This is a genomic window from Alphaproteobacteria bacterium (assembly GCA_041396705.1).
Taxonomy (GTDB): Bacteria; Pseudomonadota; Alphaproteobacteria; order CALKHQ01; family CALKHQ01; genus CALKHQ01.
The window spans coordinates 164,465-221,468 of sequence record JAWKYB010000004.1 but is presented as its reverse complement, the minus strand read 5'-3'; the positions used below and the strand labels follow the sequence as shown (position 1 = coordinate 221,468).

The following is a 57,004-nucleotide window of genomic DNA, read 5'->3' as shown; positions in this document are numbered from 1 at the left end:
CCGTAGATCAGGATTTCGGTCTCGGCAAGCACGTCGGCGGGCGCGCGACCGACGGCGCCGGCAACGACGTCCAGCGCCGCGAACATGCCCTCCGAGATCCGCTCCGGCGTGGTCAGCGCCTTGCCGACATGAAACCGGCCGTCGGGGTCGAGAAGCACCATGTCGGTGAAGGTTCCGCCGGTGTCGACGGCAATGCGGTAGCTCATGGCTCGGCAAAATCCTTGCGGCGCGCAGTGGTGACGGCAGCTTGCCGCTTGACGGCCGATGCCCTCCGCCGTGCATGCTTCATTGCCGGCCACCGGGATGCAAGAAGGTATTCGCCATGAACTATGCGGAGCGCGGCTACGGGGACCAGGAGATCGGCTGGGGCCGACGGCCGGGCGTGGTCGTGGTGGATTTCCAGCGCGGCTTCACCGACCCGGCGTTCCGCATGGGCGGCGCGCCGATGATCGACGCCGCGGTCGAACGCACGGTCGCGGTGATCCGGGCGGCGCGCGCCGCCGGCGTGCCGGTCGCCGCCTGCGTGATGGGCTACGGCACCCGCGACGCGATGCCCTACTGGAAGATCACGCCGCTGCGCGAGGACCTGGTCGTCGGCCACCCGGCGGTCGAGCTCGACCCGCGCATCGCCGCGGCCGGACCCGACCTGGTCATCACCAAGACCGCACCCTCGATCTTCTTCAACACGTCGGTTGCGCAGTATTTCGTGCGCCAGCGGGTCGACACGGTGGTGGTCACCGGCTGCATCACCTCCGGCTGCGTGCGGGCGTCGGTGATCGACAGCTTCAGCCTCGGTTTCCGCACCATCGTCGCCGCCGATTGCGTCGGCGACCACGAGGAGGAGCCGCACCGGGCCAACCTGCGCGACGTCGAGCGGCGCTATGCCGACATCAGCGATTCCGCCGCGGTGATCGCCGCCTTCGACCGCCTGGGCGGCGCCAACGACCGCGGCACCGACCGCACCGAATAGCCGCGCGGCGACGCGTCCCTCCCCCTATCGCACCCACTGCGCCAGGAACAGGATCAGGTCCGGCACGGCCACGATGATCGCAACGATCGCCAGGTCGGCCAGCAGGAACGGGATCACGCCGCGGAAGATCTGCACCAGGCTGGCATAGGCGCCGGCGACGTTGCGGATGACGAAGACGTTGAGCCCGACCGGCGGCGTGATCATCCCGATCTCCAGCAGCTTCACCACCAGCACGCCGAACCAGACCAGGCTGATCCCCTCGGCCTTGAACACCGGCAGCAGCACCGGCAGCGTGACCAGCAGCGCGCCGAACGGCTCCATGAACATGCCGAGGGCCAGGTAGATCAGCACCACCACGACCATCAGCTCGACATAGCCGACGTCGGCGCCGCCGACCACGGACGTCAGGAAGCCAGAGAGCCCGGTCATGCCGAGGAACCGCGTGAACATCGAGGCGCCGACGCCGATGATGAACAGCGACGCCGTCGTCATCAGCGTCTCCATCAGCGAGGTCTGCACCACCTGCCGGTTCAGCCGGCCGGTGACCGACGCGATGACGATGGCGCCGAGCGCGCCGACCGCGCCGGCCTCGGTGGCGGTGAAGAACCCCGAGAACAGCCCGCCGAACACCAGCGCCACCAGCGCCAGCACCGGCCAGACCCGCTGCACCGCTTCCGCCGGCGACATGTGGACGTCGCCGACCGGCTTGCGCGGGGCCACGTCGGGCCGCAGCCAGCAGGTCAGCAGCACCACCGCCGAATAGCCGATCGCGGTCAGCACACCGACCGATATGCCGCCGACGAAGACCTTGGTGATCGAGGTCTCGGCGAACACGCCGTAGACGATCATCAGGATCGACGGCGGGATCAGCGCGCCGATGGTGCCGCCGGCCGCGATCGAGCCGCAGGCGAAGCTGGGCCGATAGCCCGCGCGCACCATTTCCGGGATCGCGATCCGGCCCATCGCCGCGGCGCAGGCCAGGCTCGACCCGCAGACCGCCGCGAAGCCCGAGCAGGCGAAGATCGAGGCGATGGCCAGCCCGCCCGGAATGCGGCGCAGCAGCACCTTCGCCGCCTCGAACAGGCCGCCGGTCAGCCCGGCATGGAAGGCGACGAAGCCCATCAGCAGGAACATCGGCACCGCGCTCAGCGTCCAGTTGGCGACGAAGCTGTACGGGGTGGACGAGACGATGCCGAAGGCGGGCGTCCAGCCGATCATGCTGGCGATGCCGCCGAACGAGACGGCGATCAGCGCCAGCGCCACCGGCACGCGCAGCACCAGCAACGCCAGCAGGGCGCCGAGCCCGTAGAAGCCGGTCTCCAGGCTCACGCCGGCTGCCGTTCGATCGCGCGCCCGCTGGCGCTCGAGCACCCTGAGCAGGGCCGCCAGCCCGGCCAGCGCAAAGCCGAGCGGCGGCAGGAAATAGGATGGCCAGACCGGCACCTCGACATTGAGCGCCAGCACGAACGACCGGCTTTCGAAATTGTCGAGCGCGACCAGCCAGGTGGTGTAGGCCAGCACGCCGTAGATCGCGGCGACCAGCAGCGCGACCGCGGTGTCGGATACGCGCTTCACGACCGCCGGCATGATGCCGTCGAACAGTTCGATCGCGATCATGCCGTGGCGACGCTCGACCCAGGCCAGGGGCAGGAACGCGACCAGCACCATGTAGTAGCTGGACACGATCTCCACCGTGGCCGGTACCGGCGCGGAAAAGGCGGTGCGCAGCACCCGTCGGCGCAGACGTGCAGCATCATCACCACCACGCCGAGCGCCGCGCCGAGCGCCAGCAGGCGTGCGATCCGGTCGCACGCCTGCCCGATCCGTTCAGCGAGACGGTCCATAGCGTCGCTCGTGGGCGCAGGGCCGGGCGCGGGGTCCCGCCCTGCCCGCCCGCGCCTCAGAGGCCGTAGGACGCGAGGTCGACCTTGTCCCAGACCTCGGCCTGCAGCCGCGCCTTCAGCGCGTCGGGATCGTGGTCGACCTCCTCGACGATCGCGGTCCACTTGTCGACCAGCCCGAGGAAACGGGCGACGCTGGCCTCGGCATCGGCGATCCCGTAACGCTCCTGCGAGATCGCGACGACGGTCGCCTGGTCGGCCTTGGCGAAGGCCTCCGATGCCTCGACCAGGGCGGCATCCGGCTCGATGAACTCGATCCCGGCCTCATGCGCGGCGGCGAGCGCCTCGGCGGGCATGTCGTAGCCCCAGCGCTGCGACATGTCGACGTTGGCGCGGTTGGCCGCGCGGGTCAGCGCGGCGCGATCCTCGACGCTCAGGCTCGCCCAGACCGGGCCGGCAATCGTGAAGTTCGATGTCGCGTGATAGGTGCCGAGCTGCAGCGTGGTGACGGAGGTGACCAGTTCGACCAGGCGGAACGACAGCAGGTCGGCGACCGAGGCCATGGTGCCGTCGATCACGCCCTGCGACATCGATTCGAACGTGTCCAGCACCGAGATGTTGGCTGGGCTGGCGCCGAAATGCTCCGCCCAGCGCGAGAACGGCGCGCCGCCGCTGCGCAGCCGCAGCCCTTCGAGGTCGGCCGCGCCGTGCACCGGCTTGGTGGTCAGCAGCGCATAGACGTCGGACGAGCCCGAGCCGAGATAGACCACCCCGAACTGGGTCAGCTCGGCCTGGCACGGCCCACAGGTGACCATGTACTCGGTCATGGCCGCGGCCATCGCATGGGCGTCGCGGCCGGCCAGCGCCAGCTCGCCCGCCAGCGACATGTTGGGCAGCTCGGCCGGGAAGTACAGCGGCAACAGGTTGCCGATCTCCGCGATCTGGCTCTGCAGCGCCTCCTTCATCTGGCCCAGGTTCACCACCTCCGGCCCCAGGATCTGGGCGGTCAGCCGGCCTTCCGACTCCTCGGGCAGATACTCGGCCAGCTTGGCATAGAGGTGGCTGTAGGCCGGGTGTGCCGGCGGCGCGGCAGGCGCGATGCGCAGCTCGCGCGTCTGCGCCTGGGCTGCCGCCAGGCCGGCGCCAAGCGCGATCGCCGCCGCCGCGGCCACGGTCAACAGATGCCTTTTCATCTCGATTTCCTCCCTTGCTTGGGTCAGTCGTCGTTGGCTTCGACCTTGTTTTCGTTGGTGCCGTCCTAGAGGCCGAGCAGCCTCCGGGCGTTGTCTTTCAGGATCAGGGGGCGGACCTCGTCGCGGATGGCGATGTCCGCGAAGTCGGCCAGCCAGCGGTCCGGCGTGATCGCCGGCCAGTCGGAGCCGAACAGCACCTTGTGCTTCAGCAGCGTGTCGGCATAGCGGACCAGGATCGGCGGGAAATACTTCGGCGACCAGCCCGACAGGTCGATATAGACGTTGGGCTTGTGGGTCGCGACAGACAGAGCCTCCTCCTGCCAGGGAAAGGAGGGGTGGGCCAGGATGATCGGCATGTCGGGGAAGTCGGCAGCGACGTCGTCGAGATGGATCGGGTTGGAGTATTTCAGCCGCATGCCCATGCCGCCGCGCATGCCGGCGCCGACCCCGGTCTGGCCGGTATGGAACAGGGCGATGGCCCCCGCCTCCGCGATCGCCTCGTACAGCACATAGGCGCCGCGGTCGTTCGGGTAGAAGCCCTGCATCGTCGGGTGGAACTTGAAACCGCGCACGCCGAACTCGCGCACCAGCCGGCGCGCCTCGCGCGCGCCGGTCCGCCCCTTCGCCGGGTCGATCGAGGCGAACGGGATCATCACGTCGGCGTTGTCGGCCGCGATGCGCGCCACCTCCTCGTTGGCATAGCGGCGAAAGCCGGTGTTGCGTTCGGCATCGACCGGGAAGATCACGCAGCCGATGCTCCGCTCGCGGTAGTAGGCGGCGGTCTGCTCCACCGTCGGCAGCTGCCCGGCGCCGGCCGGGTTGCGGAAATACTTGGCCATCCCGGCCTGGAACTCGTCGTAGCCGTCGTCGCGCGGCCCGCAGCACGGCTCCTCGGCGTGGGTGTGGATGTCGAGCGCGACCAGGGCGTCGACGTTCATGCCGCCCCTCCCCGTTCGAGCCCGGCCAGCTTCTGCAACAGCCGGCGCAGTTCGTCCTGCTCCGGCTGGGTCAGCCGGCTGAGCGGATGCTCGTGCACGGCGAAGAACGCTGCCTTGTGGCCTTCGACGAAGTCGCGCCCGGCGGCGGTCAGGCTCAGTTCGACGGCGCGGCGGTCGTCGTCGGGCACCACCCGCGCCACGAAGCCGCGATCCTCGAAGCCGCGCACCAGCTTGGTCATGTGGGCCGGCTTGATCAGCAGTTCCTGCGCCAGCACGCCCTGGCGCACGCCGGGATTGCGCAGGATCAGCCACAGCACCGAGAACTCGCCGGGCCTGAGCCCGAGGTCGCCGACCTGCGCGTAGAACTGCTCGAAGATCTTCAACTGGCCGATGCGGATCAGAAAGCCGAGCGATTCGCGCAGCGGGCCATAGTCGAGGGCATCGTCCCGCACCAGCGTCTGCACCCCGCCGTCGCGCACGGTCAGGCCTCCTGCGGGCCGGTCAGCTTCGCCGCGCGCTTCTCGAGGAACGCGCGCAGCCGCTCCCGCGCCTCGGGGCTTTCCGTGGTGAAGGCGGAGACGAAGGATTCGACGAACAGCCCGTCGTCCCGGTTCATGTCGCGGATCCGCGGCAGCGCGTTGACGATCGCGTAGTTCGACATCGCCGAGTTGGTCGCAGCCGCGCGCGCCAGTGCGGTCGCCTTGTCGAGCGCGCCACCGGGTTCGACCACATATTGCACCAGGTTCCAGCGCTCCGCGTCGTCGGCGGAGACGGTGCGGCCGGTCAGCATCATGTCGGTCATCCGCGCCACGCCGATCAGCCTGGCCGTGCGGACCGAGCCGCCGCCGCCGACGAAGATGCCGCGCTGGCCCTCGGGCAGGGCGAAGAAGGCCGACCGGTCGGCGACGCGGATATGGGTCGCGGAAGCGAGCTCGACGCCGCCGCCGACCACGGCGCCGTGCAGGGCGGAAACCCACGGGATGCTGCCCTGCTCGATCATGGTGAAAACGGTGTGCCAGCGCTGCGAGCCGCGCACCGCCTCGATCTGCGAGCGGGTGACGTGTTCGGCCAGATCGAGGCCGGCGCAAAAGTTGCTGCCGTGGCCGAACAGCACCGCCGCCCGCGCCTCTGCCTCCGCCCGCTGCACGACGGCAGCCAGCCGCTCCACCACCTCGTCGTTGATCGCGTTGCGCTTCTGCGGCCGGTTCAGGCCGACGAACGCGATGTCGTCGCGCAGCGCGTAGCTGACCGGTGCGGCGTCGGCCGCAGTCTCGGCGCTCGCATCCACCGCATGCAGGCCGACCTGACGCTGGGGCATGGACCAGCCCTTGACTAGTTTCCTTGGATAATGTTTCCATGAAAACAGAAGGGGTCGGGCCCGTCAAGCCCGCACTCGGAGCCGCGCTCGGCAAAGGACGGCACAGGGAGGCACCGCGATGGCGCAGTCCGCGCTGCGCACGGCCAGGCTTTGGACGCCCAGCGTCCGCATGCAGGAGCGGGCCGACGGCGCGGTGCTGGTGTGGCAGGACGATCCGCTCGGCCCCTATCCCGATCGGCTCACCGACCGGCTGATCCACTGGGCGACGGTGGCGCCGGCGCGGCCCTGGCTGGCGCAGCGCGACGGGTCCGGCGTTTGGCGCAAGGTCGGCTATGGCGAGGCGCTGGACATCGTGCGGCGCATCGGCCAGGCGCTGCTGGACCGCGGGCTTTCGGTCGAGCGCCCGCTGCTTATCCTGTCGGAGAACGACATCGAGCACGCCCTGATCGCGGTCGCCGCCCAGCATGTCGGCGTGCCCTCCGCGGCGGTCTCCCCCGCCTATTCGCTGATCTCGACCGATTTCGCCAAGCTGCGTGACATCGCGGCACAGGTGACTCCCGGCCTGGTTTTCGCCGCCGACGGCGCGCGCTATGGCCGGGCAATCGACGCGGCGATCGACCCGCGGGTGCCGATCGTGACCGCCGTCGCCCCGCCTGTGGGGCGGCGCCACATCGCCTTCGCCGAACTGGCATGCACGCCGGCCGGCGAAGCCGTCGACCGCGCCCATGCCGCGACCGGCCCGGACACCATCGCCAAGTTCCTGTTCACCTCGGGCACCACCGGCGCGCCCAAGGCGGTCATCCAGTCGCAGCGGCTGATCTGCTCGAACCAGGAAATGGTGGCCAGCTGCTATGCCTTCATGCGCGACGAACCGCCGGTGGTGGTCGACTGGGCGCCCTGGAACCACACCGCCAGCGGCAACAAGGTGTTCAACATGGTGCTGTACAACGGCGGCACCTACTACATCGACGAAGGCAAGCCGACGCCGGCCGGGATCGAGGCGACCATCCGCAACCTGCGCGAGGTGTCGCCGACCTGGTACTTCAACGTGCCGGCCGGTTACGAGGCGCTGGTGGCGGCGATGGAGCAGGACGCCACCCTGCGCCGCAGTTTCTTCCGCGACCTGCGGATGATGATGTACGCCGGTGCCGGCATGGCCCAGCACACCTGGGACCGGCTGTCGGCGCTGGCGGAGCGGACGCTGGGACACCGGGTGCTGCTGGCCACCGGCCTGGGCGCTACCGAGACCGGCCCGTTCGCGCTGATGTGCACCGACGAGCAGCAGACGCCCGGCAACGTCGGCATCCCTGCCCACGGCGTGACGCTGAAGCTGGTCCCGCAGGGCGACCGCCTGGAGGCGCGGGTGAAGAGCCCCGCCAACACCCCCGGCTACTGGCGCAACCCGGCATTGACCGCAGAAGCATTCGACGACGAGGGCTTCTACCGGCTGGGCGATGCGCTGCGCTTCGCGGTACCCGGCGACGCGACCAAGGGTTTCCTGTTCGACGGCCGCATCGCCGAGAACTTCAAGCTGCGCACCGGGTCCTTCGTCGCGGTAGGCCCGTTGCGTGCGGGGCTGATCGACGCGCTCGGCGGCCTGGCCCGGGATGCCGTGATCGCCGGCGAGGATCGCGCGGAGCTCGGCGCGCTGTTGATTCCGGCCATGCCTGCGCTGCGCGCCCTGATTGCCGACGGCAGCGAACGCGACGACGCCGCGGTACTGGCTCACCCGCGGGTGCGCAGCCGCCTCGCCGCGCTGCTGGCGGCCCACGCCGCCACGGCGACCGGCTCGTCGAACCGGATCGCGCGGGCGCTGTTCCTGGCCGAGCCGCCGTCGCTGGACAAGGGCGAGATCACCGACAAGGGCTCGATCAACCAGCGGGCGGTGCTGCGCCACCGCGCGTCGCTGGTCGATGCGCTCTACCGCGACGACGACCCGCGCGTCGTCCGGCCTGCCGACGCCGACGCGGCCGCATGACCGCGTGCGGCGGCGGCGGACCGGTACGATAGCCGGCATGGCCCGCTATGCCGATCAGGCCGCGCAGACGGTCCGGCGGCTGCTGGCGACCCCCGGCTGGCGCCGGATCGCCGCCCTGCGTCCGGAACTCGATGCCGAAACGGTGACCCTGGCGGTCGACGCGGCGGCCGGTCTCGCCGAGCAGACCCTGGCCCCGCTCGACCCGGTTGCCGACCGCCAGGGCTGCAGGCTCGACCGCGGCCGCGTCGTCACGCCGGACGGCTATGGCGCGGCCTGGCGCACGCTGGCGCGGGCCGGCTGGATCGGCATCGACCTGCCGGAGATCCACGGCGGCCAGGGGCTGCCGCTGGCGCTGCAGGCGGCCTGCCAGCCGCTGCTGGACCGCGCCTGCCCCGCCTTCATGATGGCGGCGGGCGCCAGCCGCTGCGCCGCGCGCCTGCTTGCGGCGGTCGCGGACGCCGACACCGCGCGCGACTGGATTCCGATGCTGGTCGCCGGCGCTTGGGCGGCGACGATCTGCATCTCCGAGCCGGACGCGGGCTCCGACGTCGGCCGCATCCGCACCGCCGCGCGCCGTACCGCCGACGGCTGGCGCGTCACCGGCACCAAGACCTGGATCTCGTTCGGCGACCACGACCTGGCCGAGCGGATCGGCCACTGCCTGCTCGCCCGCTCCGGCTCGGATCCGGGCACGCGCGGCCTCAGCCTGTTCCTGGTCCCGGACCGCCACCCCGACGGCACGCGCAACGGCGTGACCGTCGAACGGATCGAGGAAAAGATGGGCCTGCACGGATCGCCGACATGCACGCTGCGGTTCGCGGACGCCCAGGCCGTGCCGCTCGGCACGGAAGGGCGCGGCCTTGCCGCCCTGTTCGCGATGATCGCGCCGATGCGCCTGCTGACCGGCTGCCAAGGCCTGGGCATCGCATTCGGCGCCCATGCGGTCGCGCGCCGCTATGCCGGCGAACGCCGCCAGGGCGGCGCGCCGGACGCGGAGCAGCCGCCGATCGCGAGCCACGACGACGTGCGTCGCCAACTGATCGCGATCGAAAGCGATATCGCCATCCTGCAGGCGGCGACGCTGGAACTGGCAACGGCGATGGACCTGGCGGACAGCGAGCCCGATCCCGACGCGCGCACCGCCCATGCCGCGGCGGCGGCCTGGATGCTGCCGCTGATCAAGACATTCGGCGCCGAAACCGGCTTCAACGCCGCCAGCGCCGCGATCCAGCTGCTGGGCGGCGCCGGCTATACCCGCGAGTGGCCGGTCGAGCAGGCGCTGCGCGATTCCCGGGTGCTGACCATCTACGAGGGCACCACCGGCATGCAGGCGCTGGATTTCCTGAAACGCCGGCATTGGGCCGATGGCGGAGCCGGACTCGCCACGGTGCTGGCCCGCATGCGGCAGGAGATCACCGCATGTCGCGCGGTCGCGCCCGCCGCGGCCGACGCCGCGGCCATCGTCGATGCGTTCGCGGCGCTGGCCGCAGAGATGCTCGGCCGGCGCGACACGCCGCGACGCGGCGAATACGGCGCCGACGGGTTCCTGCGCGCCGGCTGGCTGTGCATGTCGGCGTGGATGGCCGCCCGGCTCTGCGCCGGCGACACGGCCGGCGACCGCAGGCTCGGCGCATTCAGGCTCGCCACGCTGGCCGACGACCTGGCCCAGGCCGCGGCACGATGCCGGACCGACTCCGCCCTGGCCGACGGCCATTTCGCCGACGCCGGCTGAGTCGGACGCGCATACACCCGTAGTCTCCACCCGCCGGACGCCGACCGTGGGTTGACCGCCGGCGGCCCACTGCCAGCACTGGCTGCAGGTCCCGCGCCGATTCGGTCGGCATCGACCGATTCTGGGCGTTACGACACTCGACATTCCGGTCCGCAACCGCAATTCTGCAGCACTGCGATGCGGCACGGCGCGCCCTGCCGTCGACCGCGAGCGGCGGGTCGCGCCGCCGGCACCCCCGAACCGGTCCGGCCGGGACCCGGGCCGGCGCGGGGACCGCGAGGCAGAGGGCTCGATGCACGCATGAAAAACCCGGTGCCCGCCACGTCCTACCCGATGCTGCGCAACATCGCACTGTTCGCCGACCTGTCCGATTCGGCACTGGGCGACATCGCCGAGCGCACCACCTGGGCGCGCTACGACCGGCGCCAGCAGATCGTGGGCGAAGGCGACAGCACCACCGACGTGTTCTTTGTCATCGAGGGCACGATCGAGGCCAAGAGCTTCTCGGCCCAGGGCAAGGAAGTGACCTATTCCGAGACCGGGCAAGGCGGGCTGTTCGGCGAGTTCTCCGCCATCGACGGCGAGCCGCGGTCCGCCACCATCATCGCCACCGAGCTCAGCCTGGTGGCTCGCATGACGGCCGCCGATTTCCTGGCCGCGCTGCTGGCCAACCCCGAGCTGCACATGCGGCTGACCGAGCTTCTGGTGATGAAGGCGCGCGCGATGAGCCGGCGCATCTTCGAGTTCAGCACCCTGGCGGTGCGCAACCGGATCCACGCCGAGCTGCTGCGGCTGGCCAAGGCCGATGCGGCTGCGGACAACACCGCGGTGATCGAGCCCGCGCCGACACATCACGAGCTGGCCACGCGGGTGAGCACCCACCGCGAGGCGGTGACCCGCGAGCTGAACCAGCTGTCGGCCAAGGGCATATTGAAGGCGGCCAAGCGCCAGATCCTGATCACCGACGTCCAGCGCCTCCAGGACCTGGTCGAAGAACCGTCGTTCGACTAGCGCGGTCCGACAGCTCCAGCCCGGCGCTGCGCGGGACCGGCGAGAATCCCGGTTTCCACCACGTGCCTTTCGACAGCGATTCCCCGCGCAATGTGCGAAAACTCACATTCAGCGCGCGACCCACATTTCAGGATGGTCATGTCGCAACGGCACACTCTCGCATGCCGCTGCGGCGGCAGGCGGACCGCCTCCCTAGCCCGCAGAAGGCAAGGAGCCGCCGACCAGACAGGGGGACGTCATGCCGGCAGTGCGTGCGCAATATTCCCTTCGCGACCGTCACGGCCAGACCGCGGCCAGCCACCGCTCCACCACCCGGCAGCGCCACTTGGCGACCCGGCCGGACAGTTCCCTGCTGAGGCTTCGAACCGTCGTCGCAGGACGGACGGCACGAGACGCCGGTTTTCGTGTGCCGCCCGCAATTTTCAGCACGTAACCCTAAGTATCCCAGCGCGGGTTTCGGCCCGTTGGGCGGTGCACTTGGTCGCCAGCTCCCACATCCAACAGTGAGAGCTGGCGACCAGCTTATTCGCAGTCCGCACACGCCATCGGCACCAGGCCGCCCGGCCGTCGGGTTTGACCGGCGCCGCCGGCGCGTGTCACGCTGACGGCCGATCCCTCCGTCGGCAAGATCAGAGCCATGGCGCTGTTGCAGGTACGCGGCCTTACCCGATCCTACTACGGCATCCGCGCGCTCGACGGTGCCGATCTCGACGTTGCGGAAGGCACGATCACCGGCCTGATCGGCCCGAACGGCGCCGGCAAGACCACCCTGTTCAACTGCGTTTCCGGCACCGTGCCGCCCGACGGCGGCACGGTCACCTTCGCCGGCCGCGACGTCACCGGCTTCGCGCCCGATGCGGTGACGCGGACCGGCCTGGTCCGCACCTTCCAGATCGCGCGCGGGTTCCCGCGGCTCAGCGTTCTGGAAAACCTGATGCTCTACGGCACCGGCCAGCCGGGCGAAAGGCTGCTGCCGGCGCTCGGCCGCAGCCCGGCGATGCGCCGGCGCGAGGCCGAGCTTCGCGACCGCGCCATCGCGGTGGCGCAGCGCCTGAACCTCGCCGCCGTGATCGACAACCCGGCCTCCGCCCTGTCCGGCGGGCAGAAGAAGCTGCTCGAGCTCGGCCGCGCACTGATGGCCGAGCCGCGGATGATCCTGCTCGACGAGCCGATCGCCGGGGTCAATCCCACGCTCAGCCGCGAGATTGCCGATCAACTGACCCGCCTGCGCACCGAGGGCATGACACTGCTGATCGTCGAGCACGACATGGACATGATCGCCCGCCTGTGCGACCCGGTGGTGGTGATGGCGGCGGGCCGGCGGCTGACCGAAGGCAGCTTCGCCGCGGTGGCCGACGACCCCCGGGTGCAGGAGGCCTATCTGGGCGCGCGGCAATGGGCCTGCTGACCGTCAGCGGCCTCGTGGCCGGCTATTCCAGCGCCGACATGATCCTGAAGGGAGTCGACCTGGAGGTCGATGCCGGCGAGATCGTCTGCATCATCGGCCCGAACGGGGCCGGCAAGTCGACGCTGCTGAAGGCGATCGCCGGCCTGCTGCGCGTCGGTTCCGGCGCGGTCAGGCTGGGCGAGCGGGCGATCACCGGGCTCGCCGCGCGCGAGGTGGCGCGGGCCGGCGTCGCCTTCGTGCCGCAGGAGGCGAACGTGTTTCCCACGCTGTCGATCCGGGAGAACCTGGAGATCGGCGGCTATGTCGAGCCGGCGCGCACCCGCGCGCGCATCGAGGCGGCGTTCGCCCGCTTTCCCCTGCTGGCCGAGCGCAGGCGCGCGGCGGCGCGAACGCTGTCCGGCGGTCAGCGTCAGATCCTGGCCATCGCCATGGCGCTGATGGTCGAGCCGCAGGTGCTGATGCTCGACGAGCCGAGCGCCGGGCTGTCGCCGGTCGCGGCCGACCAGCTGTTCGCGACGATCCGCGAGGTGCAGCGCGACGGCGTCGCCATCGCCCTGGTCGAGCAGAACGCGCTGCAGGCGCTCGCCCTGTCCGACCGCGCCTACATCCTGGTCGACGGCCGCAACGCCCGCACCGGCCCGGCCGCCGAGATCGCGGCCGACCCCGCGACCCGCAAGGCCTTCCTCGGCGGCTGACCCGCCACGCGGGGCGGCGCGCATCCGCGCTCGTCATTTGCGGCGAGGCTGCTAAGCTTCGCGCGGAGCCGGCCCGACAGGCTCGCGACAAGAGGGGAGAAACCGACGATGACCGCAATCCACACCTCGCGCCGTCGGCTGCTGCAGGGCGGTGCCGCCCTCGGCGCCGCCCTGACCGGCTCGCTGGCCGCGCCGCGCCTGCTGCGCGCACAGGACGGCCCGATCAGCGTCGGCAGCCTGACGCCGCTGACCGGCGTCGGCGGCAGCTACGGGCCGTTCATGCGCGACGCGATCGCCGGCGTGATCGACCAGGTCAACGCGGCCGGCGGCGTGCTCGGCCGCCAGATCGCGCTGACCTCGGAAGACACCCAGACCAACCCCGAGGCGGCCGTGCGCGCCGCCCGCAAGCTGATCGACGTCGACGGCGTCGCCGCGATCATGGGCACCTGGGCCTCGTCGGTTACCACCGCGGTGGCCCCGCTGTGCTGGGAAAGCGGCACCATGCTGTTCTGCGTGTCCGGTGCCGACAGCATCACCGAGCTGCCGCACCAGGGCTTCATCGCGCGGACCCAGCCGAACTCCAAGCTGCAGATCCAGGTGGCCGGCGACTTCATGGTCGCCGAGGGCGGCGACAGCTTCGCCTGGATCGGCCCGCAGACGCCGTTCGCGCAGAGCTCGATCGACATCCTTGCCGCCGCCGCGGATGCCAGCGGCAAGGCGATGGCATCGTTGATCTACGAGGCCGACAAGACGACCTATCGCTCCGAGGTCGACGACATCATGCGCGGCAATCCCGATTTCATCATGCTGGGCGGCTATGCGGCCGACAGCACCATCCTGCTGCGCGACCTCTACCAGGCCGGCTACGAGGGCAAGCTGATCGGGCCCGCCTATGCGGTGAACGCGTCGGTGCTGGAGGCACTGCCGGCCGAGGTGGTCGAGGGCCTGTTCACCTGGGAGGGTTCGCCGGCGATCGACAGCGGCGCCTATGCCAAGGTGCAGGCGATCCTGGGCGTGGACGAGGTCGACCCCTATTCCGCCCAGACCTACGACCACGCCAGCCTGGCCATATTGGCCATGGGCGCGGCCGGTGCGGCCAGCGGGACCGCGATCAAGGATGCGCTGCGCAGCGTCAGCCAGGGCGGCGGCGAGACGGTCGACAACGCGGTCGACGGCCTGGCCCGGCTCGCCGACGGCGTCAAGATCGACTATTCCGGCGCCAGCGGACCGTGCGACTTCGACGCCATCGGCGACATCACCGGGACCCAGTTCGTGTTCAAGCGCATCGCCGGCGGCGTGCCGGAGGTCTACAAGCGGGTCTAGCGCGCCGAGCCGGCGCGGCGGGCCCGTGCTCGACCTGCTGCCGCAGCTGCTGATCAACGGGATCGTCTCGGGCACCCTGCTGGCGATCCCGGCGATCGGCTTCACCGCGATCTACGCGGTGCTGCGCTTCCCCAACTTCTCGGTCGCGTCGCACGCCACCATCGGCGCCTTCGCCGGCTTCGCGGCCAACGTCTGGCTGGGCCTGCCGGTGATCCCGGCACTGGCCTGCGCCTTCGTCGTCGCCGGGCTGATCGGCCTGGTCAGCGACGAGATCGTGCTGCGGCCGCTGCGCCCGCACGGCGCGCTGACCGCGGCGATCGCCTCGATCGCGCTGACGGTGGTGCTGGAGAACGTCGTCCGGTTCGCCTTCGGCAACGAGCTGCGCGGCTACGACCTGCCGCTGGTGCGCGACTGGCGCTTCTGGGGCATCCGCATCGGCCCGCAGCAGGTGGAAAACCTGGCGTTGGCGCTGGCGATCATGGCCGCGGTGTTCGCCTTCCTCAGCTTCACCCGCATCGGCAAGGCGATGCGCGCGGTCGCCGACAACCCGGCGCTGGCCGACATCAAGGGCGTCAACGCGCTGCAGATCGGCCGGCTGACCGCCTTCGTCGGCATGGGGCTGGTCGGCGTCGGCGGCATGCTGCTCGGCCTCGGCACCTCGATCGACCCGCTGACCGGCTTCCGCTTCATCCTGTCGATCTTCGCCGCCGCGGTGGTCGGCGGGCTGGGCAGCATTCCCGGCGCGGTCGCCGGCGCCATGGTCGTCGGCGTCGGCGAGGAGCTGTCGTTGCTGGTGCTCGAGCCGACCTACAAGAGCGCGGTCGGCTTCCTCGCCATCCTCGCCGTGCTCACGCTCAGGCCGCGCGGCCTGCTCGGCGAACGGGCCTATTGAGCGGCGCCGGCGATGGAAAACTACCTGATCTCGATCGTCACCTTCGGCGCTTTCTACGCCCTGCTGGCGCTCGGCCTGAACCTGATCTGGGGCATGACCGGGATGATCAACCTCGGGCTGGCCGGGTTCTTCGCCTTCGGCGCCTATGCCTCGGCCCTGGTCACCACCGCCGGCGGCATGCCGATCCTGCTCGGGCTGATCGTCGCGGTCGCCGCCGCCGGCGCGGCCGGCGCGCTGCTGACGCTGATCACCATGCGGTTGCGCGGCGACTATCTCGCCATCGTCACGCTGGGCTTCTCCGAAGTGATCCGGCTGATCGCCGCCAACGAGATCTGGCTGACCAACGGCACCGACGGCATCTCCGGCATCCCCGGCCCGCTCAAGGGAAGCCTGGACCCGGCCGGGTTCAACCTGCTGTTCGCCGGCATCGCGCTGGCCGTGGTCGTGGCCATGGTCTTTCTCGCCCAGCGGCTGCGCCACAGCCCCTATGGCCGGGTGCTGCGCGCCATCCGCGATGACGACCTGGTCGCGGCGGTCGCCGGCAAGCGCGTGCGCCGGTTCAAGGTCCAGGCCTTCGCGCTCGGCGCCGGGTTGATGGGCCTGGCCGGCGCGCTGTACGGCCATTACACCAGCTACATCGCGCCGGACATCTTCCGGCCGCTGATCACCATCTACATCTTCCTGGCGCTGACAGCCGGCGGCACCGGCAACAACGTCGGCGCCGTGCTCGGCGGCTTCCTGGTCATGGCGGTGCTGGAGGCGACCCGCTTCATCGCCGAGATCGCGCCGGACCTGCCCGGCGCCCAGCTGGCCGCGCTGCGCGAGATCCTGGTCGGCACCATCCTGATCGTGGTGATGCGGATCCGCCCGCAGGGCCTGATCCCGGAACGGATCGCGACCCGCAGCGACCGGCCCTGACCCGGTCTCAGCCGAGCGTGTCCTTGTGGAACACGCCGCCCTTCACGATCGCGCGCAGGCAGGCGTCGTGCCGTTCCAGCACGCCGATGTCGGCGAGCGGGTCGCCGTCGACCACCAGCAGGTCGGCCAGCGCGCCCGGCGCGACCACGCCGAGTTCGCCCGAACGCTGCAGCACCTCGGCGTTGTTGGTCAGGGCCTGGGTCAGCACCTCGAACGGGCTCAGCACCTCGGCGCGCAGCGTGAATTCGCGCGACTGGTAGCGGTGCATCTCGCCCAGCAGGTCGGTGCCCAGCCCGACCTTGACCCCGGCCCGCTTCAGGATCTCCAGCGAGCCGAGGCCGGCCTCGGTCACGTCGCTGAGCTTGGCCAGGCTCACCGCCGGCAAGCCCAGCTCGGCGCCGTAGCGGGTCATCGCCTCGTAGGTCACCAGCGTCGGCACCACGAAGGCGCCGTGCGCGGCGCAATGGCGCGCGGTGGCCTCGTCGATCAGGTTGGCATGCTCGATGGTGCGCACGCCATAGCTGACGCAGCGCGCGATCGCCTCCGGCGTGTAGGCGTGCGCCATCACATAGGTGCGCCAGCTGGTCGCCTCCCACACCGCGGCGCGGATCTCGTCCTCGGAATATTGCAGGTTCCAGATCGGGTCGGTCGGCGATGCGACGCCGCCCGAGGCCATGATCTTGATCTGGGTGGCACCGCGGCGCAGCTCCTGCCGCGCGGCGCGGCGGACCTCGTCGACCCCGTCGGCGATGCTGGCCAGCGAGGCGCCGCGACAGCAGTGGCACACGCCGGCACTCGACGGCTCGAACGGCGAAAAGTCGCCATGCCCGCCCGACTGCGACAGCGCCTTGCCGGCAAAGAACAGCCGCGGGCCCTTGATCAGCCCGCTCTCGACCGATTTCGCCAAGCCATAGTCGGCGCCGGCGGCGTCGCGGATGGTGGTGAAGCCGCGCATCAGCGCGTCCTCCAGCAACCCGGCCGCCTTGATCGCCAGCATCGACGGCGCCATGTGCTCGATCCGCCGGATGTCCGGGTCGACCGCGATGGCGTGGAAATGCGCGTCGATCAGGCCCGGCATCAGCGTCTTGCCGGCCAGGTCGACGGTGCGGTCGACCGGCGTGGCGATCGGCGTGTCCGACACCTCGACGATGCGATCGCCCTCCACCGCCACATGGCAGCCGGGCCGCAGGTGCGGCGTGGTGCCGTCGAACAGGGCCGCGTTCTTGAACAGGATGGTGGTCATGGTCGCGGCGCCCCGTCGGTGATGGCCTGCACGATGCATCGCATATCAGCGGACCGCGGCCGGTTCGACAAGTGTGGATGCATCCGCGGGCGGCGGGCGCGATGCGGAGGGGCACGAGCTGGAGGGCGCGAAGCGGCGGGGCGCGACGGGATCGGCCGCGCCCCGCCTGGGTACGCCCGGCGCACAGGGCGCGCCGGGCGGCTGGGTCACTTCGTCTGCGCGAGCTTGCGCTCGGTCGCCTTCACCACCGAGTCGAGCACCTTGCGCTTCTTCATGGTGCTGACCGCACTCTCCAGCACCTGGCTGGCACCCTTGCCGTCGCCGGCGTCCGACATGGCCTCGGCAAGCGCATTCAACTGGCCGAAATAGGCGATGTGGCCGAGCGTCTGTGCCGCCGCCTCGGGCTGCTTGATCAGCGCCTCCTTCTGCTGCTTCGCCCCCGCGTCGATCCGCTCGGCAGCGGCGACGATCTCCAGCTCGTCACGGTCCTTCGCCTGCAGCAGCTTGAAGTGCCGCAGCAGCGGGTTGGACAGCGCGACCGCCGCATGGCGCGCGGCCGGGTTGGCGGCGCAGCGCGCCTCGACCTCGCGGAGCGTGTCGTTGGCCCGTTCAAGCGATGGCGCCCCGGCGAAGGCGAGGGTACGGCCGACGTCCTCGGCGAAGTAGTCCGGCGCCACCGCCGTCTCCTCGCCGTCGGCCGGCGTGCCGACGAAGATGCGCAGCACGTTGGAAACCACCAGTTCGCCGGCCGCCAGCACCATCGCCTGGACCGTGTAGAAGCCTGGCTCGTCGATCAGCCAGCCGTCGGTCGATGCGCTGATCATGTGCGCGCCGTACAGCGATTCGCCGGGCTTCAGCGCGGTGTTGTGCGGCTCGTGGCAATAGGTGGCGAAGGGACGCCACTTCCGCGTCTCGCCGCCGTCGCGCCTGACGATCACGGCGATATGGCGGCCGTCCTTCAGCAGGTCGTCGTCCACTTCGACCCGCTCGCTCGAGGTGTTGGTGAGTTTCAGCTCCAGGTTCACAGGCTCCAGGAACCGGTAGGCGTTGACCTCGCGGTTCGGCCGCAGCCTGAGCTGGAAGGCGCGCGGACCGGTCAGCGCGTCGGAGTCCTCGAAGCCGTGGTGCGAGAACCAGTCCTCGTTGCCCATCTGGACGAACCGCCGCGGGGCATGGCGCATGAAGACCAGTTCGTCGTCGGTGAAGCGGAAGCGGAAGTCGGCGAAGAAGGCGCCCTGCCCGCCCGAGACCCGGAACGGGTAGTTCATGAAGCTGCGCGCTTCCGGGGCATTGGCCAGCGGTATCCACGGCGTGCCCAGGGCCTTCTGCCAGGCGTGGGCCAGGTTGAACGCGTGACCCATCTCGTGCACCGCGGTCCAGAACACCATCCGCCGGCGCCAGGCCGCCGCATTGGCGTCGCCGGCCGGCGCGTCCTGGATGAAGCTGTCGGTGAAGATGGCGGTGCCCTGCCGGTGATTGGCGCCGATGTCGTCGAACATGATGCCGCCCAGGCTGCGGCCCTGGTCGTGGCGGGCGGCATAGAGAACCCACATCGCCCACTGCGGCCGGTCGGCGAAACGCGACCAGAATGCGACCATCGCGTTGTGCATCTCGGCGTCGGACCAGGTGCCGTTGGCGCCCGCACCGGAGGTCGGGATGACCCCGCCGCCCGGCGACATCGCGACGTCGAAACCGGCGCGCTGATACACGGTCTGCAGCGAGATCGTCTCGACCGGCAGATCGGCCGGACGGTTCGGGTGTGCCCCGATGTCGTGGGTGGTCACCGGCGTGCCGGCGTTGGACACGCAATCGACCTCGAACTCGACCGGATCGAAATAGGGCGAGACGAAGCTGAGATCGTAGGTGCGCCGCGCACCGCCGCTGCCGATCAGCGCCAGCTGGTATTGCCCGTAGCCGATGCCCGCGGTGCGCGAGGCGGTGAACTCGACCCGGTCGCCCTGGATCAGGGTCGAATCGCCGTCGCGATAGGTGATCTGCGCCTCGATGCGCCGGTTGTTGAAGCCGACGCAGCGGTCGCTGGTCACTTCCGCGATCGCATGGGCGGTCGAGCGCGGCACCAGACGGCTGACCTCGATGCTGATCCGGTGCTGCGGGTAATAGCGGTCCACGTCCACCCGGACCGTCATGGTCAGCAGCGCCAGCGGCAGCAGCGGCCGGGCCGGCAGCGCCGGCTGCGGGCCGACCGGCGACGGGGAAGGCTGCGGCGCCGGGCCGGGCAGCGGGGTCAGCAGGCGTGGCCGGAAGACGTATCGGCCGCTGACGGCGGAGCACAGGTTGAGCGGCAGCGGCACCCGCGGGAACGGATCCGGCAGCGGGATCGGGCCCGGCAGCGGCGTCGGCCCCGGGGTCGGCAGCGGCCGCGGCAGCGGACCGGGCAATGGCCCGGGGATCGGAAAGCCGCCGGGCACAGACCTGGCCTGCTCGGCGTAGAGGTCGTCGTCGGGCGCCGAGACGCTGCCCCCCACGAAATCCGGGTGGTTGTCGTCGGCAATCAAATGGGTTTCGAGAGCAATCGCGGCGCGCGACGAAGCCGCCGCCTTCTTTCGTGTCGCAGTCTTCGTGGCCATGCAAATACCCTCCCTGGCCCTGGGGCGAGAACGGTATCCGCCGGACGCCTAAAGGTATCCGGGAGACCTCTCCGTCGCACCGACGACTAGCCTGTCTTCCTCGCGGTTGATGACGACGAAGGGGTGGGACTCATCCACCGCGATGGTGGCACCGCCTGGCTCGTCGCCCGCGTGCACCGTGACCTCCTGGCCCGGCAGCAGGTGCAGTCGCTCGATATGTGCCAGCCCGGTCTGCATGCGGGTGCTGGCCTGGAAGCGGGCGACGACACTGCCGTCGACGGCGACGGTCACCGTTTCGCCCGTGAACCCCTCCTGGAAATGGAGTTCGTATTCCAAGCCTGCGCGACTCCCTTCCGGGCCGCCCCGACGCCTTCTGCCGGCGGCGGGTCCATCCATGAACCGGAGCGGCCGAGCGGACGCTAATGTTACTCGGCAATGGCACACTCAATACGGTCAGGTCCAACCTGACTACAATGCTTTTACTTTGCCGTCGCGATATTTGCTGTGCGCATTCACACATTTTTCTCGCGATCGCCCGCACGGCCGGGCGCCGGGCCCCGCCCGATGGCGCCGTTGACCGCCATGGCTCCTGCGGCGTAGGGTTTTAGTGAGGCTAAAAACCAGCGATCGGTAGTGCGCCATGGCCAGCGACATGACCGCCAGCCTGCCGGAGCGCCTGCGGTCGCGGCGCAAGGCGCTGGGGTTGACGTTGCGCGATGTCGCCGACGAGGCCAGGCTTTCGGTCGGCTTCATCTCGCAGATCGAGCGCGGGCTGGCCACGCCTTCCCTGACATCGCTGGTCGAGATCGCCCGCGCGCTGGCGCTCGACCCCGGCGCGCTGCTCGGCATTCCGCCGACCAGCGGCGCCACGCTGCCGCAGGCCGGGCGCAACCGTTTCGCGCTGTCGCCGCTTGGCCCGACCTACGAGCGCATCTCCTCCGGCGACGGCCGGATGGCGCTGAACGGGCTGGTCACGCACTTTCCGCCCGGCTACGCCTCCGCCGAGACCACGCGGCACGAGGGCGAGGAGCTGTTCTACGTGCTGGAGGGCGAGCTCGAGCTGGTGCTCGACGGCACCCGGACGCGGCTCAGGCCCGGCGACGCGGCCCACTATTCCTCGGCGCTGCCGCACCACATGCGCAACCCGACCGACAAGCCGACCAGCATCCTGTGGGTCGGCACCATCAACCTGTTCGGCGCGGAGGCGAACCACGCGCCGGAGCATCGCGCGCTGACGCAAGAGAGCCTGGATCAGGCTGAACTGGAGGGGGCGAAATGACGAAGACCGGATTTGCTCAACTGCTGGCCGCGGCCGTCGCGGGCGCGCTGCTGGCGGCCGCACCGCTGGCGGCGACGGCGCAGACGGTGCTGCGCCTGGACGAATCGCCGGCCGGCGAGCTCGATCCGGCCAAGGCGACCGACTACGCCGACTCGATCCTGATGTTCAACGTCTACGACACGCTGGTGATCCCGAACCAGGGTGCGCCCGGCATGCAGCCGCACCTGGCCGAGAGCTGGACGGTCGACGGCGACGTCTACACCTTCGCCCTGCGCGACGGCGTGACGTTCCACAGCGGCAACCCGCTGACCGCTGCCGACGTTGTCTACTCCTACGAGCGGATGATGGCGCTGGGCCAGGGGCTCAGCTACCTGTTCGCCGACCGGGTCGCCTCGGTCGTGGCCGGCGACGACCATTCGGTGGTGATCACGCTGAGCGGCCCCTACGGCCCGTTCCTGCCGACCCTGGTCCGCCTGCCGATCGTCGACTCCGCGCTTGTGCAGGCCAATGCGACGCCCGACGACGCCTGGGCCGAGGCGTTCCTGTCCGGCAGCGATGCCGGCTCCGGCGCCTACACCGTCAGCGCGCACAACCCCGAGGGCGAGACGGTGATGGAGAAGTTTGGCGGCTACTTCCTCGGCGTGCCCGATGCCGCGCCCGACCAGGTGCGGCTGCGCTACGGCCTGGAGGCGGCGACGGTCCGCACCCTGATCGCCCGCGGCGAGCACGACATCTCCTCGCAGTGGCTGCCGCCCGAGGTGATGAAGGCCTTGGCCGACGAGGGCGCCCAGCTGCTGACCGAGAGCGGCACCGGCGGCTTCTACATGAAGATGAACACCACCAAGCCGCCGCTCGACGACGTGCACTGCCGGCTGGCGCTGACCCATGCCATCGACTACGACACCATGATGCGGATGACCCAGGTGACCGATACGGTCGCCCAGGGCGCGCCGGCCAACGGTGCGATTCCGGTGGGCATGCTCGGCTCCGACCCCGATGCGCCGGCGCTGGCTCGCGACATGGATGCGGCGCGTGCCGAGCTGGCGCAATGCCAGTACGATCCGGCCGACTACACGCTCGAGCTGAGCTGGATCGCCGAGGTGCCGCTGGAGGAGCGGTTCGCGCTGCTGGCTCAGGCCAATTTCAGCGAATTGGGCTTCCAGTCCGAGATCGTGCGCATGCCCTGGGTGCTGTTCACCGAGGCGGTGACCGACCCGGCGCAGACGCCGCATTTCTCGCAGCTGTTCAACGCGGCGATGACCGGCGACCCCGACACGCTGTTCTACGGCATGTACCACTCCTCGGCGACCGGCACCTGGCAGTCGGCCAGCTATCTCGACGACCCCGAAGTCGACGCGGCGCTGGAGGCGGGCCGCACCGCGTCCGACACCGCCGCGCGCGGCGAGGCCTATGCGGCGCTGAACGCGCGGCTGATGGCGCTGGCGCCGACCATCACCGGCTACGACCGGGTGTCGGTGTTCGCCGCCTCCAACCGGGTCCGCGTGCCGGCGCTGTCCGATCCGGCCAAGGCGTTCAACCTCGACGGCTTCGGCTTCACCTTCCGGCTGATGGAGATGACCGGGGAATAGGGCGCTTCGCCGTTCCTGCGGCGCGGGCCCCGGCCCGCGCCGCCCGCGCCGGCCGCCTGCACCGATGTCGCCGATCCTCAGGACGTTCCTCAGCCGGCTGCTGACCTCGCTGCTGGTGCTGTTCGGCGTTTCCGTGCTGATCTTCTGCATCGCCCGGGTCATTCCCGGCGATCCGGCGCGCATCGCCCTCGGACCCAATGCGACCGCGGAACAGGTCGCCGACCTGCGCGCCGAACTGATGCTCGACGAGCCGCTGCCGGTGCAATACGGCCACTTCCTGGCCGACCTGTTCGCCGGCGACCTCGGCATGTCGCTGTACTCGCACCGGCCGGTCACCACCGACATTGCGGAATACCTGCCCGCCACGCTGGAACTGGTGCTGCTGGCCGGGCTGATGATGATCGCCATCGGCCTGCCGCTCGGCGCGCTGGCCGCGCGCTATCGCGACGGCTGGATCGACCACCTCGTCCGCGGCGTCTCGCTGCTCGGCGTGTCGGCGCCCGCCTTCGTCTGGGCGGTCGTGTTCATGCTGTTCTTCGCCTATTTCCTGCCGCTGTTCCCGATCGCCAGCCGGCTGTCGGACGACCTGGCGCCGCCGCCGGACCTGACCGGATTCTTCGTGGTCGACTCGCTGCTGGCCGGCCGCTTCGACGTCGCCGCCGACGCCCTGCACCATCTGGTGCTGCCGGCCTTCGCCCTGGCGCTGTCCGGCATCGGCCAGGCGGCGCGGCTGACCCGTGCCAACATGACCGAGACCTATCGCCAGCCCTTCATCGAGATGGCCCAGGCCTACGGCTTTCCCGAGCGGCGGATCGCGCGGTCCTATGCGTTCCGGTCGGCGTTGATCCCCTCGCTCACCATCCTCGGCCTCGATTTTGCCGCCATGCTGGGCAACGCCTTCCTGGTCGAGCAGGTCTACGGCTGGCCGGGGCTGTCGCGCTATGGCGTGCAGGTGATCCTGCGCAAGGATCTCAACGCCATCGTCGGCACGGTGCTGATCATCTCGGCCGCCTTCCTGATCCTCAACATCGTCGTCGACATCCTGGTCTCGATCATCAATCCGCGCATCCGGCTGGCCGGCGAGGCGTCGCGGTGAGGCGGTTCTGGTGGACCTTCCGGCGCAACCCGCTGTCGCTGCTCGGCCTGCTGCTGGTGACGCTGGTGGTGCTGGCGGCGGCCGGCGCCGACCTGATCGCGCCTTTCCCCGACCACCGCGGCGCGGTCGTCGACTTCGTCAACTTCAACAAGCCGCCGGACGGCACCTACCTGTTCGGTACCGACCTGGTCGGCCGCGACCTGTTCAGCCGCATCCTCTACGCCTATCGGCTGTCGCTGCTGCTGGGGCTTGTCGTGCTGGCGATCGCCCCGCCGATCGGCGTGGTGGTCGGGCTGGCCGCCGGCTATTTCGGCGGCTGGGTCGACTTCGTGCTGATGCGCACCACCGACGTGTTCCTGTCGATCCCGCCGCTGGTGCTGGCGATGTCGATCATGGGCTTCCTGGAGCCGAACCTGTTCAACGGCATGATCGCGGTCACCGCGATGTGGTGGCCGTGGTACGCCCGGCTGACGTACAACCTGACCCGTTCGGAGAAGCAGGAGGGCTACGTGCTGGCGGCCGAGGTGGTCGGCGCCCCGCCGGCGCACGTGATGTTCCGCGAGATCCTGCCCAACTGCGCCCCCTCGATCTTCACCAAGATGACGCTCGACCTCGGCTTCGTCATCCTGATCGCGTCGTCGCTGTCCTTCCTCGGGCTCGGCGTGCAGGCGCCGACGCCGGACCTGGGCTCGATGGTCGCCGAGGGCGGCAAGTACCTGCCGGACAGCTGGTGGCTGACCCTGTTCCCCGCGCTGGCGATCCTGGTCGCGGTGTTCGGCTTCAATCTGCTCGGCGACGGCGTGCGCGAGGCGCTGGAGGGCGGGCGATGAGCGCGCTGTTGCAGGTGCGCGGCCTCAGGCTGGCCTTCGACACGCCCGAAGGCCCGGTCGAGGTGCTGCACGGCATCGACCTCCATGTCCGCGAAGGCGAGAAGGTGGCGCTGGTCGGCGAGAGCGGGTCGGGCAAGTCGGTGACCGCGCGCATCGTCATGGGCCTGATGGACCGCGAGCGCCGCGCCCGCGTCGCCGGCAGCGTCGTCTTCGACGGCCGCGACCAGCTGCGGCTCAGCTCCGCCGACCGCCGCGCCCAGCGCGGCCGGGCGCTGTCGATGATCTTCCAGGACCCGACCTCGGCGCTGAACCCGGTCTACACGGTCGGCCGCCAGTTCCACGAGGTGCTGCGCCGGGCGAACCCCGCCCTCGGCCGTGCCGCCGCGGCCCGCGAGGCCGCCCGCATGCTGGCCGACACCGCCATTCCGGAACCGCGCCGCGCGCTCGCCTCCTATCCGTTCCAGCTGTCCGGCGGCATGAACCAGCGGGTGATGATCGCGATGGCGCTGGCCAACCACCCGCGGCTGCTGATCGCCGACGAGCCGGGCACCGCGCTTGACGTCACCGTGCAGGCGCAAACGCTGGACCTGATGCGGGCGCGGGCGGAGGCCGGCGGCGCGGCGGTGCTGATCATCTCGCACAATCTGGGCGTGGTGCGCGAGTTCGCCGACCGCATCTACGTCATCTACCGCGGCCGCATCGTCGAGCGCGGCACCACCGCCCAGGTTTTCGCCGACCCGCGCCACCCCTACACGCGGACCCTGCTGGCGGCGACGCCGCGGCTGACCGGGGAGACGGCACCGCTGGGCGATGCCGGCGACTTCGCCGCGCCGCTGGCGGCACATCCGGGTGCCGAAGAGCCGGTGGCGGCGTGATGCTGATGGTAGAGGTCGGCAGCATTCCCCCTGCACGTCATGGCCGGGCTTGTCCCGAGCATGACGACGTGTGGATGCATCGCGGACGTCAACGGCGATGAACGCGCTGTTCGAGCTCGAGGCGGTGGAGAAGCGGTTCCGCGTCGGCGGGCGCTCGGTACACGCGCTGGCGGGCGTGTCGCTGTCGATCGCCCCGGGCAGCTGCCACGCGCTGGTCGGCGAGTCCGGCTCGGGCAAGACCACGCTGGGCAACATCCTGCTCGGCGTCTATCCGCCGAGCGGCGGCACGGTGCGGTTCAAGGGCGCCGCCCTGCCCGCCCGCCGCAGCCTGCCGCAGCGCCGCGCGATCCAGCTGGTGCAGCAGAACCCGCTGTCGGCGCTGAACCCGCGCCGCAGCGTCGGCGCCAGCCTGCGCCTGCCGCTCGACGTCCACGGCATCGGCACCCCCGCCGAGCGCCGGCGGCGGGTGGCGTCGCTGCTGGAGGAGGTCGGGCTCGACCCCGCCCTCGCCCGGCGGTCGCCGGCGGCGCTGTCCGGCGGCCAGCGCCAGCGGGTCGCCATCGCCCGCGCGCTGGCCTGCGAGCCGGAAGCGATCGTGCTCGACGAGCCGACGTCCGCGCTCGACGTGCTGGTGCAGGCCCGCATCCTGGCGTTGCTGGCCGACCTGCGGCGGCGGCACGGCCTGACCTACGTCTTCATCACCCACGACCTGGCGGTGGTGCGCAACGTCGCCGACCGGGTCAGCGTGCTGCGCGGCGGCCGCATCGTCGAGGAGGCCGGCACCGCGGACCTGTTCGCCGCGCCGCGCGATCCCTATACCCGCGAGCTGATCGGCTCGGTGCCGGTCGTCACCAAGGAGGAAGCCCAGATGCGCGACCGCATCGCCGGACGCACCGGCGAGGACGCCTTCGCCGCGTTCCACCGCCGCGCCGACGCGGCGGTCGGGACGCGGCTGTTCACCGTCCTGACCCTCGACCGCGCGGCCGGCCTGGCCCGCCGCGCCTATACCTCGCACCCGGTCGACTACCCGGTCTCCGGCGCCAAGCCGATCCAGGCCAACGACTGGTTCGCCCAGGTGGTCGACCGCGGCGAGACCTTCGTCGCCAACGACCATGCCGGCGTCGCCGCCGTGTTCTTCGACCATGAGCTGATCCGGTCGCTGGGCTGCGAGTCTGCGGTCAACCTGCCGATCGCGGACGGCGGTACCGTCGTCGGCACGGTCAACATCCTGCACCAGGCCGGCTGGTTCACGCCCGAACGGGTGGCGGCGCTTGAGGCGCTGATGGACGAGATGCAGCCCGCGCTGGCCGCGGCCTGCCGCAACGTGATGGGGACGGCATGACCAGCATCCGCGTCGCCACCGACGTCGGCGGCACCTTCACCGACCTGGTCTATTTCGAGACCGACCCGGCCACCGGCCGGCAGACCGTGCGCACCGCCAAGACCGATACCACGCCGCCGGACTTCGAGGTCGGCGTGCTGCAAGTGCTGGAGAAGGGCGGCGTCGACCCGGCCGCGATCGATTTCCTCGCCCACGGCACCACCGTGGTGATCAACGCGCTGACCGAGCGCAAGGGCGCCAAGGTCGGCCTGATCACCACCGAGGGCTTCCGCGACGTGCTGGAGATCGCCCGCGGCAACCGGCCCGACTTCTTCAACCTGAACTACCAGAAGCCGAAGCCGTTCGTGCCGCGCCACCTGCGGCGCGAGGTGCCGGGCCGCGCCACCTTCCTCGGCGCCGAGCAGGTGCCGGTCGACCTCGGCGGCCTGCCGGAGATCGTCGCCGACTTCAAGGCCGAGGGGGTGGAGGCGGTGGCGATCTGCCTGCTGCACAGCTATGCGCGGCCGGAGCAGGAGCAGGCGGTGCTGGCCGCGGTGCGCCGGCTGTGGAACGGGGTCTCCGCCGTCGCCTCGCACCAGATCACCCGCGAGTGGCGCGAATACGAACGCACGTCCACCGCCGTCCTCTCCGCCTATGTCCAGCCGGTGGCCGAGCGCTATCTCACCCGGCTGCAGCAGGGCCTGTCCGACCGCGGCTTCAAGGGCCGCTTCTACGTCATGCAGTCGAACTGCGGCGTCGACACCGCGGAGCATACCCGCGAGATCCCGATCACCATGGTCGAGAGCGGGCCGGCCTCCGGCGTGTGGGGCGCGGCCGCGCTGGGCCGGATGATCGGCGAGCCCAACGTGATCGCGCTCGACATCGGCGGCACCACGGCGAAGTGCAGCCTGATCCTGGACGGCGCGGTCAACATCATGACCGACTATTGGATCGAGCGGGATCGCACCTCGGCCGGCTATCCGATCATGGTGCCGGTGGTCGACCTGGTCGAGATCGGCAACGGCGGCGGCTCCATCGCCTGGGTCGACGACTTCGGCAAGCTGCATGTCGGGCCGCAGTCGGCCGGCGCCAGCCCGGGCCCGGCCGCCTATGGCCGCGGCGGCGACCAGGTCACCACCACCGACGCCAACCTGGCGCTGGGCCGCATCAACCGCGACTATTTCTGCGGCGGCGAGGTCGAGGCCGACATGGACGCGGCCGACGCCGCGCTCGACCGACTGGCGGCGCGGCTGAATGTGGATCGCATCGACGCCGCCCGCGGCGTGATCAGGATCGCCAACGCCAACATGGTCAACGCGCTGAAGCTGGTCTCGGTCAACCGCGGCCACGACCCGCGCGAATTCACCCTGGTCGCCTTTGGCGGCGGCGGCGCGATGCACGCCTGCGCGCTGGCGCGCGAGCTCGGCGTGCGCAAGGTGGTGATCCCGGACGGCGCCGCCGTGTTCTCGGCCTGGGGCATGATGGTGTCGGACCTGCGCCGCGACTATTTCGTCACCCGGCTGACCGATTTCGTGCCGGCCCAGGCCGGGACGATCGCGGCCCTGGTCGACGAGGTCGAGGCCGACGCCCGCAGCCAATTCCGCGCCGAGGGCATCGCGGCCGACGCGGTGCGTTTCCAGCGCTACGGCAAGTTCCGCTACCAGAATCAGGAGCATTCGGTCGAGGTGCCGCTGCCGGCCGGCGGCATCGACGCCGGCGCGATCCCGGCCATCGCCGACAGCTTCCACCAGGCCTATGAGCGCGAATACACCTACCGCCTCGACGCCCCGGTCGAGTTCGTCGGCCTGCACCTGGTCGCCTCGTCCGAGGTCGGCAAGCTGGCGCCCGCCGAGAAGCCGATGACCGGGCGCAGGCTGGACGACGCGCGCAAGCCGTCGCGCCCGGTCGACTTCGCGCTGGAGGGCGTGCACGACACCGCGATCTACGACCACGCCCTGCTGGAACCCGGCATGCGCATCCCCGGCCCGGCCGTGATCGAGGAATCCGGCACCACCGTCGTCGTCCACCCCGGCGACACCGCCGAGATGGACCGCTGGGGCAACATCGTGATCGCGATCCGGGAGGTGTGACCCGGGGCCGGCCGCGCCCTTGCGCTCAGCGCCGCCACGCTCAGCCAGAGTCCCCCACGGCGTCATGGTCGGGCTTGTCCCGACCATCCACGCCTTAATCTTGCATATCCTTCGCATCAAGCATCCAATGGTCGGACAAGCCCGACCATGACGGAAAGCGCCAGGACCGGCCCGGCGCCGACGGCCACGGGGCCGAGCGGCGGCGGAGCGTACCGCCGCGTCAGTGCGGCACCTCGCCCAGGGTGGTGCAGCGGCGGATGACGCGGATGTCCTTCGCCGGGTCGTAGGGCTGCGCGCGGTGCAGCAGGCAGCGGTTGTCCCAGACCACGAAGTCGCCTGCCCGCCAGCGATGACCGGTGACGATGTCCGGCGTCACGATGCGATCGTTGATCGCCTGCACCAGCGCCCGGCCCTCGGCGTAGTCCATGCCCTGGATGGTCTCGGCATGGTCGCCGAGGTAGAGACACTTGCGGCCGGTCTCCGGGTGGGTGCGGACGATCGGGTGGTCGACCGGCGGCTTCTGCCTACGCTGTTCGTCGGTCATCGGGTCGTGGCCGTGCCGCCGGGTGCGCGAGAAATCGAGGTTGTGCACCGCGCGCAGGCCGGAAAGCCGGTCGCGCTCGGCCGGGTCGAGCCGGTCATAGGCGGCATACATGTCGGCCCACTCGGTGCCGCCGCCCTCGGCGGGCGCCGCCTCGACGTAGAGGAAGGTGGCATGCCCGGTGACCCGCGACCACGAGTTGTCGGTGTGCCAGTACAGCGTGCCCTTGTCGGGATGCCGGCCGTTCGGCCGCCCGTCCGGCCCGCGGTTGGACAGCACGTAGAGCTCCGGCAGTCCGCCGTCGTGGTACTGGTTCATGACGTGGACCTGCACCTCGCCGAAGCGGCGGGCGAAGGCGACCTGCGCGGCAGGGTTCAGCGCCTGGTCGCGGAACAGCAGCAGCTGGTGGTCGAGGAAGGCGCGCCCGATCGCGTCGCCCAGGCCATCGTCGATGCCGCCGCCGAGGTCGACGCCGCGGATCTCGACGCCGAACGGGCCGAGGGGGCGGGTGTCGAGGGTGGGCGCTGCGATAGCGGCTGTCATCCGAGTGCCTCGTGCCGGCGGCGCGCAGTTGTCGGTGGGCGCGCGCAGGCCTATTCTAGCGCGGCGTTGCGCGGGCGCCATCCTCTGCCGAATGCGCGTCGCCCCCGGGGCGCGCGTGGGGAGGCGCAGAGTGGCGCCGATCCCGGGCAGGAGCGGACTCATGCAGGCCTACGATCCGATCACGCTGGACATCATCCAGAACGCGCTGCAGGCCACCGCCGACGAAATGTTCGCGGCGATGCGCAAGACCGCGATGAGCTCGATCATCTACGAGGTGCTCGATATGGGCACCGGCATCATGGACGGCCAGGGCCGGCTGGCCTCGTCCGGCGCCGGCATTCCTGCCTTCGTCGGCGTGCTCGACAAGGCGGTGAAGGTGCTGCTGGCCAAGTTCCCGGCCGACCAGATCGAGCCCGGCGACGTGTTCGCCACCAACGACCCCTATTGGGGCGGCGTCACCCACCTCAACGACATCGTGCTGGCGATGCCGGTGTTCGCCGGCGGCCGGCTGATCGCCTGGACCGCGACCATCGCGCACTATTCCGACGTCGGCGGCATGGCGCCCGGCTCGCTGACCGGCGAGGCGACCGAGATCTACCAGGAAGGCGTGCGCATCCCGGCGATCAAGATGATCGCGCGCGGCAAGCCGATCCAGGGCGTGCTCGACATCCTGACCGTCAACTCGCGCATGCCCGACTACCTGACCGGCGACCTGTGGGCGGCCATCGCCGCGGTCCGCATCGGCGCGCGCCGGCTGGAGGGGCTGGCCGCGAAATACGGCGTCGACACCTTCGCCGCCGCCATCGACGCGTTCATGGACTATGGCGAGCAGACCTCGCTGGCTGCGCTGAGGAAGCTGCCGCACGGCACCTGGGAGCTGACCGAGGAGCAGGACGACGGCGCGCGCTTCAACGTCAGGATCACCATCGCGCCCGACCGCTTCACCGTCGACCTGCGCGACAACCCGCCTCAGTCGACCGGGCCGGTCAACACCTCGCGCGACGGCGTGATGGTCTGCGCGCAGATGCTGTTGAAGTCGATCACCGACCCCTATTCGCCGTGCAACGAGGGCAGCTTCCGCCCGATCGAGCTGCTGACCGCCGAGGGCACGGTGTTCCACGCCAAGGAACCGGCGCCGGTCGGCTTCTACTACGAGATCGAGCTGCGGGCCTATGACCTGATGTGGCGCTGCCTGGCGCCGCACATGCCCGATGTGCTGCCGGCCGGTCACTTCGCCTCGGTCTGCGGCACCTTCATCGGCGGCAGGCACCCGGACACCGGCCGCACCTACACCATCATCGAGCCGCAGCTCGGCGGCTGGGGCGCCGCCCACGGCCGCGACGGCAACACCGCGATGTTTTGCGGCTTCCACGGCGAGACCTTCAACTGTCCGGCCGAGATTTCCGAGGCGCGCAACGGGCTGACCATCGACCGCATGCAGCTGAACGAGGCGCCCGGCGGCGAGGGCCGCTGGACCGGAGGCCGCGGCATCGTGCTCGACTACCGCGTGCGCGCCGACGGCGGCTTCCTCACCGTCGGCTACACCCGCTCGAAGTTCCCGGCCTGGGGCGTCGACGGCGGCCGCGACGGCTCGCCCAACTATGTCGAGGTGATCCGCGGCGACGGCTCCGCCGAGCGCTACGCCTTCGTCTCCGGCCTGAAGACGGCCAGGGACGACGTCATCCGGGTGGTCACCGGCATCGGCGGCGGCCTGGGCGACCCGCGCCAGCGCGATCCGGAGGCCGTGCGCCGCGACATCCGCGACGGGCTGCTGAGCCGGAAACGGGCGCGCGAGGTCTACGGGCTGGACGCGTGACGACGGCCGGTGCACGCCCGGATCACCGCGGCCGCGGCTTCGGCACGGGCGGAGCCTGAGATGCGCGGCCCGGCCGCGCCCGACACCTTCACGCTCGAGATCGTCGAGGCGGCGCTGACGGCGGCGGCCGACGAGATGTTCGCCGTTCTGCGCCGCACCGCCATGAGCCCGATCATCTATGAGGTGCTCGACGTCGGCACCGGGCTGACCGATGCCGCCGGCAACCTGATCAGCTCCGGCGCCGGCATCCCCACCTTCGTCGGCGTGCTCGACAAGGCGGTCCGCCACATTGCCGGCCGCTTCGCCGGCGACATCGCCGACGGCGACATCTTCCTGACCAACGACCCCTATCACGGCGCCGTCACCCACCTGAACGACGCCGTGGTCGCCCAGCCCGTGTTCGCCGGCGGCGCGCCGGTGGCCTGGGCCGCGTCCATCGCCCACTGGTCCGACATCGGCGGCCGGGTCGCCGGCTCGATGGCGGTCGACGCCACCGATATCCACCAGGAAGGCCTGCGGCTGCCGGCGGTGAAGCTGTTCGACCGCGGCCGGCCGGTCACGCCGGTGCTGGAGCTGATCCGCGCCAACTCCCGGCTGCCCGACATCCTGGCCGGCGACCTGTGGGCCCAGGTCGCCGCCGGCCGGCGCGGCGCGGCGCGGATTGCCGAGGTGGTGCAGCGCCACGGCCGTGCCGCCTACGACGCCGCGCTGCAGCGCGCGTTCGACCGCGCCGCCGGGCGCGCCGCCGCCGGGCTGGCCGCGCTGCCGCCCCGCCGCTATCGGATCGCGGAGGAGCAGGACCACGGCCCCGTCTGGCGGGCGGCGATCGCGGTCGCGCCGGACCGCTTCACCGTCGACCTGACCGAGGCGCCGGACCAGTCGGACGGACCGTGGAACACCAGCCGCGACGGCGCGGTGATCGCGGCGCAGATGATCTTCAAGGCACTGACCGACCCGTCGCGCCAGGCCAATGCCGGCTCGTACCGCGCACTGGAAGTGCTGACCCGGCCGGGCAGCGTGTTCCATGCCCGCGAGCCGGCGCCGCACGGCTACTACTTCGAAACCCGCATCCGGCTGTTCGACCTGCTGTGGCGCTGCCTCGCCGAGGCGATGCCAGAGCGGCTGCCGGCCGGGCACTTCGCCTCGATCTGCGGCACGGTGCTGGCCGGGCGCCACGCCGACAGCGGCCGCGCCTACACCATGGTCGAGCCGCAGCAGGGCGGCTGGGGCGCCACCGCGGCGCGCGACGGGCTCGACGCGATGTTCTCGGCCAGCCATGGCGAGACATACAACTGCCCGGTCGAGATCGCCGAGGCGCGCTACGGCCATCTGGTCGGCCGCAAGACGCTGCGCGCCGATGCAGCCGCGGGCGGCACGGGACGGCGCGGCGGCTGCGGCGTCGAGACGCTGTTGCGCCTGCGCGCGCCGGCCACCCTGTCGGTCGGCTATGGCCGCACACGGGTGCCGGTGTGGCCGCTTGCCGGCGGGGCGCCCGGCGGCGTCAACGGTGTCGGCATCACGCCCGGCGGACAGGCGCAGGAGCGGCTGCTCGCCTTTGCCAGCGGCGTCGCGCTGCAGCCCGGCGACGAGGTCCGCCTGTTCACCGCCCAGGGCGGCGGCCACGGCTGAGCATGGCCGCGCGCGGCGCCCGATGATCGGCGAGACCCTCCAGGCCGCAACCGACGCCTGGCAACGCGGCGATGCGGCCGAGGCCGAGCGGCTGGCCGGCGTCGCGCTGGCGCAGGACCCGCACGACGTCGCCGCCCTGCGGCTTGCCGGCGCGGCGGCTTCGCGGCGCGGCGACCACGCCGCCGCGATCGCCCATTTCCGGCTGATCGCCGATCTGCAGCCCGGTGCGGCCGCCGCCCGCTTCAACCTGGCCGAGGCGCTGCGCAAGGCGGGCGACAGCGACGCGGCGGTCGGGCAGCTCGACGCGCTGCTGCATTCGGAGCCCGGCCATGTCCCCGCCCTGGTCACGCTGGCGATGCTGCTCGCCGCCGGACCGCGGCGCGGCGAGGCGATGGCCCTGCTCGACCGTGCGCTGGCGCAGGCGCCGAACGACCCCCGCGCCCGCCTCGCCCGTGGCCGGTTGCGGCTGGCGGCGGGCCGGGCGGACGCGCTCGACGACCTGCGCGCCGCCTGCCGGCTCGACCCCGTCGCCGCGCCGGCCCAGCTCGCCCTCGGCCAGGCGCTGGCCGCGGCCGGCGACCCGGCCGGTGCGGATGCCGCGCTGCTGCGGGCGCTGACGCTGCAGCCCGCGCTGCCGCAGGCGCATGTCGACCGCGCCAAGCTGGCCATGCTGCGCCACGATCCCGCCGCGGCCGAGGCGCACTGCCGCCGCGCGCTGTCATATGATCATGATCATATCGAGGCCCATGCCGTCGCGGCCCAGTCGCTGCAGGAGCTGCGCCGGCCCGACGAGGCGCGCCGCCATGCGGCCCGCGCCCTGGCCCTCGACCCGTGCCATGCCGTCGCCCGGCTGACCGAGGCCCAGCTGCTGGCCGCCGAAGGTGCGACCGCCGAGGCCCGCATGCGCCTGGAGGCGCTGCTGGCGGACGAAACGGACCCGGCCATCGCGGTGGAGGCGTTGACCGAGCTCGGCCATGCGCTCGACCGGCTCGGCGAATATCGTGCCGCCTTCGCGCGGTTCGCGGAGTCGAACCGGTTGCAGGCCGGCCTGATGCCGCAGGACCCGGCACGGCGCACCTGGCTCGGCCGGCGCATCGCGGCAATGGCGGCCCTGCCGGCCGAGGCCGTCCAGGCACCGGCGCCGCATGCGGACGATCGCGTGCCGCCGGTGTTCGTCGTCGGCTTCCCGCGCTCCGGCACCACGCTGGTCGAACAGGTGCTCGCCGCCCAGGGCGGCTTCGTCACCAGCGACGAGGCGCCGCTTATCGGCCGACTGGCGCGCAGCCTGGGCGAAGGCTATCCGGCCAGCCTCGCCGACCTCGGCGCGGACGCTGCCGCACGGCTGCGCGCGGACTACTGGCAGCAGGCGGAAAGCCGGTTCCCCACCCTGGCGCGGGGCCTGCGCCTCGTCGACAAGCAGCCGTGGAACCTGATCGAGCTGCCGCTCGTCGCCCGCCTGTTCCCGGCCGCACCGGTGCTGCTGATGGTCCGCGATCCGCGCGACGCCTGCCTCAGCGCCTTCATGCAGTATTTCGCGCCGGACCCCGCCACGGTGCACCTGCTGACGCTGGCGGACGCGGCCGCGACCTATGCCGCCATGGCCGACCTCTGGCAGCGGCTGGCGCCCGACCTGCCGACGCCGACGCTGGTCCTGCGCTACGAGGATCTGGTCGCCGACTTCGAGGCGACCGCGCGCCGGCTGCTGCGCTTCGTCGGCGCCGACTGGAATGCGGGGGTCGGGGATTTCGCCGCCAGGGCGGCGGCGCGGCCGATTAGCACGCCCAGCCGCGATGCGGTCAGCGCGCCGGTCAGCGCGCGGGCGGTCGGCCGCTGGAGGAACTATGCGCGGGAGATTGCGCCGGTGCTGCCGATGCTGGCGCCCTATGTGCGCCGCTACGGTTACGACGACGCCTAGAGCGGCGCGGTGACGATGTCGGTGGTGGTGTCGACCGCATCGACGGTCAGGTCGACGGCGCCGCCGACCACGCTGCCGGCCGCATCGACCACGCCGCAGCCGGCCAGCATCACCGCCACGCCGATCACCGCGATTCCGGCGATCACACCGCGCATCGCGGTATGAACGCCCGTCACCAGCTCAACCTTCCCACACATCGCCGCATTCCTCGCCTTGGGCCCGGTCATGCATAGCAGCCGCCCGCGCCCGGTTCAGTGCGCACGCGCACAGCGGCGCGGCGCCGATGAGCATGGGTCGCAGCATAGCCCGGCGCGGTTCAATGCAGAAGCATGGATCCCGGAACCGACGGTCGGCCGCGCCTGCGGTCAGACCCCGACTTCCTTGCACTTCCCGTCGAGGAACGACTTCGCCCGCGGGACGTCGGCCTCGTCGAGGTGCTCGATGATGATCGGGATGTTGGGGTGATGCTCCGACAGCCGCTCAAGGTAGAGGTTATAGTTCAGCGACCCCAGACCCGGCGCCGGCAGCTCGATGGCGCCGACGCCGCGGAAGCTGTGCGCCTCCGAGGCGTCGATGTCGGCATGCTTCTCCTCGGTGCTGCCGCCCGAGCGCATCACGTCCTTGGCGTGGGCGATGCAGATCTTGTCGCTGAGCGCATCGAAGATCCGGTTCAGCTCGCCGTCCATGTCGTCGATGTTGTGATCCTCGAAATAGTTGGTCGGGTCCATCAGCAGGCCGAGGCCGGGATGGTTGACGTCGGCGAACAGGCGCAGCGTCTCCTGCACCGAGCCGATCACGTTGTTGACGTAAGTCTCGAGCAGGAACCGCGCGCCGTGGTCGTGCGCCTCCTTGGCCAGCTCGCCGATCACCTTGCAGCAGTCCTCGTAGCCCGCCTCGGTCTTGTTCTTCGGATGGGCGACCCAGTCGCTCTCGGTATCGTAGGTGCCGGTCTCGCTGATGACGTAGGGCGTGCCCAGGTCCCGGGCGTGGCGCAGCTGCACCTTCAGCCGCTCGAGGATCGCCTTGCGCTTGTCCGGGTCGGGGCTGACGATGTTGGAATAGCCGGAGATGCAGCAGATCGGCAGGTTGTGGTCGCGGAAGGTGTCGCGGATCTTGCGGCACTTCGCCTTGGTGATCTGGTCCGTTGCCAGGTCCATGTCCTTGAACGACAGGTCCAGCTGCACGGTGGTGAAGCCGTGGCTGGCGATACGCTTGGCCGTTTCCTCCAGCGTGTAGGGGAAATAGCCTGTGAAGATGCCGACTTGCAGCATGGTGGTCCCTCCTCCCGTCCGGGCGCGGCCCGGTTAGATCCCGAATTCGCTGAGCTTGACGGCGCGCCCTTCGGCGGCCGAGCGATAGGCCGCCTCGATCAGCGCCATGGTCTTGACGTTGTCGGCGCCGGTCAGCGCCGGCCGGCTGCCGGTGGCCAGCGCATGCTGCAACTGCTCCATCACGCCGGCGAAGGCATGGGGGAACCAGCGCGTCTCCCACGTCGGCTGTACCCATTTCCCGCCGGTCGACGGCGCGCAGTAGCGCAGCGTGCTGGGGCTGCCGTCCGGATAGTCCGGCCAGCCGATGGTGCCCTGGGCCAGGCCCTCGGTGCCCTCGACCCGCCACTTGATGTAGATGTCGGACTCGAAGCCCTCCCCGGTCGGGCTCGCCCACACGTCCTCCAGGCTGACCGCCATCACCTCGCCGGGGAAGCGCAGGGTGGAGGCGCAGATGCCGTCCCTGTGCGGGAACGCGGTGCGCGGATCGGTGCGGACCGCGGTGTACACGTCCAGCGGGTCGCCGAACAGGAAGCGCAGCACGTCGAGATGGTGGATGCTCATGTTGAGCAGCGTCAGCCGGTCGTATTCGGCCAGGAACGGCTGCCAGTGCGGGATCGCGCGCATTTCGATGGTGGCGATCACCGGCCTGCCCAGCGCATTGCGTTCCAGCAATTGCTTCAGCACCCGCATCGACTGGTCGTAGCGCATGTTCTGGTTGACCGACAGCACCTTGCCGGCGGCCTCGGCATCGGCGACCAGCGCCTTGGCGTCGGCGAAGTTCATCGCCAGCGGCTTCTGCGCCAGGATCGCCTTGATGTGCGGTTGGCGCAGCGCGTGGCGGATCAGCGCCGGCTGCAGGTCCGGCGGAAAGGCGATGTCCAGGATCTGGACCGACGGATCCTCGATCAGCCGCTCGGGCGTGTCGTGCACCGTGGCGATGCCCCAGCGCCTGGCCACCTCCGCCGCGTGCGCCGGCGTGCGCGAGGCGATGGCCGCGACCGGGAAGCCGGCGTCCTTGTAAGCCGCCAACTGCACGTCCGCCATGATGAACCCGGCGCCGACCGCGCCGATCGCGAAGTCGCGGCACCTGATCGGTGCGTCGGGCACGAACCCGAGCGCGTCGGTCTGCGGCATCGTCCTCCCCCTCGTCGCGGCGCGTGCCATCCGCGGCCGCCATTTTTCCGAACGCTATGATTGAGGGGTTATGATGTCAATTGTCTTGGTCGGCCGCAGCCGCCCTCGGCCGTTACGGTTGCCGCCAGCGCGCGATGCGCGGATTGGCACGGAATCCGGGCTTCTCCGGCTGTACTTGACAGGCTGTGCCGGCGCATGATGTCTTTTTTGATGTCCGATGCGAGTAACCCTGAAAGAGATTGCGCGGCATGCCGGCGTCAGCGTGGCGACGGTCGACCGCGTCGTGAACAAGCGGTCCGGCGTGCATGCGCGCACCGCCGGCCAGGTCATGCGCGTCATGCAGAAGCTTGGCGCGATCACCGACCCGGTCGCGGCGCGGCCGCGGGAGCGGCCGGTGACGTTCGACATCGTGCTGCCGCAGGGGACCAACACCTTCATCAACATGCTCGAGGCCGAGCTTGCCGCGGCGGCGGCCAGCTGGCCGGAGGGACGGGTCGATGCCCGGGTGCGGCGGATACCGGGCTTCGACCCGATCGCGCTGAGCGCGGCGCTGACCGCGGCGGCCAGTGCCGCCGACGGCGTCGCCTTCGTGGCGATCGACCACCCGGCGGTGCGCGAGGCGATGACCGGGCTGGAACGCAGCGGCGTGCCGGCCGTCACCCTGCTGTCGGACCTGCCGGGGACCGGCCGGCGCAGCTATGTCGGCATCGACAACCGCGCCGCAGGACGCACCGCCGGCTATCTGATGGGGCGATTCCTGCGGGCGTCGCGCGGCAAGGTGGCGCTGCTGGCCGGCAGCCTGAGCTATCGCGGCCACGAGGAGCGCGAGATGGGGTTCCGCCACATCTTCCGCGAGGATTTCCGCCAGTACGAGATCATCGGGGTCAGCGAGGTGCAGGACGACGTGGCCAAGAGCCAGGCGCGGGTCGACGAGCTGCTGCGCAGCCACGCCGACCTGGTCGGCATCTACTCGATCGGCGGCGGCAACCGCGGGGTCGCGCAGGCGCTGATCGCCCACGGCCGGACGCAGGATGTCGTCTTCGTCGGCCATGAGCTGACCGAGCATTCGCGCCGTTTCCTGGTCGACGGCGTGATGGACGCCGCCATCAACCAGGACGCCGCCGCCGAGGCGCGCCAGGCGATCCGCCTGCTGCGCGACGCCGCCGTCGGCGAGCACGACGCGGCGCCGGCCTCCCCGATCCGCATCGAGGTCTTTCTGCGCGAGAACCTGCCATGAGCCCGCAGCCGGGCGGCGCGGATGTCGCCGCCATACCGGGCCGTCGCGAGATGTGACACACTCATTCGCTCGGGGCGGAGGCCGGACGGCCGAACAATGCCGCCCACGCGACAACAAGACGAGGATCTGAACCTCGGGTCGAAAACGCAAACGGAACGTGAGGGGAGTGAAATGCGCAAGAACTTCGGAATGCTGCTGGCCGCGACCGTGCTGGCCGGGGCGGCCGCCGTGCCGGCCCTGGCCCAGGACGGGCCGAGGACCTTCTACTGGATCTCGCACGGCTCGCCGGCCGACCCGGTGTGGACCTACTTCCTGCAAGGCGCGGAGATGTGGGCGGCCGACACCGGCCAGACCGTCAACACGTCGTTCCACAACGGCGACGTCGCCTCGCAGCAGGAAGCCGTTCGCGCCGCCATCGCGGCGGGCGCCGACGGCATCGTCAGCTCCAGCCCCGACCCGGGCAGCCTGGTCGAGGTGGTCGCCGAAGCCAAGGCGCTCGGCATTCCGATCATCAACATGAATACGCCGGACCCGTCGGCCGACTTCGACGCCTATGTCGGCATGGACCTGGTCGACGCCGGCCGCCGCTGGGCGCAGTACCTGGTCGACAACGGCCTGGTCGAGGCCGGCGACTTCGTCTGGATGCCGGTCGAGGTGCCCGGCGCCACCTACGGCGTGCAGGAGGAGCAGGGCATCGCCACGGTGTTCGAGCCGCTCGGCATCACCTGGGAGGTGACCGACGCCACCCTCGACCAGGCCGAGGTCATCACCCGTATGACCGACTACCTGACCGCCAATCGCGCCGAAGTCGACGCCATCATCGGCCTCGGCGACATGGTCACCGGCAGCATCAAGCGCGTGTTCGACCAGTCCGGCATCCAGCCCGGCGAGATCCCGGTGGTCGGCTGGGGCAACTCGCTCGACACCACCCAGGAGGTGCTGCAGGGCTATGTCAACGCGGCGATGTGGCAGGACCCGCACGCGACCAGCTACATCGCGCTGTCGCTGGCGGCGATGGAGGTCAACGGCGTTCCGGCCGGCTTCGACGTGCTGACCGGCGCGCTGTACGACGCCTCCACCGCCCAGGTCTACGACGACATCATGTCCGGCAAGTAGGCCGACGACCCTGACGGCCGCGGCGGCACCGCCGCCGCGGCCCCTTCGAGCGAACGCGCCCGTCTCACGGGTGCGGCGGGGGACCTCACGTGAACCATACATCCCTGTTGCGGCTGGTCGCCAAGCCCGAGTTCGGGCCCTTCGTGCTGCTGGTCGGCATGATCGTCGTGTTCACGTCGATCAACCCCGACTACATGTCGATCCTGAACATCAGCAACCTGTTCGCCTTCACCGTCGAGCTGGGCCTGATCGCGCTGGCGATGACCCTGCTGATGACTTCGGGCGAGTTCGACCTGTCGGTCGGCTCGGTGTTCGGTTTCTGCCCGGTGCTGATGTGGACCCTGTACAACGAGCAGGTGCTGCCGATCGAGGCCGCCTTCCTGGCCGCGATGCTGACCGCCGCGGCGATCGGGCTGGTCAGCGGGCTGTTCGTCACCCGGCTGCGCATCCCGTCGTTCCTGGTCACCCTCGGCATGCTGCTGGTGGTGCGCGGCATCGCCCTCTACGTCACCGACGGTTTCCCGCAGCGCACCTGGAACGCCGAGGGTCTGTGGATAGCCCAGGTGCTGGTCGGCGACTTTTTCATTGGCGACCTGCGCATCTTCATGTCGCTGCCCTGGTTCGTGCTGGCCGCGGTGGTGCTGGGCTACGTGCTGACCCAGACCAAGGCCGGCAACTGGATCCAGGCCTCGGGCGGCAACGCCAACGCGGCGCGCGCCCGCGGCGTGAAAGTGGCGCGCACCAAGGTGGCGCTGTTCATCCTGTCGGCCTGCATGGCCGGTTTCGCCGGCATCATCAGCTCGATCCGCACCTCGGCCGCCAACCCGAACAGCGGCACCGGCTACGAGCTGGAGGTCATCGCCATGGTGGTGATCGGCGGCACCGCGCTGACCGGCGGCCGCGGCACCATCATCGGCACCGTGATCGGCATCTTCATCCTGCGGCTGATGCGCAACGGCATCGTGCTGATCGGCGTGCCGGGGCTGGCCTACAACATCTTCATCGGGGCCATCATCCTGGGCATGATGGCGCTGCATTCCTGGCTCGACCGGCGCCACCAGGAGGGGAGATAGGTCATGGGCGAGCTGATCCGCATGCAGAACATCTCCAAGTTCTACGGCAAGGTGCAGGCGCTGGAGAATGTGACGCTGACCGTCAACGAGCGCGAGATCGTCGGCCTGCTCGGCGACAACGGCGCCGGCAAGTCGACCCTGATCAAGGTACTGTCGGGCGCAGTGCCCGCCACCGGCGGCGAGATCTACATGCGCGGCCGGAAGGTCAGCATCGCCAGCACCACCGACGCCATCAACCTGGGCATCGAGACCATCTACCAGGATTCGGCGCTGGTCACCGAACTGTCGATCGCGCGCAACCTGTTCCTCGGCCGCGAGCCGGTGGTCGGCCCGAAGTTCTTCAACCGGCTGGACCACAAGCTGATGAGCCGGGTGGCCCGCGAGCTGCTGCTGCAGGTCGGCATCACCAAGAACCTGCCGACCAACACGCCGATCGCCTCGCTCAGCGGCGGCGAGCGCCAGGCGGTGGCGATCGCGCGGGCGATGTATTTCGACAGCGAACTGATCATCCTCGACGAGCCGACCAACAACCTGGGCGTCGCCGAGACCCAAGGGGTGCTGCGCTTCGCCCGCAACGCGCGGGATTCCGGCCACAGCTGCATCTTCATCGCCCACAACATCCACCACGTCTTCCAGGTGGTCGACCGCATCGTCGTGCTGCGCCGCGGCACCGTGGTCGCCGACGACATCGACCCGAAGACCACCAGCGTCGAGGCGGTCGAGCGGGTGATCACCGGCATGGACCACTGATCGCATGAACCTCCGGCCCCGCCGCGGCGACAGATGTCGCGACGGGGACCATCAGGAGCATGTTCATGCTGAAATCTTGTGTTATCGCGCTTGCCGCCGGCATCGCGGCACTGTCGATCCTTGCGCCCGCCAGCCAGGCCGAGCGCCCGCGGCCGGGCCAGGACCTCCTGGAATGGTGCCTGCTGTCCGGCGGCGAGGCGGACGACCAGCCGGCAGGCAGCCCGATCCAGACCTGTTGCGCCGAGGACGGCTGCATCATCTGCGACGCGAACTGGCGCGACTGCCACTTCGAGGGCACCGGCGGCAGCCGGGCCGGCGGCGTCGTGCTCGACGGCTATCAGATTCCGGGCCAGCTGGCGCCCGGCAGCCGCGGCGACGACACACGCATCCCGGCGGTGCTGCTGCCGTCGCAGGGCTTCGCCAACTGAAGTCCCCCACCGGCCCGCGCCGCGACAACGCGGCCGGGCCGGTGTCTCATGGCGCTTCCGGACAGCCGGCCCCGGCCCAGGCGATGACCGCGTCGTCGAGCGCGGCCGAGAAGCCGCCGTCCGCTTCGCCGGCAAACAGGCCGAGCGCCGACAGCTTCGCCTGCATCCGCCTGATCGACGCGGGATCGGCATCGAACCACGCCCAGATGTCGCGCACGGCATGGTCCGGTTGGCCGGCCCAGCAGGCCGCGTTGGCCCGTTCGGCATAGGCCCAGGCCTGGCCGTCGAGGACGATTCCGTCGAGCACGCCGAGCAGCGCCGTGCAGCCGCCTAGCTTGGCCGACAGGTCGGCGTTCTGCCGGCAGTCGGCCTCCGGCTCCGCGGCGGCGCCCGGGGCTTGGGCCAGGCAGGCGGCTACCAGCGCCACAGTCGCGGCCCAGCGGCCGCGCGTGGCGCGCCTTCCGGCATTTGATCGCGCGATGGCCGACGGCATATGGTGTCGCCTCCAAATCTCACACGGGGACCCGCACCTGATGGATAAGGATACCCTGGAACGACTAAGATCGGCCTACCGCGAGTGGAACGACAGCAAGGCCGGCAGCATCGACATCTGGCTCAACCTGGTTGCCGACGAGGTGGATTTCCGTTCGATCGCCGACGGCATGCCGGGCATGGAGTTCTCCGCCGCGCGCCGCAGCCGGGCGGAGGTGCGCGACTATCTCGAGCGGCTGACCCGCGACTGGACGATGGTGCACCAGACGATGGACCGCTTCGTCGCCGACGGCGACACCATCGTCGCGTTGGGCCGCTGCGCCTGGCAGAACAAGCAGACCGGCCGCACCGTCCAGTCCCCGAAGGCCGACGTCTGGACCTTCAACCGCGGCAAGGCGATCGCCTTCTTCGAGTTCTACGACACCGCCAAGGCTTTCGGCGCCGCGGCCCCGAACTGACCGGGCGGCGCGTCAGCCGGCGCCCGGGACGGTCAGCCCGGCGCGCGCGGCTTCGACCGCCGCGCGGATCGTGCAGCCTTCGACATGGTCGTTGACCAGCCCCATCGCCTGCATGAAGGCATAGACCGTGGTCGGGCCGACGAAGGACCAGCCGCGTCGCTTCAGGTCCTTGCTGAGCGCGGTCGATTCCGGCGTCTTGCCGAGCTGGCGCAGCGCGTCCCAGGTCAGCCGTGCCGGCCGCCCGGCCGGCGCCGGCTCGTGCCGCCAGAAATAGGCGGCGAGCGAACCAAACTCCGCGCTGAGTTCGCAGGCCCGGCGCGCGTTGTTGATGGTCGACTCGATCTTGCCGCGATGGCGCACGATGCCGGCATCGGCCAGCAGACGCGCCACGTCGGCGTCGCCGTAGCCGGCGACGCGCCGGAAGTCGAAACCGTCGAATGCCCGGCGGAAGTTCTCGCGCTTGCGCAGGATCGTCAGCCAGCTCAGGCCGGACTGGAAACCCTCCAGGCAGATCTTCTCGAACAGCCTGCGGTCGTCGGTGACCGGCCGGCCCCACTCCCGGTCGTGATAGGCGCAATAGTCGTCGGCGTCGCCGCACCACCAGCAGCGCACGACGCCGTCGGCCCCCGCCTGCAGGCCGTCGCCTCTGTCTGCCGCCATCGCATGTTCCCTTTTTGATCCTGCTTTGACCGACAGCACTAGCCGATCGGCGCGCGGCTGTCAAAAGCCGCCGGCCGCCTGCCCGCATCCGCGTTGCGGCCGCAGCGGCGGCGTTCTATCAAGGCGCCGGCGCACTTGTGCAGCGAAAACGGGGAGGACATGCGATGAACCGGATCGACCTTGCGGGACGGATTGCGGTGGTGACGGGCGGCGCCCAGGGCATCGGCCGAGCCATCGTCGACCGGTTCGCCGCCAGCGGCGCCAAGGTCGCGATCTGGGACGTCAATGGCGACAAGGCGGCGGCGGCGGCGGCGGAGGTCGGCGCAGCGGCCAGCGCGCACGCGGTCGACGTCACCGACTTCGCCGCGGTCGACGCGGCGGCGAAGGCGGTGCAGGCGGCGCACGGCCGCATCGACATCCTGGTGACCAGCGCCGGCATCGCCGGCCCGGTGCAGAAGACGTGGGAATACGACTTCGACGCCTGGAACCAGGTGATGGCGATCAACGTGAACGGCACCTTCCACTGCGCGCGCGCCATCGTGCCGATGATGCGCGCGCAGAACTACGGCCGCATCGTCCTGATCGCCTCGATCGCCGGCAAGGAAGGCAACCCCAATGCGTCGGCCTATTCCGTGTCGAAGGCGGGCGTGCTGGCGCTGACCAAGTCGCTGGGCAAGGAGCTGGCCGACCACGACATCGCGGTCAATGCGATCACCCCGGCCGCCGCGCGCACGCCGATCTTCGACCAGATCACGCAGGAGCACATCGACTACATGCTGTCGAAGATTCCGCGCAACCGGTTCCTCGAAACCCGCGAGGTCGCGGCGATGGTGGCCTGGATGTGCTCGGCGGAGAACAGCTTCACCACCGGCGCGGTGTTCGATCTGTCCGGCGGCCGCGCGACCTACTGAGCGCGCCCGGCACCGGCGGCGAGCGCCCGGGCGAGCGCGCAGAAGCCCTCGACCGGTATCGTCTCCGCCCGCGCGGTCGGATCGAGGCCGGCCGCGCGCACCAGGGCCTCGGCGTCCGCCGCCAGCCCGCGCAGGCTGCCGCGCAGCATCTTGCGGCGCTGGCCGAAGGCCGCCGCGGTCACCCGCTCCAGCAGCGCCGGGTCGGCGGCGGCAAGCGGCGCCGCGCGCGGTACGAAGCGCAGCACGGTCGACCAGACCTTCGGCGGCGGCACGAACGCCGACGGCGGCAGGTCGAACGCACGCTCGACCGCCCAGTGCCACTGGGCGGCGACCGCCAGGCGGCCATAGGCCGCGCTGGCCGGCGCGGCGCAGAGGCGGTCGGCGACCTCGCGCTGGAACATCAGCACCATCGCTGCGATCGCATCGGGCTGGGCCAGCCAGCGCAGCACCAGCGGCGTCGAGACGTTGTAGGGCAGGTTGGCGACGATGCGGCGCGGCGCGGGGCCGAGCCCGGCGACTTCGACGGTCAGCGCGTCGGCGGCAACCAGGCGCAGCCTGCCGCCGGCCGCCTCCGCCAGCGGGGCCAGCGCCTCGACGCAGCGCGCATCGCGCTCGATCGCGACCAGATTGTCGGCGCCGTGCAGCAGCAGCGCGCGGGTCAGGCCGCCGGGGCCGGGGCCGACCTCGACCACGGTGCCGCCGGCAAGATCGCCCGCGGCGGCGGCGATCTTCGCGGTGAGGTTGCCGTCGAGCAGGAAATGCTGGCCGAGCCCCTTGCGGGCGGACAGGCCATGCGCCGCGATGGTTTCGCGCAGCGGGCCGAGGGCGGCGATCCGACGGCGGAGGCCGTCGTCGGCCTCGGCCACCGGGCTAGACCCGGACGTCGATGAACGCCGCCTGCCGCAGGTCGCGCAGCAGCCGCTGGGCCAGCACGCCGGTCTTTTCCGCCAGCAGGTTGGCTTCGATGTCCTCGCGCGGCGGCAGCGCGCCCTCGGGCGCGGACCGCTCGCAGACCATGTAGACGCTGACCGATCCGCCCTGCTCGATCGGGTCGCTCGGCCGCTGCAGCACCAGGTTCTCCAGGATGCGCCGTTCGTTGAGGTCGATCTCGCCCAGCCGGGCGGTCACCGGCGGCGCCAGCGCGCCGAGCCCGAGCTCGGCACTGATCTGGCCCATGTCGTCGCAATTGCCGGCCAGCTCCGACACCGTCTTGGCGAGGTCGCGCTGGGCGGCCTGCTCGTCCGCAGGCATCGCTTCGCTGAGCGGCAACGCGATCACCTGGTAGGTCAGCTGCACGTCCTCGGGCGACGGCCCGGAGACCGAGCGGCGCTCGACCACCGCGACGATGTAGTAGCCGCCGGCGGTGCGGATCGGGGTCGACAGCTCGCCGACCGCCAGCTGCGGCAGCACGGCATCGACCGCCGGGTCGAGCAGGCCCGGATAGACCCAGCCGACGTCGCCGCCCACCGCCGCGGTGGCGCTCTGCGAGAACTGGCGTGCCAGCGCCGAGAACGAGGCGCCGCGCCGCATCTCGTCGAGCAGACGCTCCGCCGTCTGCCGCACCTCTTCCTCCTGGTCGGGCGTGTCGACGGCCAAGAAGATCTCGGCGACGTGGTATTCGTTGGAGCCCTGGTTGGCGACGATCCGGCTCAGCACCTCCTCGATCTCGTCGTTGGTGATCTCGATCGTCGGGCGCAGGCGCTGCGCCTGCAGCTTCTGCCAGGTCAGGTCGACGCGGATCCGCTCGATCAGCGCCGGGAACGGGATGCCGATCGAGCCCGCCGCAGCTTCCAGCTGGCCGGCGGGAATGTTGTTCTGCTCCTCGAGCTGGCCGAGCGCGCGGCCGAGCTCGTCGTCGGTGATCTCCACGCCCAGCCGCGCCGCCTCCTGCATCTGCAGGCGCTCGTCGATCAGCTGGCGCAGGATCTGCGGTGCCAGCCGGTCGCGCGCCTCTTGCGAATCCGGCAGGCCGGAACTGCGGATCACCAGCTGGATGCGCATGGCGACGTCGAACTCGGTGACGATGTCGTCGTTGACCACGGCAACAATGCGCAGCGTCTGCCCGCCGCCGTCCTGGGCGCGGGCGGCGGGCGCGGTCTGCACCGCGACCGCAACCGTGCCGATGGCGAACGCCGCCGCGGCGGCGACCAGGCCGCGCCGCAGGGCCATGCCCCACATCCCTGCAAATCCCGTCATCGTCCCCCGTCCATCACTTCCGGCGCCGCGCGGCAATCGCCCGTGACGGCCTCATAGCGCCGATCGGCTCAGAGCGAAAGTTCGCCCAGGGTCTTCAGCCCGATGCGCACGGTCAACCGGTCGTCCTGCTGGATCTCGCGATCTTCGAAGAAACTGCGCTCGAAGTCGCCCGCGACCACGAAACACTCGTCCTCATAGGCCAGGTTGAAGCCCGCAACCCGGGTCGCCCCTTCGTTGAGATCATAGCGCACCCGCGTCGAAATGCGCCACCAGTCGTCGATCTGCGACGACAGCACGGCGGACACCTCCTCGCGGTCGTCGAACTCGCCGGTCGCATCGCCGCTCAGCGCATAGACGTATTGCGCGCTCAGCCGCAGCGCCGGCGGGCCCACCGACAGCGACACGTCGTGGGCCTTCAGCTCCTGGTCCTCCAGGTTGAAGCGGAAGCGGTCGACAAGGCTGAAGTTATAGTCCGGCTGGATCTCGACGCGGCCGACCAGGTCCGACAGCTCGTCCTCGACGCCGGTGCCGCTGACGAAGGCCTCGTCGTCGTTGCCGAAGCGCAGGCTCTGGCCCAGGAACAGGCTGGAATAGCCGCCGCCGTCGCCATAGACGGCCATGTTGACACCGTAGTTGATGCGCTGGCCGCCCTCGACCCGGTCGTAGCCGGGGAAACGGTTGCCGTCGAACAGGTTGGTGGTGTCCAGCTCGAATCCGCGGCTGTCCTCGTCCGGAATCTGCTCCGGGTTGTTGCCGAAGGGCGAGACCACGATGCCGGCGATCGGCTCGATCATGACCTGGTACGGCGGCACGTAGCGGGCCAGCGGCCAGCGCCAGGTTATCGCCGCCTGCGGGAACAGGCGGCCCACCGTCTCGCCGTCGATCACCTCGCCGGTCAGCGGGTTGACGTAGTCCTGCACGTAGTACGCGTCGCCGCGCAGGCTCAGCGAGAGGTCGACCACCTCGCCCACCGACGAGACATAGGGCACGTGCCAGCCGGCGCCGAGCGAGAAGCGATGGCTGTCGGAACCGGTGCCGCCGCGGTGCAGCGAGCGCGACGACGCTTCGACGGTCCAATAGGCGCCGAAGTCGTTGGGTTCGCCGACATAGCTGGCCAGCAGCTCGGGAAAGATGATCGGGGTGTCGTTGGCGTCGTCGGCGGGGCGCTGGTCCTTGAACGCGAAGAAATCGGCCCGCCCGTAGCTGCGGCCGTAGAACCCCTCGGCATAGACGTTCGAGGTCAGGATGGTCGGGCTGTCGAAGCCGTAGAGGCGGCGATAGGTGTCGTCGGTGCTGAGGCGCAGATCGTGGCCGGCGCGCCAGTTCTCGTCGATCGAGTAGATGCCGAAGGCGTCGAGGTGGCCGCGGAAGGCTTGCTCCTTCACGATGCCGTTGCCCTCGTCGCGGTCGGCCACCGTCGCGCTGCCCCTGGCCTCGAGCTCGCCGAACTCGAAGATCCGGCGGTATTCGCCGACGAAGGCGACACCGCGATCGCCGGTCACAAAGGGCTCGACCGTGGCGTCGGACTGATCGTCGATCACGATGTAGAACGGCGCCCGCACATAGCCGCCGAGCTGGGAGCTGCTGCCGAAGGTCGGCGCCAGCAGGCCGGTCTGCCGCTTCACGTTCGGGCCGGGGTGCTGCAGGTAGGGCGTATAGAGCAGCGGGACGCCGAAGAACTCCAGCGTCGCGTCGCGATAGCGCACGGTCTCGTCGGTCTGGTCGTAGACGACGCGGCTGGCCTTGATCTGCCAGAGCGGCGTGGGGTCCTCGGCGCAGACCTCGCAGGGCGAATACACCGCCTGCGCCAGCTCGGTGCGGGTGCCGTCGCGGCTGCGCCGGGCGATGTTCGCGGCGAGCCGGGCATTGTCCGACAACAGGATGCCCAGGTTGGCGATCACCGCGTTGCGCAGGTCGCCGGTCAGCTCGGCGAAATCCGTGAACAGAACCTCGCCGGTCGGCTCCAGCAGGGCGACGTTGCCCTGGGCGGTGATCAGGTCGTTGACCTGGTCGTAGACCAGCGTGTCGGCGATGACCGTGCGATTGTCCTGGGTCAGCTCGACATTGCCGCGCGCGGTGACGACGCCGAGGGTATCGTCGTATTGCAGCTCGTCGGCGGTGAACAGCACCGGCGACTGGGCGTCGACCTCGGGCAGGCTCTGCGCGCGCGCGCCGACGGTCGCGAGCAGGCTTGCCGCCGCGATGGCCGCCAGGGCCGCCAAACGCCTGTGCGTCATAGAGTCTCCCGCCGCCGCGGTTGCGAATCAGCCGTCCTCAAGATGCACCAGCAAAGACAGGCCGATCAACAGCACCACCGATGCCGGCGCCCACGCGGCGAGTTCGACCGGCACCCGGGCCGACAGCCCGAGCGCGTGGACGATGTCCGTGAAGACGTAGAGACCGAAGCTGGCGACGACCCCGACGCCGACGATGACCAGCGTTCCGCCCTTGCGCACCTGGCGCATGGCGAAGCCCGCCGCGATCAGCACCATGCCGCACAGCAATATCGGTTCCGCGATCAGCGCGTGCCATTGCAGCCGCATCGACTGGCTCGGAAAGCCCGCCCGCTCCAACAGCTCGGCATAGCGCGGCAGATCCCAGAACGACACGGTCTCCGGCAGGGCCAGGCTCTCTTCCAGCTCGCCCATGGTCAGCCCGGTGGGATAGACGATCTCCGCCTCGAAGCCGGAGGCGCCGCCGACGGTGTTGACGAAGACGTTGTGCAGCGTCCAGGCCCCCGGCGACAGGTCGGCCGATTCCGCGTCGAGCCGGCGGATGAACTGGTCGGACGTGTCGAATTCGGCGATCAGCAGTTGGCTGAGCTGGGCGCGTTCCGCATCCCAGTTGCGTGCGTTGATGATCGCCGGGCCGTCAGGCCGGCTCTCGCGCAGCCAGATGCCGTCCTGCGCCAGCGACAGCGCCGATTCGTCGTTGCGCAGGTAGCGGCGGTCGAGCTCCTCGAACTTGCCGAGCAGGGTGGCGCCGAACGGGTTGAACGCCGTGACCCGGAAGCCGCCGACCAGCAGCACGGCGATCAGCGCCGGCACCAGGAACTGCCAGGCGGAGACCCCGGCCGCCCGCGCGACCACCAGCTCGTTGTGCCGGTTCAGCCGCGCGAAGGCCGCGAGCGAGCCGAACAGCACGCTGAACGGCAGCACGATCTGCGCCGTGCCCGGCCACTTCAGCAGCGCCATCTCCACCGCCAGCAGGAAGCTGAACTCGGGCCGCGACCCGCCGCGGCGCAGCAGTTCGACCAGGTCGATCATCAGCACGAAGACCGACAGCGACAGGAAGATCACCGCCAGCCAGAACAGGAACTGGCGTCCGATGTACAGCGAGAAGGTGAGCGACATCCGCATCTAGGCGGTCTCCACCGCCATCGACGCGGCGCGGCGGCGGCGTGTGCGGGTGCGCATCACGACGTAGAGCGCGATCAGCAGCGGAATCAGCGCGTTGGCGTAGAGCATCGGCACCGCCATCGGGTCGGAACGCGCCAGCGACTGCCAGCCGATCTCGCCCGCCTTGATCACGATCACCGCTACGCCGGCTGCCACCAGCCGCCACATCCGCGATCGCCGGCTGAACTCGCCGGCGAACAGGAAGGCGAGGCCGATCATCGGGAAGGTCAGCGCATAGATCGCCGCGGAGATACGGGCATGGCCCTCGGCCCGGAACTCGTTGAGATAGAACGCCTCCGACTCGTTGCGCGGGTCGGCGAACAGGTCCGGCAGGTCGCGTTCGGTCGGCTCGCGGAACCGGTCCTCCACCGCCTCGCCGATGACGCCGAGGTCCATGGTGTACTGATCGAACACCAGGGTGGACAGCTGCCCGGTCTGCGGGTCGAGCTCCTGCCGCGTGCCGTTGACCATCAGCACCCGCGCGCCCTCCTCGGTCATCACCAGCGCGCCGCGCTCCGCCATCGCGGTCACCCGGCGCGCGGGATCGCGCCCGTCGTGCAGGAAGATGCCGTAGAGCTCGCCTTCGGTGTCGCGGGCGCGGACATAGACGGTGATGCCGTCGTCGACCGAGTTGAACATGCCCTCCTGCAGGATGGCGGCCACCTCGTTGCGCAGCGTGTACTGCATGTCCTTGAAGGCCCGGTACGATGCCGAGACCAGATAGGCGTTGATCAGCAGCAGCGCGACCGCCAGCACGCCGGCAAAGATCAGCACCGGCCGCGACAGCGCCAGGTTGCTGAAGCCGACCGCGCGCAGCACGACCAGCTCGTTGTCGGCGAGCATGCGGTTGTAGACGAACAGCGCCGCCACGAACAACGCGACCGGCAGCACCGCCGCCAGCAGCGACGGCAGCAGCAGCAGCACGAAGTACAGGAAGGCGCCGATGGTCAGCCCGCGGTTGACGATCAGGTCGACGAATCGCAGCGACTGGGTAAGCCAGACCGCGAAGGTCAGCGCCGACGTGATCAGCACCACATAGACCAGGAGCTGGCGCAGGACGTAGAGGGTGGTGCTGCGGACGATCATCGGCCGTCGCCCCCGGCCCGATGCGGGTTCGTCGGGCACATTGGGCTTGACGCGCCGGTTGACGCCGGTTTCACGTCACCGCCACCGACCGGGCCGGTCGCGCTGTCCAGGGCTGTCGATGCTGTTCCATACACAGCTGTTTCTGCTCGTCTTCCTGCCGCTCGCCTATGGTGCCTATGCGGCCGCGGCGCTGCTCGATCGCCGATTCGGCCCGCTGCCGCGCAAGAGCGTCCTGATCGCCGCGTCGATCATCTTCTACGCCTACTGGGATCCGCGGCTGGCACCGTTGCTGATCGGCTCGGTCATGGTCAACTGGCTGGTGGCCCGGTTCGCGCCGGCGGACAGCCGCCACGCGCCGCTGGCCTGCATCGCCGTCAACCTGGGGCTGCTGGCCCTTTTCAAATACGCCGATTTCTTCGCGTCCAACGTCTCGGCCCTGTTCGGCGCCGACCATGCCGGCTGGAACATCGCGTTGCCGCTCGGCATCAGCTTCTTCACGTTCCAGCAGATTTCCTATCTGGTCGACCGCATGCGCGGCGACGCGCCGCGCTACGGTTTGGCCGACTACGCGCTGTTTGTCACCTTTTTCCCGCAGCTGGTGGCCGGACCGATCGTCCGTCACGACGAGATCATCGGGCAGTTCGCGCGCGGCCCGTTCGCCGAGGGCGCGGCGGAGCGCTGCGCGGTCGGGCTGACCCTGCTGGCGATCGGGCTGGTCAAGAAGGTGTTCCTGGCCGATCCGCTGGCCGAGGTGGTCGACCCGCTGTTCGCGGCGGCCGGCAGCGGCGCCGCGCTCGGCTTCGCCGAGGCCTGGACCGCTGCGCTGGGCTTCGCGCTGCAGATCTATTTCGACTTCTCCGGCTATTCCGACATGGCGATCGGGCTGGCCCTGCTGTTCGGCTTCCGGCTGCCGATCAATTTCGACGCGCCCTACCGCGCCGTCTCCGTCGCCGATTTCTGGCGGCGCTGGCACATCACCCTGTCCCGCTTCCTGCGCGACTATGTCTACATTCCGCTGGGCGGCAACCGCGGCGGACTGGCTCGCGCCACCCGCAACACCGTCGCGACCATGCTGCTGAGCGGCCTGTGGCACGGCGCGGCCTGGACGTTCGTCGCATGGGGCGGGCTGCACGGCCTGGCGCTCGCCGCCGAGCGGGTCGGCCAGCGCGCCGGCATCCGGGTGCCGGCAGTGGCGGCCTGGGCGCTGACCTTCCTGTTCGTCACGCTGGCCTTCGTCGTGTTCCGGGCGCAGAGCTTTGCCGAGGCCGCCGCTGTGTTCGCCGGTCTGGTCGGCGGCAACGGCTTCGGCTTCGACTACGCCTATGGCGGCCGCACGGCGGTGGTGGCGATCGCGCTCGCCGTCGTGCTGCTGTTCCCGACCAGCCAGCGCTTCGCGGCGGAAAAACTGCAGCCGTCGCCGTTCGCGGCGGTGGCGACCGCCGCCGCCCTGCTCGCCGTGCTGCTGCAGGTCGGCGTCGGCGCCAACCAGGAGTTCATCTATTTCCAGTTCTAGGCAACGGCGGTGACGCGGCGCTGGTCGCGATACCTGCGCCTTGCGCTCGGGCTGCTCGCAGGCGGCGGGCTGGCGGTGTTCGCCTTCGTCGCGCTGGTCGATCCCTATGATTCGCTGTGGTTCTCGCCGGCGGCGGAGCGCGAGCCGATCTCGACCAACCAGCGCTATTCCTTCCCGGCACTGGCCCGGTCGGACCGCTTCGACAGCGCCGTGTTCGGTACCTCGACCACCCGCCTGCTGCGCCCGGCCCAGCTCGACGGCCTGTTCGGGGCGCGCTTCGCCAACCTCTCGATGAACAGCGCCACCGCCTATGAACAGAGCGAACTGCACGCGCTGTTCCTGCGCCATCACCCGCGGCCCGACATCGTCGTCTACGGCATCGACAGCATCTGGTGCGCGGTGGAGGACGCCTATGTGCCGTTCACCTTCCGGCCGTTCCCGCCGTGGCTGTACGACGAGGACCGCTGGAACGACCTGCTCTACCTGTTCAACTTCAAGGCGATCGAGGCGGCGGGCCAGCAGTTCGCTTTCCTGACCGGCATCAAGGACCGGCGCTACGGCGCCGACGGCTACACCGACTTCCTGCCGCCGCAGGCGGAGTACGACCTGGCCCGCGCCCGGCAGAACATCTATGGCCCCGCCGGCCCGCCCGCGCCCGACGCGCCGCTGCCGACCGGCCCGGTGCCCGGTGCCGACGAGATCGCCGGCTGGACCTATGCGACCCATGCGCTGATGCGGGCGATGCTGGCCGCCGCACCGGCGGAGACCCTGAAAATCCTGGTGTTCGTGCCCTATCACGCCAGCCAGTTCGAGCGGACGAACCCACTGCAGCAGGCGCGCCTGGCCGAATGCAAGCGGCGGCTGACCGCGATCGCGCAAGACGTGCCGAACAGCGTCGTCCTCGACTTCATGATCCCGTCGATCATCACCCGAGACGACGCGCGCTACTGGGATTCGCTGCACTACAACGTCGAGACGGCGGCCGAAATCGCCGCCGCGATCGCCCGCGGCGCGGCCGATCGGCGCAGCGAGGACGGCCTGTTCGTCTATCTCGGCGGATCGCCGCCACCCGACGGAGCCGCGTTAACCGATCGTTAGCCTTCGTCGCCGCATAGCTATTGAACTTCGGTCACCTTGCAGTTAAACATCGATGACAAGGGGTTAGGGCCGATAGTTCAGAGATTGAGGCAGACCTATGCGCTATCTAGCTGTCATTCTGCTGGCCAGCCTGGCCGCCGCCTGCTCTTCGTCGCCGTCGCCCACGTCGACACACGTCGCCGACCGCGGCCCCGTCGAACTCGGTGAGTTCGGCGAACGCATGGGCCTGCTGGAGTCGAACGGCAACTACATGATCGTGAATCCATATGGCTATCTGGGCAAGTACCAGATGGGCGAGTGCGCGCTGATCGATGCCGGCCTCTACACCCATGACTCGACCGGGTGCGGCAGCCAGGACTGGTCCGGGCAGTGGACCGGCGCCTATGGCGTGGACAGCGTCGACAGCTACCTGCAGACGGCAGAGGCGCAGGACTATGCCTTCCACCGCTTCACCCTGGCCAACTGGGCGGAGATCCGCCGGCGCGGCCTCGACCAGTATATCGGCCTGAACATCAACGGGGTGAAGATCACCGCGGCCGGGCTGCTGGCCGGCGCCCATCTCGGCGGGGTCGGCGGCGTGGAGGCGTTCCTGCTCTCGCTGGGCATGGAAGACCGCGGCGACGCCTATGGTTCGCGCATCTCCAACTACATCAACCTGTTCAACGGCATCGAGGCGCCGCCGAGCATCGTCGGCATCACCCAGGCCGCGTCGCGCTGACCGGGGCGGCCGCCCCCGCAAGCCGGCCGGATTCCGTGTTGGTGTTTGACATGCCCGGTTCCGTCGGCTAGCCGACGGAACGGTGCGCGGCCGCGCCAGGCGGCCGGTGTGCGTGCAGGCGGAGGGTGTGGCGATGAAGATTGCGTTCAGCGAGCCGAAGGCGGTCGGCAAGCATTGGGTGGCCGTGGCCGTGGCCGGCGATCGCGTGCTGCGCGGACACGCCGCGGACCTCAACGGCCGGCACGGCGACATCGTCGCGCGCACGATCCAGGCGGTCGGCTTCAAGGCGGAGCGGGCCAAGACGACGGCGATCGTCACGCCGGGCCCGGGCGAGCTGAAAGGCATCATCCTGGTCGGGCTCGGCAATCCCGACGAGCTGACCGCGGAGCATTTCGCCCATATCGGCGGCGCGCTGGTCGCCCAGGCCAGCGGCGTCAACGCAGCCGACCTGACCGTGGCGCTGGACGACGACGGCTGCGGGCCGGTCGCCGGCGCCGACGCCGCGGCCAACCTGGCGCTCGGCATGCAGCTGCGCGCCTACCGTTTCACCACATCCCGCACCACCAAGACCACTGGCGCGCCGGCGCTGAAGAAGGCGACGATCCAGCTGTCCGGCGCCGCGGCCGCGCGCAAGGCGCACGCCGACCTGGACAAGGTGGCCGCCGCGGTCGCCTTCACCCGCGACATCGTCACCGAGCCGGCCAACGTGCTCTACCCCGACAGCTATGCCCGCATCATCGACGAGACCCTGACCCCGCTGGGCGTGAAGGTCGAGATCCTCGACGAAAAGGACATGGAAAAGCTCGGCATGGGCTCGCTGCTCGGCGTCGGCATGGGCAGCGCCAAGCCGCCGCGGCTGGTGGTGATGCAGTGGCAGGGCGTCAAGGGCCAGGGCGCGAAGGCCCGGGGCAAGAAGCCGCTCGCATTCGTCGGCAAGGGCGTCACCTTCGACACCGGCGGCATCTCGATCAAGCCGTCGGCGGGCATGGAGGACATGAAGTGGGACATGGGCGGCTCGGCCGCCGTGGTCGGGCTGATGCACGCGCTTGCCGGCCGCAAGGCCAAGGTCAACGCCGTCGGCATCGTCGGCCTGGTCGAGAACATGCCCTCCGGCACCGCCCAGCGCCCGGGCGACGTGGTCAAATCGATGTCCGGCCAGACCATCGAGGTGCTGAATACCGATGCCGAGGGCCGGCTCGTGCTGGCCGACGCGCTGTGGTACTGCCAGGACCGCTTCCAGCCGCGGTTCATGATCGACCTCGCCACCCTGACCGGCGCGATCATGGTGGCGCTGGGCAAGGAGATGGCCGGCCTGTACAGCAACCGCGACGAGCTGGCCGACGCCCTGCTCAAGGCCGGCGAGGCCACCGGCGAGCGCTGCTGGCGGATGCCGCTGGACGAGGCCTATGACCGCCAGATCGACGGCGACATCAGCGATGTGAAGAACATCAGCGCCGGGCGCTGGGGCGGCTCGATCACCGCCGCGCAGTTCCTGCAGCGCTTCACCAACGGCCTGCCCTGGGCCCATCTCGACATCGCCGGCACCGCCTGGACCGACAAGGACCGGCCGCTGGCGCCGAAGGGCGCCACCGCCTTCGGCGTGCGCATGCTGAACGCCTTCGTCGCCGCCAACTACGAATAGGCGGCGCGGCGCCCGCGGCCGGCCATGCCGACGGAGATCCGTTTCTACCACCTGCAGCGCACCGGCCTGGAACAGGCGCTGCCGCTGCTGCTGGAGCGCGTGCTCGACCGCGGCCAGCGCGCGGTGGTGATGGCGGGCTCGCCCGACCGGGTCGAGGCGCTGAACGTCCACCTTTGGACCTACAACGAGCGGAGTTTCCTGCCGCATGGCAGCGCCCGCGACGGCCATGCCGCCGACCAGCCGGTTTGGCT

The 57,004-nt window shown here is 70.4% G+C and carries 51 protein-coding genes and 1 pseudogene (2 of these 52 cut by a window edge); 31 read left to right on the top strand and 21 right to left on the bottom strand.

Annotated elements, in window-relative coordinates; translation table 11 throughout:
- A protein-coding gene (locus R3F55_07155; GenBank protein MEZ5667197.1) for a hydantoinase/oxoprolinase family protein crosses the window boundary here: on the bottom strand, positions 1–206 show its start. Its footprint begins 1,870 nt before the window's first position; the window shows 206 of its 2,076 coding nt (coding positions 1–206); its start codon is at positions 204–206; the stop codon falls past the left edge of the window.
- 116 nt (positions 207–322) lie between these two features.
- Between R3F55_07155 and R3F55_07150 the strand changes: the two genes are divergently transcribed.
- The gene (locus R3F55_07150) at positions 323–970 is read left to right on the top strand and encodes an isochorismatase family protein (protein MEZ5667196.1); all 648 of its coding nucleotides are present in this window, start codon (positions 323–325) and stop codon (positions 968–970) included.
- Between the two features lie 24 nt (positions 971–994).
- Here R3F55_07150 and R3F55_07145 read toward each other — a convergent pair whose 3' ends face one another.
- The 6 genes and pseudogenes from R3F55_07145 to R3F55_07120 form a co-directional block, all read right to left on the bottom strand.
- Complete coding sequence (locus tag R3F55_07145) at positions 995–2,299, bottom strand: TRAP transporter large permease subunit (protein ID MEZ5667195.1); 1,305 nt, start codon at positions 2,297–2,299, stop codon at positions 995–997.
- Between the two features lie 39 nt (positions 2,300–2,338).
- Positions 2,339–2,701: pseudogene (locus R3F55_07140) on the bottom strand (TRAP transporter small permease subunit).
- A 169-nt stretch (positions 2,702–2,870) separates the two neighbouring features.
- Entirely contained in the window at positions 2,871–4,004 is a 1,134-nt protein-coding gene (locus R3F55_07135; protein MEZ5667194.1) for a C4-dicarboxylate TRAP transporter substrate-binding protein, read from the bottom strand.
- 65 nt (positions 4,005–4,069) lie between these two features.
- Positions 4,070–4,942: an amidohydrolase family protein gene (locus R3F55_07130; protein MEZ5667193.1), complete on the bottom strand. Its 873-nt coding sequence runs from the start codon at positions 4,940–4,942 to the stop codon at positions 4,070–4,072.
- The gene (locus tag R3F55_07125; GenBank protein MEZ5667192.1) at positions 4,939–5,421 is read right to left on the bottom strand and encodes a MarR family winged helix-turn-helix transcriptional regulator; all 483 of its coding nucleotides are present in this window, start codon (positions 5,419–5,421) and stop codon (positions 4,939–4,941) included. The genes R3F55_07130 and R3F55_07125 overlap by 4 nt, the downstream gene beginning before the upstream one ends.
- Before the next feature lie 2 nt (positions 5,422–5,423).
- Positions 5,424–6,260, bottom strand: coding sequence for a crotonase/enoyl-CoA hydratase family protein (locus R3F55_07120; protein MEZ5667191.1), 837 nt, complete (start codon positions 6,258–6,260; stop codon positions 5,424–5,426).
- A 118-nt stretch (positions 6,261–6,378) separates the two neighbouring features.
- On the opposite strand from R3F55_07120, the gene R3F55_07115 reads away from it, so the two are divergent.
- The 8 genes from R3F55_07115 (at position 6,379) to R3F55_07080 (ending at position 16,217) form a co-directional block, all read left to right on the top strand.
- Complete coding sequence (locus R3F55_07115; GenBank protein ID MEZ5667190.1) at positions 6,379–8,238, top strand: feruloyl-CoA synthase; 1,860 nt, start codon at positions 6,379–6,381, stop codon at positions 8,236–8,238.
- Between the two features lie 37 nt (positions 8,239–8,275).
- Complete coding sequence (locus tag R3F55_07110; GenBank protein MEZ5667189.1) at positions 8,276–9,970, top strand: acyl-CoA dehydrogenase family protein; 1,695 nt, start codon at positions 8,276–8,278, stop codon at positions 9,968–9,970.
- Positions 9,971–10,270: 300 nt separating this feature from the next.
- Positions 10,271–10,981, top strand: coding sequence for a Crp/Fnr family transcriptional regulator (locus R3F55_07105; protein MEZ5667188.1), 711 nt, complete (start codon positions 10,271–10,273; stop codon positions 10,979–10,981).
- A 637-nt stretch (positions 10,982–11,618) separates the two neighbouring features.
- Positions 11,619–12,389 carry an ABC transporter ATP-binding protein gene (locus tag R3F55_07100; GenBank protein MEZ5667187.1) on the top strand — a complete coding sequence of 257 codons (771 nt, stop codon included), beginning with the start codon at positions 11,619–11,621 and terminating at the stop codon, positions 12,387–12,389.
- On the top strand, positions 12,377–13,084 hold the full coding sequence (locus R3F55_07095; GenBank protein ID MEZ5667186.1) for an ABC transporter ATP-binding protein: 708 nt from the start codon (positions 12,377–12,379) through the stop codon (positions 13,082–13,084). The genes R3F55_07100 and R3F55_07095 overlap by 13 nt, the downstream gene beginning before the upstream one ends.
- A 108-nt stretch (positions 13,085–13,192) precedes the next feature.
- The gene (locus R3F55_07090; protein ID MEZ5667185.1) at positions 13,193–14,407 is read left to right on the top strand and encodes an ABC transporter substrate-binding protein; all 1,215 of its coding nucleotides are present in this window, start codon (positions 13,193–13,195) and stop codon (positions 14,405–14,407) included.
- Positions 14,408–14,432: 25 nt separating this feature from the next.
- Complete coding sequence (locus R3F55_07085; GenBank protein MEZ5667184.1) at positions 14,433–15,299, top strand: branched-chain amino acid ABC transporter permease; 867 nt, start codon at positions 14,433–14,435, stop codon at positions 15,297–15,299.
- A 12-nt stretch (positions 15,300–15,311) separates the two neighbouring features.
- On the top strand, positions 15,312–16,217 hold the full coding sequence (locus R3F55_07080) for a branched-chain amino acid ABC transporter permease (protein MEZ5667183.1): 906 nt from the start codon (positions 15,312–15,314) through the stop codon (positions 16,215–16,217).
- 7 nt (positions 16,218–16,224) lie between these two features.
- Here R3F55_07080 and R3F55_07075 read toward each other — a convergent pair whose 3' ends face one another.
- The 3 genes from R3F55_07075 to R3F55_07065 form a co-directional block, all read right to left on the bottom strand.
- Positions 16,225–17,460, bottom strand: coding sequence for an amidohydrolase family protein (locus R3F55_07075; protein MEZ5667182.1), 1,236 nt, complete (start codon positions 17,458–17,460; stop codon positions 16,225–16,227).
- A 206-nt stretch (positions 17,461–17,666) separates the two neighbouring features.
- The gene (locus tag R3F55_07070) at positions 17,667–20,048 is read right to left on the bottom strand and encodes a hypothetical protein (GenBank protein MEZ5667181.1); all 2,382 of its coding nucleotides are present in this window, start codon (positions 20,046–20,048) and stop codon (positions 17,667–17,669) included.
- A 48-nt stretch (positions 20,049–20,096) separates the two neighbouring features.
- A complete protein-coding gene (locus tag R3F55_07065; GenBank protein MEZ5667180.1) occupies positions 20,097–20,384 on the bottom strand; it encodes a hypothetical protein in 288 nt (95 codons plus the stop codon).
- A 304-nt stretch (positions 20,385–20,688) separates the two neighbouring features.
- Here R3F55_07065 and R3F55_07060 point away from each other — a divergent pair, with 304 nt between their 5' ends.
- The 7 genes from R3F55_07060 to R3F55_07030 all read left to right on the top strand — a co-directional run bounded on the left by R3F55_07060 (position 20,689) and on the right by R3F55_07030 (position 29,128).
- Positions 20,689–21,327: a cupin domain-containing protein gene (locus tag R3F55_07060; GenBank protein ID MEZ5667179.1), complete on the top strand. Its 639-nt coding sequence runs from the start codon at positions 20,689–20,691 to the stop codon at positions 21,325–21,327.
- On the top strand, positions 21,324–22,916 hold the full coding sequence (locus R3F55_07055; GenBank protein ID MEZ5667178.1) for an ABC transporter substrate-binding protein: 1,593 nt from the start codon (positions 21,324–21,326) through the stop codon (positions 22,914–22,916). The genes R3F55_07060 and R3F55_07055 overlap by 4 nt, the downstream gene beginning before the upstream one ends.
- A gap of 64 nt (positions 22,917–22,980) precedes the next feature.
- Positions 22,981–24,012, top strand: coding sequence for an ABC transporter permease (locus R3F55_07050; protein ID MEZ5667177.1), 1,032 nt, complete (start codon positions 22,981–22,983; stop codon positions 24,010–24,012).
- Positions 24,009–24,842, top strand: coding sequence for an ABC transporter permease (locus R3F55_07045; protein MEZ5667176.1), 834 nt, complete (start codon positions 24,009–24,011; stop codon positions 24,840–24,842). The genes R3F55_07050 and R3F55_07045 overlap by 4 nt, the downstream gene beginning before the upstream one ends.
- The gene (locus R3F55_07040; protein MEZ5667175.1) at positions 24,839–25,717 is read left to right on the top strand and encodes an ABC transporter ATP-binding protein; all 879 of its coding nucleotides are present in this window, start codon (positions 24,839–24,841) and stop codon (positions 25,715–25,717) included. Before R3F55_07045 ends, R3F55_07040 begins: the two co-directional genes overlap by 4 nt.
- Before the next feature lie 97 nt (positions 25,718–25,814).
- Positions 25,815–27,059, top strand: coding sequence for an ATP-binding cassette domain-containing protein (locus tag R3F55_07035; GenBank protein MEZ5667174.1), 1,245 nt, complete (start codon positions 25,815–25,817; stop codon positions 27,057–27,059).
- The gene (locus R3F55_07030; protein MEZ5667173.1) at positions 27,056–29,128 is read left to right on the top strand and encodes a hydantoinase/oxoprolinase family protein; all 2,073 of its coding nucleotides are present in this window, start codon (positions 27,056–27,058) and stop codon (positions 29,126–29,128) included. The genes R3F55_07035 and R3F55_07030 overlap by 4 nt, the downstream gene beginning before the upstream one ends.
- 220 nt (positions 29,129–29,348) lie before the next feature.
- On the opposite strand, the gene R3F55_07025 is transcribed toward R3F55_07030, so the two are convergent.
- Entirely contained in the window at positions 29,349–30,212 is an 864-nt protein-coding gene (locus R3F55_07025) for a TauD/TfdA family dioxygenase (protein ID MEZ5667172.1), read from the bottom strand.
- Positions 30,213–30,372: 160 nt separating this feature from the next.
- Between R3F55_07025 and R3F55_07020 the strand changes: the two genes are divergently transcribed.
- Genes R3F55_07020 through R3F55_07010 form a run of 3 tightly spaced genes read left to right on the top strand, consistent with a single transcriptional unit; the run spans position 30,373 to position 35,572 of the window.
- Positions 30,373–32,028 carry a hydantoinase B/oxoprolinase family protein gene (locus R3F55_07020; GenBank protein MEZ5667171.1) on the top strand — a complete coding sequence of 552 codons (1,656 nt, stop codon included), beginning with the start codon at positions 30,373–30,375 and terminating at the stop codon, positions 32,026–32,028.
- A 60-nt stretch (positions 32,029–32,088) separates the two neighbouring features.
- A complete protein-coding gene (locus tag R3F55_07015) occupies positions 32,089–33,657 on the top strand; it encodes a hydantoinase B/oxoprolinase family protein (protein MEZ5667170.1) in 1,569 nt (522 codons plus the stop codon).
- A 22-nt stretch (positions 33,658–33,679) separates the two neighbouring features.
- Positions 33,680–35,572: a sulfotransferase gene (locus R3F55_07010; protein MEZ5667169.1), complete on the top strand. Its 1,893-nt coding sequence runs from the start codon at positions 33,680–33,682 to the stop codon at positions 35,570–35,572.
- Here R3F55_07010 and R3F55_07005 read toward each other — a convergent pair.
- The 3 genes from R3F55_07005 to R3F55_06995 all read right to left on the bottom strand — a co-directional run bounded on the left by R3F55_07005 (position 35,569) and on the right by R3F55_06995 (position 37,977).
- The gene (locus R3F55_07005) at positions 35,569–35,769 is read right to left on the bottom strand and encodes a hypothetical protein (GenBank protein MEZ5667168.1); all 201 of its coding nucleotides are present in this window, start codon (positions 35,767–35,769) and stop codon (positions 35,569–35,571) included. The genes R3F55_07010 and R3F55_07005 overlap by 4 nt on opposite strands.
- A gap of 168 nt (positions 35,770–35,937) precedes the next feature.
- Positions 35,938–36,843, bottom strand: coding sequence for a sugar phosphate isomerase/epimerase (locus R3F55_07000; protein MEZ5667167.1), 906 nt, complete (start codon positions 36,841–36,843; stop codon positions 35,938–35,940).
- 33 nt (positions 36,844–36,876) lie between these two features.
- The gene (locus tag R3F55_06995) at positions 36,877–37,977 is read right to left on the bottom strand and encodes a Gfo/Idh/MocA family oxidoreductase (GenBank protein MEZ5667166.1); all 1,101 of its coding nucleotides are present in this window, start codon (positions 37,975–37,977) and stop codon (positions 36,877–36,879) included.
- 217 nt (positions 37,978–38,194) lie between these two features.
- Between R3F55_06995 and R3F55_06990 the strand changes: the two genes are divergently transcribed.
- The 5 genes from R3F55_06990 to R3F55_06970 all read left to right on the top strand — a co-directional run bounded on the left by R3F55_06990 (position 38,195) and on the right by R3F55_06970 (position 42,581).
- Positions 38,195–39,214, top strand: coding sequence for a LacI family DNA-binding transcriptional regulator (locus tag R3F55_06990; protein ID MEZ5667165.1), 1,020 nt, complete (start codon positions 38,195–38,197; stop codon positions 39,212–39,214).
- Positions 39,215–39,385: 171 nt separating this feature from the next.
- Positions 39,386–40,330 carry a substrate-binding domain-containing protein gene (locus R3F55_06985; protein ID MEZ5667164.1) on the top strand — a complete coding sequence of 315 codons (945 nt, stop codon included), beginning with the start codon at positions 39,386–39,388 and terminating at the stop codon, positions 40,328–40,330.
- A gap of 89 nt (positions 40,331–40,419) precedes the next feature.
- Entirely contained in the window at positions 40,420–41,403 is a 984-nt protein-coding gene (locus R3F55_06980) for an ABC transporter permease (GenBank protein MEZ5667163.1), read from the top strand.
- Between the two features lie 3 nt (positions 41,404–41,406).
- A complete protein-coding gene (locus R3F55_06975) occupies positions 41,407–42,153 on the top strand; it encodes an ATP-binding cassette domain-containing protein (protein MEZ5667162.1) in 747 nt (248 codons plus the stop codon).
- A gap of 65 nt (positions 42,154–42,218) precedes the next feature.
- Positions 42,219–42,581: a hypothetical protein gene (locus R3F55_06970; protein ID MEZ5667161.1), complete on the top strand. Its 363-nt coding sequence runs from the start codon at positions 42,219–42,221 to the stop codon at positions 42,579–42,581.
- A 46-nt stretch (positions 42,582–42,627) separates the two neighbouring features.
- Here the strand turns inward: R3F55_06970 and R3F55_06965 are convergent, their stop codons facing one another.
- Positions 42,628–43,008, bottom strand: coding sequence for a hypothetical protein (locus R3F55_06965; protein MEZ5667160.1), 381 nt, complete (start codon positions 43,006–43,008; stop codon positions 42,628–42,630).
- A gap of 106 nt (positions 43,009–43,114) precedes the next feature.
- Between R3F55_06965 and R3F55_06960 the strand changes: the two genes are divergently transcribed.
- Entirely contained in the window at positions 43,115–43,531 is a 417-nt protein-coding gene (locus R3F55_06960; protein ID MEZ5667159.1) for a nuclear transport factor 2 family protein, read from the top strand.
- A gap of 12 nt (positions 43,532–43,543) precedes the next feature.
- On the opposite strand, the gene R3F55_06955 is transcribed toward R3F55_06960, so the two are convergent.
- Entirely contained in the window at positions 43,544–44,191 is a 648-nt protein-coding gene (locus tag R3F55_06955; protein MEZ5667158.1) for a DNA-3-methyladenine glycosylase I, read from the bottom strand.
- A gap of 164 nt (positions 44,192–44,355) precedes the next feature.
- Between R3F55_06955 and R3F55_06950 the strand changes: the two genes are divergently transcribed.
- Positions 44,356–45,102, top strand: coding sequence for an SDR family NAD(P)-dependent oxidoreductase (locus R3F55_06950; protein MEZ5667157.1), 747 nt, complete (start codon positions 44,356–44,358; stop codon positions 45,100–45,102).
- Here R3F55_06950 and rsmA read toward each other — a convergent pair.
- The 5 genes from rsmA to lptF all read right to left on the bottom strand — a co-directional run bounded on the left by rsmA (position 45,096) and on the right by lptF (position 51,782).
- Entirely contained in the window at positions 45,096–45,968 is an 873-nt protein-coding gene (gene rsmA / locus R3F55_06945; GenBank protein MEZ5667156.1) for a 16S rRNA (adenine(1518)-N(6)/adenine(1519)-N(6))-dimethyltransferase RsmA, read from the bottom strand. The two genes, R3F55_06950 and rsmA, sit on opposite strands and share 7 nt — an antisense overlap.
- 4 nt (positions 45,969–45,972) lie before the next feature.
- On the bottom strand, positions 45,973–47,271 hold the full coding sequence (locus R3F55_06940; GenBank protein ID MEZ5667155.1) for a peptidylprolyl isomerase: 1,299 nt from the start codon (positions 47,269–47,271) through the stop codon (positions 45,973–45,975).
- A gap of 95 nt (positions 47,272–47,366) precedes the next feature.
- Positions 47,367–49,535, bottom strand: a complete 2,169-nt coding sequence (gene lptD, locus R3F55_06935; protein MEZ5667154.1) for an LPS assembly protein LptD — start codon at positions 49,533–49,535, stop codon at positions 47,367–47,369.
- A 27-nt stretch (positions 49,536–49,562) separates the two neighbouring features.
- Positions 49,563–50,657, bottom strand: coding sequence for an LPS export ABC transporter permease LptG (gene lptG / locus R3F55_06930; protein MEZ5667153.1), 1,095 nt, complete (start codon positions 50,655–50,657; stop codon positions 49,563–49,565).
- Positions 50,658–51,782: an LPS export ABC transporter permease LptF gene (gene lptF / locus R3F55_06925; protein ID MEZ5667152.1), complete on the bottom strand. Its 1,125-nt coding sequence runs from the start codon at positions 51,780–51,782 to the stop codon at positions 50,658–50,660.
- A gap of 118 nt (positions 51,783–51,900) precedes the next feature.
- On the opposite strand from lptF, the gene R3F55_06920 reads away from it, so the two are divergent.
- From R3F55_06920 to R3F55_06900, 5 genes are all read left to right on the top strand, one after another.
- On the top strand, positions 51,901–53,295 hold the full coding sequence (locus R3F55_06920) for an MBOAT family O-acyltransferase (GenBank protein ID MEZ5667151.1): 1,395 nt from the start codon (positions 51,901–51,903) through the stop codon (positions 53,293–53,295).
- Positions 53,296–53,304: 9 nt separating this feature from the next.
- Complete coding sequence (locus tag R3F55_06915; protein ID MEZ5667150.1) at positions 53,305–54,393, top strand: hypothetical protein; 1,089 nt, start codon at positions 53,305–53,307, stop codon at positions 54,391–54,393.
- 97 nt (positions 54,394–54,490) lie between these two features.
- The gene (locus tag R3F55_06910) at positions 54,491–55,111 is read left to right on the top strand and encodes a hypothetical protein (GenBank protein ID MEZ5667149.1); all 621 of its coding nucleotides are present in this window, start codon (positions 54,491–54,493) and stop codon (positions 55,109–55,111) included.
- A 133-nt stretch (positions 55,112–55,244) separates the two neighbouring features.
- Complete coding sequence (locus R3F55_06905; protein ID MEZ5667148.1) at positions 55,245–56,753, top strand: leucyl aminopeptidase; 1,509 nt, start codon at positions 55,245–55,247, stop codon at positions 56,751–56,753.
- A 24-nt stretch (positions 56,754–56,777) separates the two neighbouring features.
- Positions 56,778–57,004, top strand: the 5' portion of a protein-coding gene (locus R3F55_06900) for a DNA polymerase III subunit chi (protein ID MEZ5667147.1). It continues 226 nt past the right edge of the window; 227 of the gene's 453 nt are visible here — the first part of the coding sequence; its start codon is at positions 56,778–56,780; its stop codon lies beyond the right edge, outside the window.

Excerpts from the sequence above, each read along its gene's own strand:
- R3F55_07005 (MEZ5667168.1), bottom strand. The coding sequence starts at position 35,769 with ATGTGTGGGAAGGTTGAGCTGGTGACGGGCGTTCATACCGCGATGCGC.
- lptF (MEZ5667152.1), bottom strand. The coding sequence starts at position 51,782 with ATGATCGTCCGCAGCACCACCCTCTACGTCCTGCGCCAGCTCCTGGTC.
- R3F55_07060 (MEZ5667179.1), top strand. The coding sequence starts at position 20,689 with ATGGCCAGCGACATGACCGCCAGCCTGCCGGAGCGCCTGCGGTCGCGG.
- R3F55_07000 (MEZ5667167.1), bottom strand. The coding sequence starts at position 36,843 with ATGCTGCAAGTCGGCATCTTCACAGGCTATTTCCCCTACACGCTGGAG.
- R3F55_07105 (MEZ5667188.1), top strand. The coding sequence starts at position 10,271 with ATGAAAAACCCGGTGCCCGCCACGTCCTACCCGATGCTGCGCAACATC.
- R3F55_07040 (MEZ5667175.1), top strand. The coding sequence starts at position 24,839 with ATGAGCGCGCTGTTGCAGGTGCGCGGCCTCAGGCTGGCCTTCGACACG.
- R3F55_07055 (MEZ5667178.1), top strand. The coding sequence starts at position 21,324 with ATGACGAAGACCGGATTTGCTCAACTGCTGGCCGCGGCCGTCGCGGGC.
- R3F55_07010 (MEZ5667169.1), top strand. The coding sequence starts at position 33,680 with ATGATCGGCGAGACCCTCCAGGCCGCAACCGACGCCTGGCAACGCGGC.
- R3F55_06960 (MEZ5667159.1), top strand. The coding sequence starts at position 43,115 with ATGGATAAGGATACCCTGGAACGACTAAGATCGGCCTACCGCGAGTGG.
- R3F55_06985 (MEZ5667164.1), top strand. The coding sequence starts at position 39,386 with ATGCGCAAGAACTTCGGAATGCTGCTGGCCGCGACCGTGCTGGCCGGG.
- R3F55_06955 (MEZ5667158.1), bottom strand. The coding sequence starts at position 44,191 with ATGGCGGCAGACAGAGGCGACGGCCTGCAGGCGGGGGCCGACGGCGTC.
- R3F55_07100 (MEZ5667187.1), top strand. The coding sequence starts at position 11,619 with ATGGCGCTGTTGCAGGTACGCGGCCTTACCCGATCCTACTACGGCATC.
- R3F55_06950 (MEZ5667157.1), top strand. The coding sequence starts at position 44,356 with ATGAACCGGATCGACCTTGCGGGACGGATTGCGGTGGTGACGGGCGGC.
- R3F55_06910 (MEZ5667149.1), top strand. The coding sequence starts at position 54,491 with ATGCGCTATCTAGCTGTCATTCTGCTGGCCAGCCTGGCCGCCGCCTGC.
- R3F55_07050 (MEZ5667177.1), top strand. The coding sequence starts at position 22,981 with ATGTCGCCGATCCTCAGGACGTTCCTCAGCCGGCTGCTGACCTCGCTG.
- R3F55_07070 (MEZ5667181.1), bottom strand. The coding sequence starts at position 20,048 with ATGGCCACGAAGACTGCGACACGAAAGAAGGCGGCGGCTTCGTCGCGC.
- R3F55_07035 (MEZ5667174.1), top strand. The coding sequence starts at position 25,815 with ATGAACGCGCTGTTCGAGCTCGAGGCGGTGGAGAAGCGGTTCCGCGTC.
- R3F55_06975 (MEZ5667162.1), top strand. The coding sequence starts at position 41,407 with ATGGGCGAGCTGATCCGCATGCAGAACATCTCCAAGTTCTACGGCAAG.
- R3F55_06995 (MEZ5667166.1), bottom strand. The coding sequence starts at position 37,977 with ATGCCGCAGACCGACGCGCTCGGGTTCGTGCCCGACGCACCGATCAGG.
- R3F55_07150 (MEZ5667196.1), top strand. The coding sequence starts at position 323 with ATGAACTATGCGGAGCGCGGCTACGGGGACCAGGAGATCGGCTGGGGC.
- R3F55_07135 (MEZ5667194.1), bottom strand. The coding sequence starts at position 4,004 with ATGAAAAGGCATCTGTTGACCGTGGCCGCGGCGGCGGCGATCGCGCTT.
- R3F55_07095 (MEZ5667186.1), top strand. The coding sequence starts at position 12,377 with ATGGGCCTGCTGACCGTCAGCGGCCTCGTGGCCGGCTATTCCAGCGCC.
- R3F55_06905 (MEZ5667148.1), top strand. The coding sequence starts at position 55,245 with ATGAAGATTGCGTTCAGCGAGCCGAAGGCGGTCGGCAAGCATTGGGTG.
- R3F55_07025 (MEZ5667172.1), bottom strand. The coding sequence starts at position 30,212 with ATGACAGCCGCTATCGCAGCGCCCACCCTCGACACCCGCCCCCTCGGC.
- R3F55_07090 (MEZ5667185.1), top strand. The coding sequence starts at position 13,193 with ATGACCGCAATCCACACCTCGCGCCGTCGGCTGCTGCAGGGCGGTGCC.
- R3F55_07130 (MEZ5667193.1), bottom strand. The coding sequence starts at position 4,942 with ATGAACGTCGACGCCCTGGTCGCGCTCGACATCCACACCCACGCCGAG.
- R3F55_07030 (MEZ5667173.1), top strand. The coding sequence starts at position 27,056 with ATGACCAGCATCCGCGTCGCCACCGACGTCGGCGGCACCTTCACCGAC.
- R3F55_07075 (MEZ5667182.1), bottom strand. The coding sequence starts at position 17,460 with ATGACCACCATCCTGTTCAAGAACGCGGCCCTGTTCGACGGCACCACG.
- R3F55_07120 (MEZ5667191.1), bottom strand. The coding sequence starts at position 6,260 with ATGCCCCAGCGTCAGGTCGGCCTGCATGCGGTGGATGCGAGCGCCGAG.
- R3F55_06920 (MEZ5667151.1), top strand. The coding sequence starts at position 51,901 with ATGCTGTTCCATACACAGCTGTTTCTGCTCGTCTTCCTGCCGCTCGCC.
- R3F55_07110 (MEZ5667189.1), top strand. The coding sequence starts at position 8,276 with ATGGCCCGCTATGCCGATCAGGCCGCGCAGACGGTCCGGCGGCTGCTG.
- R3F55_07020 (MEZ5667171.1), top strand. The coding sequence starts at position 30,373 with ATGCAGGCCTACGATCCGATCACGCTGGACATCATCCAGAACGCGCTG.
- lptG (MEZ5667153.1), bottom strand. The coding sequence starts at position 50,657 with ATGCGGATGTCGCTCACCTTCTCGCTGTACATCGGACGCCAGTTCCTG.
- lptD (MEZ5667154.1), bottom strand. The coding sequence starts at position 49,535 with ATGACGCACAGGCGTTTGGCGGCCCTGGCGGCCATCGCGGCGGCAAGC.
- R3F55_07015 (MEZ5667170.1), top strand. The coding sequence starts at position 32,089 with ATGCGCGGCCCGGCCGCGCCCGACACCTTCACGCTCGAGATCGTCGAG.
- R3F55_07080 (MEZ5667183.1), top strand. The coding sequence starts at position 15,312 with ATGGAAAACTACCTGATCTCGATCGTCACCTTCGGCGCTTTCTACGCC.
- R3F55_07115 (MEZ5667190.1), top strand. The coding sequence starts at position 6,379 with ATGGCGCAGTCCGCGCTGCGCACGGCCAGGCTTTGGACGCCCAGCGTC.
- R3F55_06990 (MEZ5667165.1), top strand. The coding sequence starts at position 38,195 with ATGCGAGTAACCCTGAAAGAGATTGCGCGGCATGCCGGCGTCAGCGTG.
- R3F55_06940 (MEZ5667155.1), bottom strand. The coding sequence starts at position 47,271 with ATGGCCCTGCGGCGCGGCCTGGTCGCCGCCGCGGCGGCGTTCGCCATC.
- R3F55_06970 (MEZ5667161.1), top strand. The coding sequence starts at position 42,219 with ATGCTGAAATCTTGTGTTATCGCGCTTGCCGCCGGCATCGCGGCACTG.